Origin of the sequence: Bacillus sp. FSL K6-1006 (genome assembly GCF_038593175.1) — a bacterium.
GTDB lineage: Bacteria > Bacillota > Bacilli > Bacillales > Bacillaceae > Bacillus > Bacillus safensis.
On the sequence record NZ_CP151970.1, the window covers coordinates 3,106,116 to 3,163,786 of the forward strand.

Below are 57,671 nucleotides of genomic sequence, written 5' to 3' on the forward strand. Positions count from 1 at the left end.
CTCCAAATTACGAGCAAATACTCAATATTTATTGTTTTCATCAACAAACAGGTATATGATATATTGTGTTACAAATTGTCAGTCGTGAAGGGATGAATCGGGGAGTGGACAAGCTAGCGTTAGGCGCCATTCAAAAAGCACAGGATCATTATATTGAAAAAGCTGCCGAGAACATGAATGCCTTTGGTCTTTCTTCTACAGTGGGTAGAGTGCTTGGTATCATTCACATGAACCGTAAACCAATGACGCTTGGGGAGCTATCAGAGGCGACAGGCATGAGCAAAACGAGAATGAGTCAAGTCGTTCGAGAAATGCTTGATTTGAATATTGCGGAAAAGGTTTATGAAAAAGGAATACGTAAAGATCTATATGACGTTGAGCAAGATCAATATCAAACGTTTATTTCCTTGTTTGCAGCCAATTGGTCCCGAGTTGTCAGCAAAAACCGCAAGGCACATAAGAAAACGTGCAAGGAATTGCTGGAGCTGCTTGAACAGGACGACCTGCCAGAAGAGACAGAGAATAAAATCAATCTGCTTCTTTCAGAAATTAAGGAAAGTCTTGATTACTATGATTGGATTAGCCGCTTAATTGAATTCTTTGAAAGTGAAGAAGTGTTTAAGCATGTGCCGAAACCTTAAAAAAAGCTGTTTTATTTTACATCATTGTAGAAAAAACAGCTTTTTTATATACACTTATTGCATAAACATTGGAAACATCCCTTTTAAGCCTGCGCCGATCATCTCAACTGCCACTACAGCAAGAATTAATCCCATTAACCGCGTCACGACATTCATCTCTGTTTTCCCCATTTTCCGCATAATGAAACTTGAATAATGAAAGGCATAAAAGGTCATTGCCAGAACGATGACAATGCCAATTACAATGGCAAACATGTGAAGCATCACTTGACTTCCCGGGGTTAAGCTCATCACTGTAGCGATTGTACCAGGACCAGCGATGATCGGGATCGCCAGCGGCGTAACGGAGACATCCGCTTTCTCTTTGCTTTCTGCCTTTTCTTCAGAATGTGGATTTTGGACATGTGACTCCTTTGCATTCAGTAAATTGTAAGCGATACCAAAAATAAAAATACCTCCAGCGATGCGGAGTGCATGAATATCGATCCCAAACAATTTGAAAATAAGCCTGCCTGCCAATAGAAAGGCAATCAGAATGATGAAAGAGACCACAATGGCTTTTTTGGCTGTCTGGGAGCGTTCTTTCTCTGTATATCCCTCTGTTAAGGTGATAAAAAGAGGCACGTTTCCAATGGGATTTGATACAGCAAATAATGAGACCACGACATGAATCATAAAGGAAATCAACAGACACCCTCCTTTTTTCATAGTGTCTGCCAATCTGATGTGAATATTCCCTTGTGATGTTAAAACCTGTATATATTTAACCGATGTTAATAGAGGTTTTATTGAAAGGGGAATCACACATGAAGAAAACAATCACTATCGTCCTTCTATCTGTTGCGGTTTTAGGCGCAGCCGGCTGGATGGTTTGGCAGCAGCAGACCATCAAAGCAGCAGAGGAAAAACATCAGCAAGAAAGCAAAACGAACACTGAGCAGCTTTCGCAGTTGAAATCAGATCAAGCAGATATGAAACATGAAAACGAAGATCAAAAAAAGAAACTGTCGACCATGTCGAAAAAGCTCAAAAACGAAAAGAAAGCCTATCAAAAAGAAGTCAAGCAGCGAAAAGCGCTTGAGGCAAAAATTGACCAGCTTCAAAAAGAGCTGACAGCAGCGAAAGCCACTGCTCAAGCGAATAAGCAGAGAGCACAGGCTGCAAGGAAACCAACTGTCAAAAAAGACCCAAATGTCACCCACAATCCGCCCTCACAATGGGTACAGGATCAATATGATTGGGGTGTGAAACAAGGGTATATTAAAGAATAGAAAGGATGAAAAAACATGATACACATTCGGCCATTGTCAGATGATCAATCTGTCCCTATGGATCTTTTACTCTTAGCTGATCCTTCCAAGGAAAAGGTTCTTACTTATGTGCAATCCGGCTCTTGTTATGCCGCGTATCATGAACAGGACGTGATTGGCGTCTATGTGCTTTTATCTCTGTCTCAGCAGACAGTCGAAATCATTAATGTCGCCGTGAAGGAATCATGGCAAGGAAAAGGAATTGGGAAGCAGCTGATCCGCCATGCCATTGATGAAGCGAAAGCCGCAGGTTTTCACACGGTTGAAATCGGCACAGGCAACTCGAGCATTCAGCAGCTCGCACTTTATCAGAAATGCGGCTTCCGCATGACATCTATTGACCACGATTTCTTTCTTAAGCATTATGATGAACCGATTTTTGAAAATGGCATTCAGTGTATGGATATGGTACGGCTGTCACTCACTTTGCAAGCAGACTGATGTTTTGTTCCGTCTGCTTTTTTATGTTCTGCGCTTTTTTACCACATGCTTCACATATTGAATGAAGAAATAAAGGACGGCGCCAGCTAAAAAACAGACCACACATCCAAAGAGCGTCGCCTCTGAGCTGAATTGATACTCTTCAATTTTCATGATATAAAATGGCATGCCAAACAATGTTGGGCTTGATTCAACATGATTGACCTCTAGCAGCAGTAAAAAAACAGGGGTCATAAACACAGCAAATACATACAGCATCGCAAGTGTTATACCGCTGGAAAACGAATGAAATACTTTGATCATCTCTTTCTCTCCTTCATCTCTTTTAAACTGGCTGTGATATTTTTCCCGTCTGGACAAGCTGGATGCAGCATCACCGTATTTAGTAAAGAAAAAAACAGCAGCTGATGACTGACCGGATGCTTCCATATCATAATAAGCACAATCGAACAAAGCACCGGAAAGAGCGGCCCTGCAAGTGCCACCATCATATTGAAGCTCGGCCGGCCAAACGTTTCATGGACGACCGCCACATGCTTCCAATCAATCGTGACCACAAAATCAAAGAGCGGCCTTTTTTCGATTTTGTTACACAACATGACCATCAGTATATGACCGAGTTCATGTATCACCACAACCGCTAGGAAACTGCACACAAGCTCTATCATCGCAAAACAGGCCTCTTTAACATGACAGCATATATACAGATAAAGAATGCAAGTGAACCTAGCAGATAGGCGGTGGCGAGAAGATACACATCTGATGAAAGCCACCTCAATAAAAGCATATCGATGAAGCTGAATACAGCAATCATCATCACGATGACAAACAGTTTATTAAACTCACTGATCTTCACGATAAACCCTGTACAGGCCGCCATGGCAGTGATCAACAAAATGGACAAACTTGCGAGGCCATGCCCTTCACTTTCAATGCCTATCACCATAGATGCAAGCCAAATAAACACAAAATATGTCAACAAATTAATAGCGTAATAAAATAAAATTCTCGACAATAAATAAGCACTCTTTGATGTATTTAACATAAAAATAGCCCTTTGATTCATATGATATTCTCTGCCAATCATCAGCGGAAGCATGATCAATATTTCCTTTAATGCATACTGCACAATAAAGGCATACAGCCAGCCGGTTTCTACCGGTGTAAAAACAAATGGCAGCCCCGCCGTCAAACAAACGAGAAATAAAAACAAAATGCCCTGTTCTTTAAAAACAGCTGACCGGCTGAAATAGACCAATTCCTGCCGCATGTGCGTCAGAAAGGAAGATTGCGTTCTGATTTTCTTGTAAGAAAACGACTTCACCTCTGTTTTCAGCTGCAAAAACATCCGATGGACATAAGAAGCCGCTAACCCCTTCAGCCATAGCCAGCCAGCGCTTAGAAGGATCACCAGAAATATGAGATAGACTGATGGCCATACACGGATCATCACCATTGCTTTTTGCAAAAGGAGAAACACCAATAGATTCAGCACCGCAAAGCCGAGCGTTTGCAGCAGCAAATGCTCTTTTGTTTTAGATACGAAATGGCTCACAGCAATCCGCATCACCATCCAAGAAGCAAGTGCAAGCAGCGCCAGTACACAGCAAGTCATGCATACAGCCGTTATCCAATACAAAGATGGCGTAACACCGCTGATCAAAAGGCCTAAGACAATCGGTAAAAAAAGCAGTCCTACCATGAGAAAACAAAAGAGCATCGGAAAGAAATACACACAAAGGACAAATGGCACACTTTGTATCGCACTATTCAAAAAGTAGAATTGATATTCCTGTCGCTTTAATTTATTGCGGGATAACAAAATAGCTGCACCTAAAAGTAAAAGCGTCATTTTCATCAATTGGAGGTATAGAGCAGCCGGCTCACTTTCTACTGCCTGCATGAAAAAACGCAGGCTGATAACGACGTATATCGCGTACATGAGCAAGAAAAAAGCCGCGGCTGCGAGAAGCTGTATAGGGTACTTTTTTGCGAGCTGCTTTCCTTTCGTTGTCAGCATTCCCCATTCTATTTTATGAAGAACGTGTCGTGTCCAGATCATTGAGTAACCTCTCCACCTGCATATAGTAATCTCGATTCACTTCTTTATAAATCTCTTCAAGTGCCTGATGAGGAAATGTCAGATTCGTTTCTTGGCGGGACATATCCAGTTTGACGTCCCCATTTCTTAAGATCATGAGATGGTCATAAAGCGTATCACCAAAGCTCAAATGATGGGTTGAAATGAGAATGCCAGCGCCTTGATTTCTCAGCTTCATGAGCACCTTTTTTAAGATGATCATCATATCTGGATCAAGTCCGTTCGTTGGCTCGTCGAACACATAATAATCACATGGCCTGAGGAGCTGGGAAATGATCTGTGTTTTCTTTTGATTGCCATGAGACAGCTGAGCGATAGGCTGATCCATATATGAACCCAGCTCAAACAAATCAATGAACGTCTCTTCCCGTGTGACATCTTGCTCATTTGGCAGCTGAAGTAATTGAAAGTATTCCCTCGGTGATAAATAATCGAACAACGAATGCTCGTCAGGAATATAGGACACATGTTTTTTCAACAAGGAGATATGTTCTGAGGATTGAAGATTCAGCTGTTTACCGTGTAAAGTGACGCATCCTATAAATGGTGTCAGCCCAAACATGGATTGGATCATCGTCGTCTTTCCCGCACCATTATGCCCCAAAAGCAGCAGCATCTGCCCTTTCTCGACATTCATTTGAATATTACGGAGAGAGAAGGTGCGGCTATATGTTTTTTCTTTTAATTGTAATGTCAGCATCATATCCCTCCGTTTGTTTCAGATAGAACAGATGACCTTGCATCTGTTCTCATCCCTGTTAAAAACCGCACTGAATTTTAACGTACATGCCTAATAATTTGAACTCTCCTAAAAATTTCGAGCCCCGTCCAAAGGTCTTGCATGCCCAAATCAATGCTCCAAGTGAAATAATGCCTAATATAGCGGCAAGGACATAAATCCAAAATGCGTTTTTCTGTACATTCTTAGAAGTTAAAATTCGTTGCTTCCTTTCATCATATGCCGCCAATAGGTGAAGGACATACATATACACACCTACTGGAAAACGAAGGCTAAAAGGATTCAGCATCTCATCACCCCCTAATATATGTAAAATGATACCACCTCCTTACAGAAAGCATAAGTTCATTTCAGATCATATTTTTAGTCGATTTTTCATGATTTAGTGCTTATAAATGGAGGGGATTTTGGCTTCTTCTCTAACTGAAGGAGGATTTTTTACAGAAATAGGATAAGCCAAATGAATTAGCCACCGGATTTTCGCTCAACACAAAAAAACGCTGCGTCCCGCTCTCATGAAAGAACGGAACGCAGCGCATAGCTGACATTATTTATTCAAGTTATAGAATGTTGCAATGCCGTGATATTGTGCTGTTTCAGCCAATTGATCTTCGATGCGAAGTAATTGGTTGTATTTCGCCACACGGTCCGTACGAGACGGAGCACCTGTTTTGATTTGTCCAGCGTTTGTTGCCACAGCGATGTCTGCAATTGTGCTGTCTTCTGTTTCACCAGAACGGTGAGAGATAACAGCTGTGTATCCTGCGCGTTTTGCCATTTCGATTGCATCAAATGTTTCAGTTAATGTACCGATTTGGTTTACTTTGATCAGGATTGAGTTACCAACGCCGTTTTTGATTCCTTCAGAAAGCTTCTTCGTATTTGTAACGAACAAGTCGTCTCCTACTAGCTGAACCTTGCTGCCAAGGCGCTCAGTTAATAGTTTGTGACCTTCCCAGTCGTTTTCATCAAGGCCGTCTTCGATAGAGATGATTGGGTATTTCGATACCATATCTTCATACCAGTCAACCATTTCAGCAGATGTTTTCACAACACCTTCGCCTGATAAATGATATTTACCGTCTTCTTTGTTGTAGAACTCAGAAGATGCAGCATCCATTGCAAGTTTCACTTCTTCACCTGGTTTGAAGCCAGCTTTTTCGATCGCTTCAACGATTGTTTGAAGTGCTTCTTCGTTAGAACCAAGGTTTGGAGCGAATCCACCTTCGTCACCTACAGCTGTGTTTAAGCCTTTTGCGCTTAATACAGATTTCAGGCTATGGAAGATTTGAGCGCCCATGCGAAGTGCTTCACGGAAGTTCGGTGCACCTACAGGCATGATCATGAATTCTTGAATGTCTACGTTGTTATCCGCATGCTCTCCGCCGTTGACGATGTTCATCATCGGTACTGGAAGCGTTTTGGAGTTGAATCCACCAAGGTATTGATACAGTGGAATTTGTAAGAAATCAGCAGCCGCACGTGCTACAGCGATAGATACACCAAGGATTGCGTTTGCGCCTAATTTCCCTTTGTTTTCTGTTCCGTCAAGTTCGATTAACATTTTGTCAATCGCTACTTGTTCTGTTACATCAAAGCCTAAAAGCTCTGGTGCAATGATTTCGTTTACGTTGTTTACAGCTGTCAGAACACCTTTTCCAAGGTAACGGTCTTTGTCTCCGTCACGTAGTTCTACTGCTTCATATTCACCAGTAGAAGCACCACTTGGAACAAGCGCACGGCCAAAGCCGCCAGATTCTGTGTAAACTTCTACTTCAACTGTTGGGTTACCGCGAGAGTCTAATACTTCGCGTGCATATACGTCAACAATGTATGGCATGTTTAATTTCTCTCCTTTTGAAACAATTTTTTTATTTCTGAATTAATGATGTTCCTGTCATCTCTTTTGGTTTTTCAAGACCAAGTAAGTCTAAAAGCGTTGGAGATAGATCGGCTAAAATACCGCCTTCTCTAAGCGTCGCACCTTTTTTCGTCACGATGACTGGTACAGGATTCGTTGTATGTGCAGTATGCGGCTTTCCTTCTTCGGTAATGAGCACGTCTGCGTTACCGTGGTCTGCCGTGATGATGGCATGTCCGCCTTTTGCCAGGATTGCGTCGACTACAGCTCCTAAGCACTCATCTACTGCTTCAATAGCTTTGATTGTTGGCTCAAGCATACCTGAATGACCAACCATATCCGGGTTAGCAAAGTTCAGAATGATCGCATCATGCTTGTCAGCATTGATGTCTGCAACAAGTGCATCCTTTACCTCATAAGCACTCATTTCCGGCTTGAGGTCATAGGTTGCCACATCTGGTGAATTGATTAAGATGCGGTCTTCACCAGGAAATTCTTCTTCACGTCCACCGCTCATAAAGAACGTCACGTGAGGATATTTCTCTGTTTCAGCAATCCGCAGCTGTTTCAATCCATTTTGAGAAAGCACTTCTCCTACTGTGTTATCCAAATTCACTGGTTTGAAGGCAACATAACCATCAACCGTTTCACTGAAGTGTGTGAAGCAGACGAAGTGTAAATTCTTCGGATGAGCTTCTCCGCGGTCAAACGAACGGAAATCTTCATTTGTGAAAGTGTTCGAGATTTGGATGGCACGGTCTGGACGGAAGTTATAGAAAATCACAGAGTCGCCATCGTTTACTTTGGCAACCGGCTCACCATTTTCTCTCGTAATGACAGATGGAATAACGAATTCATCGTAGATTCCATTTTCATAGGAGTCATCAACGACATCATAAATGTTTTGATAACTTGGGCCTTCACCGTACGCCATCGCGCGGTACGCTTTCTCCACACGATCCCAGCGTTTGTCACGGTCCATTGAGTAATAGCGTCCAGAAAGTGTTGCGACTTCACCGACACCGATTTCTTTGATTTGATCTTCCAGCTGTTTCAAGTACACTTTGGCTGTCTTCTGACCAACATCACGTCCGTCCAAGAAGCCATGAATGTATACTTTTGTTAAGCCTTCTTTTTTCGCCAGCTTCAGCAGGGCAAAAAGATGCTGGATGTGACTGTGCACACCGCCGTCTGACAAGAGTCCAAATAAATGAAGCGCCTTGTCATTCTCTTTTGCATACGTCATTGCATCTAGGAACGTTTCGTTTTTCTCAAATTCCCCTTCACGGATGGCAACATTCACCCTTGTTAAGCTTTGATACACAATACGCCCTGCACCGATGTTCAAATGCCCAACTTCAGAGTTCCCCATTTGACCTTCTGGGAGGCCTACTGCCTCACCTGAAGCCGTTAAGGTTTGATGCGGAAATTCGTTCCAGTAGCGGTCAAAGTTCGGTTTTTTTGCTTGTGCGACAGCGTTACCGACTGTTTCGCCTCTTAAACCGAACCCGTCTAAGATGATTAATGCAGCTGGTTTCTTACTCATATTGACCTTCCTCCAATAATTGAACGAAAGACTGAGGTTCTAAGCTTGCGCCGCCTACCAAAGCACCGTCAATATCGGATTCTGCCATATATTCTTTAATATTTGCCGGCTTCACGCTTCCGCCATATTGAATGCGAAGGCTGTCTGCCGCTTCTTGACCAAATTCGCTTGCAACGGTTTTGCGGATGTGTGCGCAAACGTCGTTTGCATCTTTCGCTGTAGAAGATTTTCCTGTACCGATCGCCCAGATTGGCTCATATGCAATCACAGATTCAGCGACTTGCTGCTTCGTTAAACCAGCTAGTGCTTTCTTCACTTGATCAGCGACAAGTTCATTTGTTTTGCCAGCTTCACGCTCTTCAAGCGTTTCACCTACACAAATGATTGGAACGATGCCATGCTTGAATGCAGCATGTGCTTTTTTGTTCACTGTTTCATCTGTTTCAGCAAAGAATTCACGGCGCTCTGAATGCCCAATCACTGAATAGCCGATGCCTAAATCTTTTAGAGCAGCAGGGCTGATTTCACCAGTGAATGCACCATTTTCTTCAAAGTGCATGTTTTGTGCACCAATTTTAAGGTCTGTTCCGTTTGAAAGGCTGTTTAACTTTTCAAGGAAAAGAGCTGGCGCACAGACAATGGATTCCACTTTGTCAGGAGATGGAATAGATGACTTGACTTCTTCAACGAAGCTGACTGCTTCGCCAAGTGTTTTGTTCATTTTCCAGTTCCCAGCTATAATTGGTTTTCTCATGATTGACACTTCCTTATAGCAGTTTTGGTCTTATTTATCGTTTAATGCAGTAACACCAGGAAGTTCTTTGCCTTCCATAAATTCAAGTGAAGCGCCGCCGCCTGTAGAAATATGGCTCATCTGATCGGCAAGACCAAATTTCTCAACAGCTGCTGCTGAATCTCCACCGCCAATGACAGAATATGTATCTTTTGCTTCTGCCAGTGCTTCTGCGATAGCTTTTGTTCCTTTAGCGAATGCATCGATTTCAAATACACCCATTGGTCCGTTCCAGACAACAAGTTTGCTGTTTTTAATAACGTCAGCATACTTTTCTCTTGTCTCTGTTCCAATATCAAGTGCTTCTAGATCACTTGGAATTTCAGAGATTGGCACAATGCTTGTATTCGCATCATTTGAAAAGTCGTCGGCTACCAGAACATCTGTTGGAATCAGGAAGTTCACGCCTTTTTCCTTTGCACGGTCCATAAAGGATTTCGCTAAATCTACTTTGTCTTCTTCTAATAGAGATTTCCCTACTTCGTGGCCTAATGCTTTCACAAATGTGTAAGCAAGTCCGCCGCCGATGATGAGGTTGTCCACTTTATCAAGAAGACTTTCAATCACACCGATTTTATCCTTTACTTTTGCGCCGCCGATAATCGCTGTAAATGGGCGATCAGGGTTTGAAATGGCTTTTCCTAAAACCTCAAGCTCTTTTTGCATGAGGAAGCCTGAAACAGCCGGAAGATAAGCTGCAATACCAGCTGTCGATGCATGTGCACGGTGTGCAGCACCGAACGCATCATTGACATACACATCGGCTAAATCAGCAAATGCTTTTGATAATTCAGGATCGTTCTTTTCTTCACCAGGATAGAAACGAACGTTTTCAAGCACTAGCACATCTCCTTCTTTTAAGTCAGAGATTTGCTTTTTCACGTTGTCGCCGTAAGCTTCATCTGCTTTTTTCACTTCTTTTCCAAGAAGCTCTTGCAGACGTTTTGCCACAGGTGTCAGACGCAGTTCTTCAGTAACTTGACCCTTCGGACGACCCAAATGACTAGCTAGCAGTACCTTTGCGCCTTGTCCTGTTAAATACTCAATTGTTGGTAATGCTGCGCGGATACGAGTATCATCCGTCACTTCTCCGTCCTTCATCGGAACGTTAAAATCTACGCGGCAGAACACAACTTTACCTTTTACGTCAATGTCTTTTACTGATTTCTTATTCATGCTCGTCAGGAGATCCTCCTTTATTCTGGTTTCCTTACGCATTGGACAAGACTCTCTTTATCCTTTTCCCATTTTGCCCTCATCAAAACGAGAAATCGTGCAGAACGGATAAAAACAGAGAAAAAGGGAAAGGGATGCTTCCCCTTCCCTTGTCCGTCTTCATTATATCGTGTCTCTAGGAAAGAACCAAGTGAGTTCCTTCAGTGTGAGAAATTAAAGACCTTGTTTTGCAATGTAAGCTGCAAGGTCAACAACGCGGTGAGAATATCCGCTCTCGTTATCGTACCAAGAAATCACTTTCACCATGCTGCCTTCCATTACCATTGTAGAAAGAGCATCGATTGTTGAAGAGTTTGCATTACCATTGTAGTCACCAGATACTAATGGCTCTTCGCTGTAGCCAAGGATTCCTTTAAGTTCTCCTTCAGCTGCTTCTTTAAGTGCTGCATTTACGTCTTCAGCTGTTACATCTTGGTTTAATTCAGCCACAAGGTCAACTAAAGAAACGTTAGGTGTTGGAACACGCATAGCGCCACCGTTTAATTTACCTTTAAGTTCAGGCAATACAAGTGAAACAGCTTTCGCAGCACCTGTAGAAGTTGGGATGATGTTTTCCGCAGCTGCACGAGCACGACGGTAGTCTTTGTGCGGAAGATCAAGAATTTGCTGGTCATTTGTGTATGAGTGAACAGTTGTCATCATACCGCGTTTGATACCAAATTTATCGTTAAGTACTTTTGCAAATGGAGCTAAGCAGTTTGTCGTACAAGATGCATTAGAGATGACATCGTGGCTAGCTGCATCGTATTTGTCTTCGTTTACACCCATAACGATTGTGATATCTTCTTCGTTAGCAGGAGCAGAGATGATGACTTTTTTAGCGCCAGCTTCTAAGTGTTTCGCAGCGTCTGCACGTTTTGTGAAGAATCCAGTAGATTCAACAACGATTTCTACGCCTTGTTTACCCCAGCTTAATTTCGCAGGGTCACGCTCAGCTGATACTTCGATTGTTTTACCGTTCACTACTAAGTTTGTACCGTCTACAGAAACCTCTGCATCTAGTTTTCCGTGAACAGAGTCATATTGTAAAAGGTGTGCAAGCATGTTAGCATCTGTTAGATCGTTAACCGCTACTACCTCAACTTCAGGATTATTTAATGCTGCACGAAATACGTTACGTCCAATACGTCCAAATCCGTTAATACCGACTTTTACTGCCATGATGTTTCCTCCTTTTATAGGTCACAATGTTTTATATTGAGGGATCAATTGACTCCCTTAATAACTCTTTTGCGGCTCCTTCGTCTGTGACGAGAACCGTTCGGCGCGGTTTTTTGAAATAAGCTTCAATCGCCCCCGCCTTTGATGATCCACCTGCAACAGCAATGATGTGTGGAATGCTTTCTAGATCATCTAGCTGCATACCGACGGAGTGCACTTTGTGTACGACCTCACCATCACGATTAAAGTAATAGCCAAAGGCCTCTGTCACTGCGTCATGCTCATCAATCTTTTTTAAATCTTCAGCTGGTGTATTTCGTCTCATCGCCATTGTTTTTGCTTCACCAATACCATGAATAAGCATCGTGGACGATTTAATCGTTTGAAGCACTTCTTTGACGGACGGCTCTTCAATAATGGAAGAGTAAGCACCTTCTGACAGCTGCCCTGGAACAAACAGCAGTTTGTAAGTACCGGAAGCTTTTTCAGCCATGTGGGCACAAATGGTGTTTGCCTGATTTTTTACATTCTCCCCAAGACCGCCTCTCGCAGGGACAAACATCATATCGCGGTTTTTGGCATCAGGGGTCATCATTTCGGCAACGGCTTCCATCGTCGTTCCGCCAGTGACGGCGACGATATTATTTCCAGTAAACCTTTTTTTCATGCATTGGACAGCAGCTCTTCCCATTTCTTGCTTCACCCACGGGGATTCGTCACTGTCACCAGAAACGATCATGACTTCTTCCAGGCCTAACTTTCTCTTTAATGTATTTTCCAAAAAGGTTAAACCTAAAACGTCCTTCATCATTCCTTCAAGCATTTCAAGCAAAGCGTGACCCTCACTCGTCAGCATCATGCCGCTCGTTTTGACATCCAGCAGATTTTGTTCTTTTAAAAACTGAACTTCAGCACGTAAGATGCGCTCGCTGAGACCAAGACTCGTCGCAAGGCTTCTGCGGCCAATTGGTTCAGCTAATCTGATGTACTGCAAAATGTCGTAGCGTTTTTGCATAACAATGAGAAGATCTGGCAATAATTTTTTTTGAGCTTCCAATAAATGATTCATGGCTAACGACCCTTTCTTTTCACGTTGGACCAAAAACGTCCCACTGTGACAAAAAACGTCCCGCCACAGCCAAAAAAAATCAATCCCTGCTTTCTTTAATTATTTTAACAGGATAATCTTGCATTTTCAACTCTTACAAACACATTTAGACAAAAAATAGACACATTTTCACCGATAACCTGCTTGTCATCAAGGTTCTTGCTATGATATTTCTTTTCAAAATATTTATTTTCTTTTATATAGAATGTATTCACGATGCAAAATGTGCATGCTGGTGAGATCAGCATGCACATTTTTTTCAGGATTTGCTTATGTTTTTGTGATGGTTCCAAACTGTTTTGCCTCTTCTTTCGGTTTGATTTTGAGATAATAAATGATGTAACAGGCAGCCATGAACGGAATTCCGCAATAAAGACCGATCCGCTGATCCTCGATAAAAAACAAGCTGATGAGGACAATGCCAAATGCGATAAAGCCTGCTAATGGGACAAATGGATAGAGCGGTGTTCGGAAGACGAGATCCTTTACATCTCCGCCCGCCTTTATGAATTGTTTTCTAAAGAAATACTGGGACAAGCAAATAGACATCCACACCACAACAAGAACCATACCAGAAATAGAAATGAGCCACACATACACCGTTTTTGGTGCCACAACACTTGTCAGCAGAGATAGTGCAGATACGCCCATTGTGACCAATAGTGCATTGATCGGAATTTTACGCTTGGACAGCTTTTTCGTAAAGTCAGGTCCTTTCCCGTCTTTCGACAGTGCCCAAAGCATACGTGATGATGCATATAATCCAGAGTTTGCTACAGATAAGACCGCTGTGATGATGATAAAATTCATGATATCTGCAGCATACGGTATACCGACCTTGTCCAGCACGACGACAAACGGGCTGTCGACAGTGCCTGCTGTCTGCCACGGAAGAAGCGCGGCCAGAACCGCAATGGATAAAACGAAAAAGACCATCGTTCTCCAAATAATATTTCGTATAGAACGAGGCAATGTTTTTTCAGGGTTTTCACTCTCTCCTGCGGCAATCCCTACAAGTTCTGTTCCTTGAAAGGAGAAATTGACCGTGACCATAGTTAATAAAATAGCAAAAACGCCGTTAGGAAATAGTCCGCCATGATCCGTTAAATGACGAAATAGAGGGGCTGGTTCTCCATCTTTCAGATGAATCATTCCGAAAATTGCGCCAATTCCAATGATAATAAATAATAGGATGGCAGCGACCTTAATGGCTGAAAACCAAAACTCGGTTTCAGCGAAGCTGCGAGCTGAGATGGCATTCACGGCAAATAAAATCACGCTAAACGCAAGACACCAAAGCCAAACAGGGATATCTGGGAACCACCTTTGGAGCAAAATGCCTGCTGACGTAAACTCCAGTCCTATTGTACATGCCCAGCTAAACCAATAAAGCCAGCCGATCATAAAGCCTGTGGACGGACCTATATATTTGGTTGCATACTCCTGAAAGGAACCCGCTGTCGGCATCGCCACTGCTAATTCTCCAAGACAGAGCATCACCAAATACATTAACAATCCGCCAATGATAAAGGATAGAATGGCTCCCCCGGGTCCAGCCTGATGGATAATGAGTCCTGACCCAAGGAAAAGACCAGTACCAATGACGCCGCCTAAGGCAATCATAAAGAGATGCCTGCTTTTCATGGAACGTTCTAGTTCATTATGCTGCTCTTGCTTCAAATCATTTTCCCCACTTTCACTCTTCTATTCATCATCCTTTGACAAAATTCGCTGTTCGTTGAAAGGGAAAGGGAGAAAGTGAAGGTTTCTCCCCCTTTGACATTTATGCTTGAAATAATGCTTCAATATGACCAATCGCCCAGTCTAAATCTTCTTTAGATATCGTGAGAGGCGGTGCAAAGCGGATGACAGTCTCATGGGTTTCCTTACATAACAGCCCTGCTTGTTTCAGCTTCTCACAATAAGGTCTCGCTGCCTCTGTCAGCTCCATGCCGATAAATAATCCGCGGCCGCGCACTTCCTTGATGACAGGACTTTGAATGCGCGTGAGTTTGTCTTTTAAGTATTCGCCAAGCTCCATAGAACGCGCTGCAAGGTTTTCGTCGATTAAGACATCCAGTGCAGCCAGCGATACCGCACACGCAAGAGGATTTCCACCGAAGGTAGAGCCGTGAGATCCAGGGTTAAACACACCTAATATATCGCGGTTTGCGACCACACACGAGATTGGGAATACACCGCCGCCTAAAGCTTTCCCAAGAATCAGCATATCTGGCTCAATGTCTTCCCAGTCACATGCAAACATCTTTCCTGTTCGCGCTAATCCGACCTGAATTTCATCCGCAATGAACAGCACATGTTCCTTTTCACAAAGCGCCTTCGCTTCCTTCAAGAAGCCTTCTGGCGGCATGACAATTCCCGCTTCTCCTTGAATAGGTTCGATCAGAAAAGCCGCTGTTTGTGGTGTGATGGCTTCACGTAACGCTTCAATATCTCCATAAGGAATCAGTTTAATGCCTGGAAGCATTGGACCGAAACCTCTTTGATATTCTGCTTCAGAAGAAAGGGAAACAGCCGTCATCGTTCTGCCATGGAAGTTACCGACGCACGCAATGATTTCTGCGCGATTGTCTTCGATTCCCTTGACGTCATAGCCCCAGCGTCTTGCTGCTTTGACAGCTGTTTCTACAGCCTCAGCTCCAGTATTCATCGGGAGTGCCATCTCTTTATTCGTCAGTTGACAAATTTTCTCATACCAAGGACCAAGCTGATCATTGTGAAAAGCTCTTGAGGTCAGTGTTACCCGGTCTGCCTGTTTTTTGAGCGCCTCAATAATGCGGGGATGGCGATGCCCTTGGTTCACTGCGGAATATGCACTCAGCATATCCATATATCGATTGCCTTCAGGGTCTGTCACCCAAACTCCTTCAGCCTCTGAAATCACAATTGGCAGTGGATGATAGTTTGCCGCACCGTATTGTTCGGTTTGTTGAATCAATTCATTTGTCTGTGTCATCGTCTATTCCTCCTTCTATAAGCTAGCCTCTTTTTCATTGGGTTCATCTACACACATATGATATGCAAGGATCGTGCCAACTTTCTGCCTGCATTATGGCGGTGATTGATCTGGTTTTTTATGCAAAATATTTTTGCATCTGCCAAATTTTTTAGAGGAAACCGCAAAATTTTTCATGTAAAATAGAGGTAACGTCTGGAGGTGGCGCAATGAAAGAAGATTCGTATACTGCAAAGCTCGAAAATGAGATTGATCTGTATAAACAAATGCTCGATTTAATAGATGTCGGGGTTCATGCAATTGACGAGAATGGCAATACTGTTGTCTATAATAAAAAAATGATGGAGATTGAGTCTTTGAAACGCTCTGATGTTCTCCATAAAAATGTATTAGACCTCTTCGTCTTCCAAGACGACATGCACAGTACGCTTGTCCAAGCGCTGCGTACTGGGAAACAAACCGTTCATGCAAAGCAGACGTATCATAATTACAACGGAAAAGAAATCACAACGATTAATCATACATACCCGCTCGTTCGAGACGGCCTCATCCAAGGAGCGGTTGAAATTTCGAATGATGTGACCAAGCTGGAACGGCTGATTCACCACAATATGAAGAAAAAAGGAAGCACACGCTTTACCTTTGATTCCATTATTGGAGAAAGTCCTGCGTTTTTAGAGGTGATTGAGCATGCAAAACGAGCGACACGCACCTCTTCCTATGTGCTCATTGTTGGAGAAACAGGGACAGGAAAAGAACTATTTGCGCAAAGCATTCATAACGGCAGCAGCCGGTCATCTGGACCATTTATTACCCAGAATTGCGCGGCACTGCCTGATAATCTCATTGAAAGTCTGCTCTTTGGTACACAAAAAGGGGCTTTTACAGGCGCAGCTGATCAGCCCGGCTTATTTGAACAGGCGCAGGGAGGTACACTGCTGCTTGATGAGATCAACTCATTAAATCCTGGTCTTCAAGCAAAACTGCTGCGTGTTTTACAGGAGAAGCGTGTGAGAAGGCTTGGCAGCACAAAAGAAATCGCTGTTGATGTAAGAGTCATTGCCAATATGAATGAGGATCCTGTAGATGCAATCGCAGGCGGACGCATGCGCAAGGATTTATTTTATCGGCTGGGTATTGTCACATTATTTATTCCGCCGCTTTCTGAGCGAAAAGAAGACATTCCTACGTTTGTCAGTCATTTTATTCAAAAATATAATGAGCTGTTTCAAATGAAGGTGAAAGCGGCTGACGAAGAGGTACTAGCCCTTTTTCAAGCGTATGATTGGCCGGGTAATGTACGAGAACTGGAGCATGTGATTGAAGCGGGGATGAATATGATGATGGATGAGGATTACTTAAGCCTGCATCACCTTCCATATCATTTTAGATTTAAGCATGGGGAAGGGCGCCCTGCAGCGCAATTACAGACGAATCCTTTGCAGCATACCGCAGCAGCTGACACGTTTATTTATACAAGCCAAGAACATACGACTGATTTTCAAACCCAAATGGAACGATTCGAAAAACAATACATCGTCCATTACTTAGAAAAAATGGACGATAATATTTCACAGACTGCAAAGATACTGGGCATGAGCAGGCAAAGTCTGCAATATCGCATGAAAAAGCTGCATATTTCTCGTTAATAATAGAGCTGTGCCCTTATTCGGCACAGCTTACTGTGGTTCTGACTCTTCTGCCGGTTCTTGAATCACGTCACTCAGCAGTTTTTCTACATTTTTTAAATGCGTGAGCATCGCTCTTTCTGCTTCTTCTGGCTGTCTTGCCAAGACGGCTTTGTAAATGTGTTCATGTTCTTTGTAAAGCTGCCGAATGGAGGCTTTTTTTGAAAACAAGACGGCTTTTCTCGTCTCACGCATCGTTTCTACCAGCAAGGTGGAGACCTGATTCATTAATGCTTTTAATAAATCATTCTTTGAGGCTGTGGCTATGGCGAGATGGAAGGAGAGGTCTGCCTCTTCACCAGTTTCTTTATGTGCTTCTGCGAGTTTCATTTGTTCGAGTGCCTCACGCAGCTGATGAAGGTCATCGTCCGTTCGGAGCAGCGCTGCCTTTTTGACAGCACCCGTCTCAATAATGGTCCTTAATTCAAGGAGCTGCGTGACATCATGCTGCTTCATCAAAAATGCAGGAGACAGACTAAATGTGAGCTGTTCAGGATCGAACTGCTTCACATATGTACCTTCCCCTTGCTTCATCTCTATTAATCCGATCGCTTTGAGAGCAGACAGCGCCTCTCTTACAGCAGAACGGCTGACTTGAAAGCTTTCTGAGAGCGCTTGAACCGAATCTAATTTTTCCCCCGGAAGAAGCTCACCTGTACGAATGGATTCAATTAATGCATCCGCAATTTCTTCATATATTTTTTTCGTTTTGATTTGTTTATATTTCAATTGGTCTCACCTCATCACTGTTGTCTATCCCTATCGGCTCATGCCCTATCTTATACTTTACCCCAAAATTTCCGATCACACGTCTCCCCTCTTTAATTTTCAAGAAATCTTCGGGCTGCCTTGCTTTCAACAAAAAAAGAAGCACGTGCCATGTTCTGGCAAGTACTTCTTTTTAATCGTATCGCTTCCGCAGCGTAGAGGACGGAAGATTCATTTGTTCGCGATATTTTGCAATGGTTCTGCGTGACGCCCGGATGCCAAAGGTTTGCTGAAGCAGCGTCATGATTTGCTGATCTGAATACGGTTTTTTCTTATTTTCCGTTTGGATGAGTTCTGCAATGTGCGTTTTGACAGTGTAGCTGGACGCCTCTTCTAGTGAATGCCCTTCTAATTTTGCTTGGAAAAATTGTTTCATTTCCATGAGACCATAAGGGGTTTGCACCATTTTCCCTTTTACAGTCCGGCTGACTGTTGACTCATGCACTTGCAGTATATCTGCGATCCGCTTCATCGTAAGCGGTTTCATTTTATGTTTCCCTGTTAGGAAAAAATCTGTCTGATGTGAGATAATCTCACGAACGACATGAGTCATCGTTTGCTTTCTTTGCTTCAGCGCTTGGACAAGCCAATTGTACTGCTGCTCTTTTTCCTTTAAATACGTGTATGCTTCATGCCGCTTTTGTTCTTGAATCATGGCGAAGTAGCCTTCATTCATTTCAACGTCTGGAAAAGCGCGCTGATTCAGCTCAAATGTGATGTGATCCTGCATCACAGTAATCGTCACATCAGGCTCTATATACAGATGCTCTTCATCATATGAGAAATGAAGGCCTGGTCTTGGTTCAAGCTGAGACACTACATCTTGTACCGCTTGGAGTGTTTTCATTGAAACACCTGTTTTCGCCACAATTTCCTTCCAAGCCTTTCTGGCAAAAAGAAAGAAATGCTCTTCGATGATCAGCTCGGCTTCATACCAGCGTTCCTTTTTTCTTCTCAGTTGAAGGAGGATACATTCCTGCAATGATCTTGCGCCAATACCGGCAGGCTCTAGGGATTGCAGCTGATGAAGGACGGCTTCTACTTCTTCAGCTGGGACCTCTAAGACAGATGCCATTGCGTCAATCGGTTCATTTAGATAGCCATTGGAATCAATGGACTCAATCATAAAGTAAAAGATTCTTTGATTCTTGTCACTTAAATTTAAATCAATCGCCTGTCTCTTTAAGAACATTTGCAGGCTTTCTTTTTGATGCGTTCGATACGGCTCTGTCATTCGATCGTGTGATTTTTTATGATAAACTGGTTGGTAGCTGTCCGTGTCTTTCCGCTCAATCAGAGGGTTCTCAAGTGCTAACTGGTCAAGATACTCGCCGAGCTCTGTGCAATTCAGCTGCAGCAGCGTAATGGCCTGCCTGAGTTCTGGTGTGAGCACCTGCTTTAATACCTGTTCTTGTTGCAGTTTAAGGCTCATTGTCTCCCCTCCCTCTCATCATTTTACATGAAGATTGACGGACCGTATATACGAAATAGGAGTGATTTCTATGTCTGAACTTTTTTCCGTTCCATACTTTGTCGACAACTTGAAACAACACATCGCCATGAACCAAAATGAAGACAAGGTTCATGCCATGAATGCCTATTACCGCTCCGTGGTGTCAACGCTTGTTCAAGACCAGCTGACCAAAAATGCGGTTGTATTGAAGCGAATTCAGCATCTTGATGAAGCCTATCAAAAGGTGAAAAAGGAAAGCGAATGAACGAAAAAGAACACCCTTTGTCAAGATGGCAAAGGGTGTTTATCATGTGCGAAAAGTTTCTGATCCAGCCTCGATTTATACATCATCAAAAAGCCAGACCGCCCGACAGTATAAATGATAAAGGCAAACCATAGGCCATGATTGTGCCAAAGGGGCGTGACCGCGGTTTGAACGACGATAAACAAAATCATCGCAAACAGCATCGAATTTCTAACAGGGGCAATTTCTGTCGCACCTGTAAATACGCCGTAAATGACCAAACCGAAACAAGCCGCAAACGGATAAAGAACGAGCCAGTCTGCATAGCGTAATGTCACATCAAGCAGATGAGGGAGATTGGTAAACAAGCTCAATATCGGCTCTTTTAATAGAAAATAAACCGCCGCAATGACACATGCCATGACAAGTGCCCACTGCCTTGAAAGGGTTAAGGTTCTTTCATAGAGGGTGCGGTCATTTGCACCAACTGATCGGCCAACAAGGATGCTGGACGCATTGGCAAAACCATCGAACAAATAAGCCATGATGTAGTGAATTTGAAATAAGATGGCATTGGCTGCCAGCAGCTCTGTACCAAAAGAAGCACCTTTTGCGGTAAACATGTTGATGACCACTAGCAGACAGATCGTACGAATAAACAAATCCTTATTCACATGAAACATTTTCTGCACTGCCTGTGTATCCATGATTTTCTTAATGGAAGGCATCTGGAATCCGTTTGACGAATGCTTCATGATGATCCATGCCCCTAACACAAAAGCGGTTAGTTCAGATATCAATGTCGCAGCCGCAACTCCTTTGACTGCAAACGAAAACACATGAACAAGCAGAAATGCGAGCGCCATATTCATGACATTGATCAGGATTTGTAATGAAAGAGCTTCTTTCATTTTTGCCATCCCCATCAGCCAGCCCAATATGACATAATTCATTAAAGTAAATGGCGCTCCCCAAATGCGAATATGAAAATAGTCTGCGGCAAATTGACGGACATCAGCATCAGGAGAGATCACTAGAAAAGCAGATTGAATGATCGGCCATTGCAGAGCAATAAAACAAAGTCCGACGATGACGGCGACGAAAAAAGGTCTTAGAAAAGCAAGAACGCCTAGTTCCTCATTCTGCGCTCCGTTTGCCTGGGCGGCAAAAGCAGATGTACTGACCCGCAAAAAACCAAACAGCCAATATAATGTACTGAAAATGAGACTGCCGACCGCAACGCCTCCAATGTAAGCGGGATTTGCGAGCTGACCGACAACCGCTGTATCAACAGCTCCAAGTAATGGAGTGGTCATCGTTGAAATTGTTAAAGGAATGGCCAAAGCCAAATACGCTCGATGGTTCACACTGCCGCCTGCCTTTCATGAAAAATAGCCTCTTCTAAAAGAGGCGCAGTTTGCCTGCAAAGGGCTAAAATCTTTCTTTTCGCCCTTTGTCTTTTTTTCAGCTTGAGACCTACACGCTGAGGTATTGATAAAATGAAGTTTTACCGAACCGGTCTGCCAATCGTTCGTGACAAAGGATGATTTGCGAGCATTGCATTTCTCATTTTCCGCACCGCTTCCTTTTCTGATGAAAAAAAATCATCCTTTGATTGAAACTGGGCTGCAAGCTCTCCTTGATCAAGAATCGCCAATTGATCACATAAGTGATAGGCTGCTGTTATATCATGTGTAATAAATAAGTAAGCCACACCCAGCTCCTTCTTTAATTCTACTAATAAATCTAAAATGACAGCCTGCGTCACCATGTCTAAGCTGCTGACAGATTCATCAAGCACAATGAGCTTTGGCTGGAGCAATAAGGCTCTAGCGATGTTGATCCTTTGCAGCTGGCCGCCGCTGAATTGGTGCGGATATTTAGACAAATCCTTTTCACCGAGCCCGACTCTTTCCAGCCAGTGAATCAGTACGTTTTTACGTTCCTTCCGGCTCATAGATTCATAGTTTTCAAGCGGCTCAGATAAAATTTGTTCGACTGTCCACCTTGGATTTACTGCCGAATAGGAATCCTGAAACACCGCTTGCACATGCCGGCGAAAATGCTTACGTGTTGGCTGATCTGCACGATAGACATCCTGACCTTCAAAAAGAACCTGTCCAGTTCTTGGTTTCTCTAAACCAAGTATGATGCGGCCAAGTGTACTTTTTCCTGCACCGCTTTGTCCCAGCAGCCCAAGGCAGGTGCCTTCTTCAATAGTTAAATCGACGCTTTTCAGAACAGGGGCTGCGCCTTTTTTTCTGACTAGAAACGACCGGCTGTTGTATGCATGACTGACTGCTTTCACTTCTAATAAATGCAAAGGACTTCTCACCTCAAATCGGACAAACAGCTGGGATGGATGGACGAGCTGCTAATAGTTTTTTTGTATAATCATGCTTTGGTTGTTCAAAAAGTTCAAGAACTCCCGCCTTTTCAACTATTTCTCCTTGTTTCATGACGACAACTTGATCTGCCATTTCAGCAATGACACCAAGATCGTGGGTAATGAGTAAAATGGCCGTTCCATGTTCATGACGAATTTGGTTCAGATGCTGAAGCACCCGTTTCTGATTGTGTACATCTAATGCGGTTGTCGGCTCATCTGCAATGATGAGGGGCGGGTGCATACAGGCAGCCATGGCAATCATGACACGCTGCAGCATCCCTCCGCTTAATTCAAAAGGATACTTATTGAACAGCTGGTCTGGCTGCGGCAGATTCATTTGCGCTAACGCATCCATTGCCTGTGCTCGTGCCTGCCTTTTACTGACAGCAGTATGCCGGCGGATGGTTTCAACCAGCTGATGACCGATTGTCCATACCGGCGTAAAGCTGTTCATTGGATTTTGCATAATATACGAGATGTCTTTGCCCCGAATGGAACGCATATCCTTCTCACTTATACCAATCAATTCTCGTCCCTGTAATGTGATACTGCCAGTGGCTTCAGTTGTTTTTCGATCAAGCATACGTAAGATCGACATACTTGTTACTGTTTTCCCGCAGCCGCTCTCACCGATTAATCCAAGAATTTGACCACGCCCTACTTCAAACGAGACTTCTTGAATAAGAGGGGTTGTCCCTTGAGGAGTTTTCGTCTGCACATGCAGGTTCTCTACTTGTAAAATGGACTCTTGCACATTGATCATTCCTTTACACACGGCGTTTGATGCCATATTTCTCTGAAAGGGCTTCTCCTAGTAAATTAAACAGAACCACCACAGCCATGATCACAAGACCTGGGTACAGCATTAACTGAGGATTCGTTTGAATGTACGACTTTCCTTCATGAATCATCGCTCCCCATTCAGGCATAGGAGGCTGAACGCCTAATCCGAGAAAGGACATCGCTGATATGTCCATAATCGCCCAGCCCATTTCAAGTGTTCCAATGACTGCTAATGGCGGCAGAACATTGGGAATCATATGCTTTCTCATAATGTTCCAATGCGAGGTCCCACTGATTTTTGCAGCTGCAATAAAGTTCTGTTCTTTTAAACTGAGCACCATTCCTCGGAAGACGCGGGCATAATACACCCATTGCACTAGCATCAAGGCAAGTACGACTTGAGAAAGTCCCGGACCGAAGATGCCGACTAATCCAAGGATCAGCACAAGGTTTGGAAATGCCATGACGCCGTCACAGATTCTCATCAATACGTGATCGATCCAGCCGCCTTTGTATCCTGAAAACAGGCCGACAATTAAACCAATGAATAACGAAGAAAGAAAGATTAATAACGCACAGCCGAGCGAAACGCGCGCACCATATAAAATACGAGATAAATTGCACCGCCCTAATTGATCTGTCCCAAGAGGATACTCCCACGAAGACCCCTTTAGCTTCATCGCTAGATTGACAGCTGCCGGATCATGCGGAGCGATCCATGGTGCACATATTGTCACAATCAGCAGGAGACCGAGCAGCAAAGCGCAGATCGAGATCATCTTTTGATGAGAGAAGAGATGTTTTACTTTTGTCATCATTGCTGGCGGCCTTCCTTTCTAGAAATACGGGGGTCTATGATCAGCTGAACTAAGTCAACGATCAAGCTGCTCAAGATAAAAATACAGGCTGACATGAGGACATAAAATTGAATGACAGGCAGATCCCGGTTAAAGATCGCTTCAATAAAAAAGCGGCCAAACCCCGGCCATGAGAAAACGGCCTCTACAATAATGGTTCCGGTTAACAGCTTGCCAAGGTTCACCCCTAGTCCGGTCAGCATCGGCGATATCGCCATTCTGAACACATGCTTGAACATGATCGATTGTTCCTTCAATCCTCTAATTCTCGCATATTGAACGAAAGGCTCTTGAAGCGCCTCACTCACACTTGACCCTAACAGCCTTGTATACGTAGCAATTAAAGGGACTGCCAATGTAATCGACGGCAGAATGAGATGCTCCCATGTTCCAATCCCTTCAACTGGTAAGAGGTCAAGCTTCACTGAAAAAAAGAAGATGAGCAAATACCCCAAGACAAACGTCGGGATAGATGCTCCTAAGAAAGAAATGAGCCGGCTCACATGATCCACGGCACCATTTTTCCTCATGCCGCTGAAAAAGCCGAGCGGAATGCTGACACAAATAGCGATCAGCAGACTGGTAAGCGCCAATTGAATTGTCGCCGGTATTCGATAAATCACCTCATCAACGACAGGCTGATTGGACATATACGACCGGCCGAAATCAAGGTGAATGACTTTTTCAATGGTATGAAGATACTGCATATAAAACGGCTCATCTAAGCCGAATTCACTTCGTTTTTGCGCTAATATTTCATCCGTAGGCTGGATATGAGCCGCTGCTAAATATGCCTCAGCCGGGTCAACTGGCGAGAGGAGAATCATACCAGTTGTGAGCAGTGTGGCTAATAAAAATACAGGAATAATTGATAGCACTCGTTTGACGATATAGCGGCCCATTTCCTTACCTTCCTTCTGTTACTTCAGCTTAATGCCTGTGAAAGGATGTTCATCACGATTTGCAGGGAATTCAAAGTCCTTCACAGCTTTTTGATAAACGGCTGTCTTTTTAAAATAAGAGATTGGCACAATTGCCCCTTGATCCTGTAAAGAGGATAAGACGGACGAATACAGTGCTTTGCGTTTCTTTTCATTTGTTGTGGATGGAATTTCCGTCATTTCTTTGATCAGCTTTTCCTTATTTGGGTAGGCTGAGATAGCTTCTTTAAATCCAAAACCATCTGATGAGAGAACGTTCATAAATGTATGCGGATCATACGGCGCTCCGTAGTTGCTAAAGAAGTTCATATCAAACTTATTGGCTTTAAAGCGCTGAACCTGTGTGGCCAAATCCACACCCTCAAGCTTAACGCCGACACCAACGGCTGCCCATTCTGCTTGCAGCGTTTCCGCCATCGCTTTTTGAATTGATTCCGCTGAGTCATACATCATACTAAACTCAAGCTTTTTCCCATCTTTTTCACGAACGGATTTTCCTTTTGGAAGTGTCCAGCCCGCTTCATCCAGCAATGCTTTGGCTTTGTCCACATCATATTTGAAAGACTTCACTTGAATGTGTGACGTATACGGCATGTTAGTCGGCAGGATGTGGTCTGCTTCATCCTCTAAACCTGAGGTGACCCCTTCTACCATTGATTTTTTATTGAAGGCATATTGAAGGGCATGACGCACTTTCTCATCTGACAGCTGATCCACTTTTGTGTTCATAACAAGCTGTCTCGTTGCAACAGGCTCTGACATTTTCGTTTCATACTTGCCGCTTGCCTCAAGCTGTTTGTAGGAATCAAGGCTAATGGTTCCTTCTCCGTAAAGTAAATCCACATCACCTTTTTCAAATGCCATGACTCTCGTTTCCGCATCTGGGATGACCTTTACCTTGATTTCTTTTACCTTTGGTTTTTCTCCCCAATAATGATTGTTTCGTTCGAAAATGGCATAATCATCTTTCTTATATGTTTTTAAAACCCAAGGGCCTGTCCCCACTGGTTTTTCAATTCCTTTTGACGTATCTCCGTTTTTAGGGAAACCTGCTTCACCTAAGAAACGAACTGGACGAACAACGGCTAATTCTTGCACAGTTGGATAATATGGTGCTGTTAATGTGAGTTTAAATGTCTTTTTATCAACGGCTTCTGTCTTTTTGATTTTCTTAATGACACCTAACCAGCTATGTAAATCTTTATTTTTTAAAATCGTATCGAAGTTCTTTTTGACAATGTCCGCATTAAATTTAGAGCCGTCTGAGAATGTCACTCCGTCTCTTAAATGGAACGTATACACTTTGCCATCCTTTGAAACATCCCATGATTTCGCTAATTCAGGTTTCAGCTTACCATTCTTTTGATAGCTGACCAATGGCTCATAAATCATTGATTGCGCAAATAATTGTGATGGGTTGTATACGTGTGGATTCATTTCACCAATATCTCTTGGCCACGCCATTGTGATCATATCAGGATGATCCTTATTGCCTTCTGCTCCATTGTTTGTTTGAGAGCATCCTACTAGTAAAAAGAAAATAAGCAGGAATGGTAATGCTGAATTTATTTTAATTTTCGGAAAATTTCTCCAAATAGACATAAGTTGTTCCTCCTAATTGATGCTGATAATCATTTTCATTTTAAGGAGGAAGGCACCTGTTGTCAATATCATATTTGATACGAAATGACAACACTTATTCCTATTTATTCCATAAATTGAGGAATTTGATAGAAAGAGAGGCAGGCTGCTTACGAATGAGCAGCCTGTGAAGAGGTAAATGTTTTTTCTCGCAGCATGTCATGGAGTATATGGATGATACGCTCCTGATCTGCATCTGTCATGCTCGTTCCAGACGGAAGACAAAGCCCCCGCTCAAATAACAGCTCAGATACAGGAGTGCCTTTTTCCGCAGTATAAAAAGGGCAATGACGAAAGAGCGGCTGCTGGTGCAGCGGCTTCCATACACGCCTTGCTTCGATTTGTTCTTTTTCTAAAGCACCAATGATATCTGCTGGAGACAATTGTGTGTCACGATCAATGGTCAAGGCCGTCAGCCAGCGGTTGGATTTCGTTTCTTGATATTCTGGCATCAAATGAAGACCCTCTGATTTTGATAAAGCGTCCTGATAACGCTGGAAAATGCGGCGCTTTTGTTCAACACGCTCGTCCAGCACTTCCATTTGAGCAATCCCGACCCCTGCTAAGAGGTTGCTCATGCGATAGTTGTATCCCATCTCTTGATGCTCATAGTGCATCGCTTGTTCTCTGGCCTGTGAAGCAAGAAAGCGGCATCGTTCAATCGCAGCTTCATCATCACTCACAAGCATTCCGCCCCCTGATGTTGTAATGATTTTATTTCCATTAAAAGAATAGATACCGAACCTGCCCATTGAGCCGCTTTTTCTTCCTTTATAAAGCGCGCCTAACGATTCAGCCGCATCCTCAATGACTGGTACATCATATGCTTCACACAAAGCCATGATCTCGTCCATTTTTGCACTTTGCCCATATAAATGGACAACGATGACCGCGCGAGGTTTTTTACCAAGACGTTTTGATTCAACAAAGGCTTTCTCTAAAGCAAGCGGGCACATATTCCATGTCTCCCTTTCAGAATCAATAAAAACGGGCTCCGCTTGTTCATATAAAATCGGATTTGCCGTTGCAACAAACGTGAGGGTGGAACAAAAGACAATGTCTCCTTTTTGTACACCTATCAGCTTTAAAGCAAGGTGAATCGCTGCTGTTCCTGAAGATAAAGCCGCTCCTGACTTCACTCCTGCATAGTCCGCCACTGCCTGTTCAAATTCATTCACAAGCGGTCCAAGCGGCGCAATCCAGTTGCTCTTGAAGGCTTCCTCTATTTTGAGAGACTCTTTTCCGCTCATATGCGGAGGAGATAAGTAAATTCGCTTCCTTTCTTTCATCACTTCCCACCTTCTCTCCGGTCTTTGATTTCAATTGCAGGAATTCCTACAGCGACCTTATGATCATGTATATCTCTTGTCACAGCCGCTCCAGCGCCAATGACCGTCCAGCTTCCGATCGTTGTACCGGGTGTCACCACGGCACCAGCCCCAATATGGGCACCTTCCCGCACGGAAACACCGCCAGTCAGCACCGCGCCTGGTGACAGGTGCACAAACGATTCGAGTTTGCAGTCATGCTCGACGATAGACCCTGTATTTATAATCGTATGCTCACCGATGGCTGCATCTGCTTGAACCACTGCCCTTGCCATCACGACAGTCCCCCTTCCAATGACAGCTGACGGACTCATCACCGCCTCTGGGTGAATGAGTGTGGCAAATGCTGTATTTTCAAATGAGAGGCGTTCCTTGATGAGCTGTCTGATCTCATTTTGTCCGATCGCAATCAGCCATTTCATAAGAGGCATTGTCTCTCTCAGCTGCTCACTCATGGAGATCGGTCCATACAAAATCCCGCTTTGAGTGACCGCCTCTTCAAATTGATCATCTAACACCGCACATAATGAGTAATCGGCATGTGCAAAAATGAGATCTTGGATGACTTTGCTATGTCCTCCGGCCCCAATTAAACCAATGGTTTTCTTCTTATATATCGGTTCCTTTGAATTTTTCAGCTGTGGCATGATCCGGCTGCTGCACCCCCTCTGTTTTCATGACCTTCAGCAAGGTCATCCATAAAATTTTCATATCGAGCCAAAACGATTGATGCTCGACATACCAAAGATCATAGGTGAATTTCTCCTCCCAGGTAAGCTTGTTCCGGCCGTTCACCTGTGCCCATCCTGTTATGCCTGGCTTCACAAGATGACGCCTTGCTTGTTCTTCTGTATACATAGGCAAATACTCCATCAAAAGCGGTCTTGGCCCTACAAGACTAAGCTCTCCTTTGAGTACATTGACAAGCTGCGGCAATTCATCAAGACTAAGCTTTCGAATCAAGGCGCCGGTTTTTGTTAATCGCAGATGATCTGGCAGCAGCACCCCATGTTCATCGCGTTCATCGGTCATCGTCCGAAATTTATATAGCATAAAAGGCCGGCCATACAGACCAGGCCGCTTCTGCCGAAACACCACAGGCGTTCCAATTTTCCATCTAATCAGTCCATAGATGAGAAGAAAAAGAAGACTGCCTGCGATGAGCAGCGTCAATGCCACCGTCACATCTATCATTCTTTTCATCATTGCATCTCCTTTTCATATTAGCGGGAGACCGCATGTTTTACCTTACGCATCAGCTGCATCCGCTCTCGTTTCGTTCCTGCAAACAGATACAAGTAGCCCATATAGAGAATGAAACAAAGCCCGCCAATACAAAACAGCTCCCACCATGAAGTCACGTTATATACCGCCTGAATCCCCGCACAGATGCCCCAAATAAATAGCCCTCCAGCAAGTGGAACCAGTGTATGCTTGTAAAAGATAGTGCGTTTCTGATTCGTGATCCTGGCTGTATAAAATGGCAGAAACACAATATTTTTAATCAATAAAACCATTGCCCCCGCTGATGCAATGCCATATAAACCAAGCTGCAGCATATGAGTCAATCCATAGGCAAAAAGCACATTAGAGACACCTAATATAAGGGTGACAACTGCAGGAACTTTCAATCGATTAAACACAGTCGGCACATATGTGAGCGGTAAAAACATCAAGGTCAAACATAAATAAGCCGCATGAATCATAAGAAGCCATTTCAGTTCTTCAAAGGCAGGCCCAAGCCATAAAAGCATGAGCGGACCAGCGAGACCTCCTAGAAGTGCGGCTGGGAACGCAACAAATAAGCCGCTCCACTTAATGGCGTTTGCAGCATATTGAATGAGTCCCTCTTTGTCCTGATTCGAATAAAATTTCGTAATCGTTGGTGCAAACACAACGGCCAGTGTCCCTGCCAGTGTGCGTAATAATAATGGAAACTGTAAAATTGCCGCATACTGGCCCGTCGCTTCCGCTCCAATGAGCAAGTTGGTCATCAATAAATCAATTTGTAAAAACAACAAAATCCCCATTTGCTCAAATGAATGCCAGACCCCTGATCGAACAAGAGTGAGACTAGACGATAATGAGACGTGCCGCCACTTGAACGAAAACCAAGGGATGAGTTTCTTAAAATAATAGATACCGATTCCCATAGCCGCTAAGCTTCCAATGACGGCCGCAAGCGGGATATGCCAAATGGCTGGTGTCGTCCATGTAAACAGGATGACAATCATCAGCGCCCTCAAAAACATTTGAATCGCCTGTCCAACACTTGATACATAGAGCTTATTTGCATAAAACGGTGCAGCCCCAATGCCAGACATGACGAAATTGAGCATAAATAAAAGACCCCCTAAAATAAAGGCAGTCTGTGTGTCTTTCGCGAGATGAACAGGCACATGAAGCCACTCAACCAGCTGTTGAGACATGAAAAGACAAAGCAAAAAGAGACTGATCGATAGTAAAAACGAACTGACGAAATAGGAAGCGAGATAGCGCTGCGCCTTCTCCATCTCTCCTTTATGAGCCGCCACAGAAAAAAATCGCACAACAACCGCACTTAACGAAGCCGTAATGACCGATAAATAGTTGATCATATTTTGCGTCAGATGGATTAAGCCGAATGCTTCTACCCCAAGCGTATGAACAATATAAGGTGTTAAACAAACAGACATGAGCATCATTAGAACAAACGTGATTAAGTTCGCACTGGCATTGTAAAGAAACGCTCGATTCATTGTGCTTTCACGCAGCGTTTAAGAGCCCTCATCCAGCTTCCTCTCCCTTTTGACCGCTTGTTTTCATCAGCTGATGAACGGCCTCTTTCACAGCGGCCTCATTTGGTTCTTTTAAAAGGGTCATAAACGGAAGGTGAGCCACCCACTCAAATCCCTCCATCACCTTATGATCAAACGATCTAAGGACAACACACGGTGTATGAGTGATCGCACAAAAGATCATGCCATGCAGACGATCTGTCACGACGACCTGCGCTTGTTTTAACTCCGTCCACAAAGACGTTAACTCCTTCAAGCGAGTTGTTCGATCGACTCGTCTGCCAATTGTCGTTGTGATTAAACCGACTTGATCATATGTCTCTTGGATATGCTGCTGCAGCTGCTGGCGCTCCTTCTTTGTGAGATACGCTTCTTGATCCTCACGCAGACAAAGCAGAACCCCTTCACGTGTTTCATCCTTTAATGATTCGTCTAATGACAGCACCATATCAGGCTGTTTCCACACATCTTGATCAGGAAAATGAAGCTTCATCCATTCATAGGTTGTTTGATCTCTTGCCATGAGGAGCAATCTTGGATGCTGATTATACGTATAAATGGCGCGGCGCTCCTCTCGTTTCCCTCTCTTTGTTTCTGTAAAATGTACAGTAGCAGGCAGCTGGATCATGGGATAGGACTTGAAGGTCTTGATGATAAATTGTCTCGTCCATTCTTCGTACCGGTATAAATCCCCCATATTGCCCCCGCCGATCATACAGACGATGTCTTCTGGATGCCGGCTGCGCTTTAGCGGACGGGCAAGGCGATAGATCTCTTTCATGTCCACTTCTATGATGTCATAGGCTGGAAAGTGTTTCTTTAAAAAACAATAACTCGCATAGGCAATCGCATGATCCCCTAAATTATCATGGCCCGGCAGCAGCGTGAGAATGATTTTCTTCTGATGACTCAGCTCTGGCAGCCTTTGGCGGCTCAGTCTATACTCAAGCGGATATTTGACCTTTAAGAGCAGCCACTCTGCGGTTTTTGCCTTCAATTGCTGCACTGTCAATCCCATCACCCCTATTTCCTTGTCTGATATTCGATCCATTTTTGATAGCTTGATGCCGCAGCAGAAAGCGGATAAATCAATCGGCACTTAGCAAGAAATAAAATCATTCGCTTTCGAACCGTGAGCTTCGATAGTTCCACCTGTTTGACGGCATGCTGAAAAGCATCATGTGTGACCATTTCACGCATGTGATCAAGCTTTTCCTGAATAGAGAGATCATTTTGGCTCTTCCATTCGTTGAGCATACAATGAAGCGTATGATTGACGATAAAAAAGTCTAATGCTTTCTCATACAGAGAGATGTCATCATGCTCTTTTAAAAAAGAGCGCTGTGCATGATAAAAGGTCAGTCCATGAAGAAAATACTGCTTCTGATATCGCTGTACAATAGATGACAGATGAACCCTGTAATAATAAAGGGGCTCATGAACAAAGGCGATGCTGCGTGATAAAGAAAAACAGCGCAGCGTCACATATTGATCTTCAATGTTCTCAAGTTCACCCCGCAGCGGAAATCGAATGTGGTGTTCCTCCATAAAGGCACGCCGATACAGCTTATTCCATGAGAATCCAGTCAAGTCTCCGTGTAATAACGCTTTGATTAAATCCGTTTTTTCGGCTGAGCGCTTGTCTAACAGCGTCGTTGCTATCGTTCGCTTTGACTGTTCAAATTGAATCCAATACTCGCTCACAACAAGATCTGCACCGGTCATTTCGGCTTTTTCATACATAGCTTCACAGTAATGAGGAGCGAGAATATCATCTGAATCCACAAAGGCGAGATACGTCCCTTTCGCTTCCTCGATGCCCCGGTTTCTCACAGCGCCTAACCCTTGATTGGATTGATGGATTACCCGGAAACGCTCATCACGCTCAGCAAATGCTTCAAGCCATTCACCGCTGCGGTCGGTCGATCCATCATTGATAAGAATAACTTCTATATCGGAAAAGCTTTGATCTGCAATTGATTGAAGACATTGCTCCACATATTGACTCGTATTGTAAACTGCGACCAATAGACTGATAGCTGGCATTACAGCATGCCCCACCTTTCTTCAAATCTACTTTGTAAAAATCGTTCTATACGGCAAAACCGAAGAATCGAACGGCATCAGCATGATGCTGTACAGAATATAGCAAACAGCAATCCCTACATACATAAACACATTAGACCGCTGATCAAAAATGCGTGTGAAATATGGCAGTAAAATGAGCTGATACAAGCCAAAATAAATATGAAATCTTGCATAAATGACATCCTTCGTTGCAAGGATGCCAAACAAGAAACCAAGCAAACAAAAATTCACAATGTAATCACTCTCAGGCGTCAGCTCACGAAGTCGTTTTCGATAAAAAAAAGCAAGCAGAAGCGGTAAAATCAAGACACCGATTTTTGTCACATTCATTCCATTCGTATTCGTTGTGAGCCACTCCTCGTAATGACCATATGAACTGCCTTGCAGCATCACGACAAACACCGAGACAAAACGGTCATAAAGAGCGGTTAAGCCTAAGAACACCAGGCATAAGACCAGCATCATCCAAGACCAAGCCTTTGTTCTCACAATAAAATACACAGGAATCATGATGAGAGCGGATGAATGAAACAATGAACATACAAGGACGAGCGGAAAATACAATTTCCACTGTCCATTGATCACCAACCGAATGGCGTAAAAGAGGATCGCTGCCACCATATACTGACGCATGCCATTAAATGACGCATAATAATGAAAGGTCCCAAGAAAAAGCAGCATACTCAGCTCAAATGGACGGCCATATTGAATAAGCGTCTTGATGATAAAAAAATAAGTAATGGCTCCGACTGAGATATACATGATTTGCGGATCATGAGACAGTTGATTAAGCATCCATAAAATAAACGTAAACCCTGGATCCGTTGCGGCCTTATCCACACCGAATCCAAATATATGCCAAGGCTTTTCGTAATTGATGGAGAACTCATACATCTGGCCATATGTGACAAAATCGGTTCCTACTTTATACCGAATACCAGCTACGATACAAAGAAACAGAAACGGAAAAAACACCAGAAGCTTATTAGGCCGCCATCCGCTTTGAATGGTATCATCACGCCTGCCGTAGAATGCGGCAAAGCTCGACCATAAATAGACCATGATCATGTTCACCAAATAAACCGCCATCTGCTCTTCCTTCCTTACAGTCCGTATAGATTCATCACACGTGTAATATTCTGTTTCACATCAAATCCTCTTTTTTCAAGCTGAGAGGTAATGGTCTCTTGAAGAGGAGGTTCTGCATGATATGCTTCAAGCACCGCCTTCATCCATTCATGCGCGGAATCTCGCAGCGACTTCCTTTTCACAAGCCCGCAGCCTAAATCTACTTCCTCTGTAATATGATCTGAAATCACACAAGGCAGACCAGACGCCTGTGCTTCCACTAATACAAGCGGAAGACCTTCAAACAAGGAAGGCATCACAAATACATCAAATGCTTTCATATACTGCGGAACGTCTGATACGACGCCTGTAAAGACAACGTCATCCATCAAGCCTGCCTTCTCCGCATACGATTCGACTACTTGCTTCAGCGGTCCATCCCCTACGAGGACAAGCTGAAATGAAACTCCTTGCTTCTTTAAGGTCTGTGCCAACTCCATAAAAAAAACATGATTTTTTTGCTCATGGAACCGCCCAATATGACCGATGACCATGTTTTTTTCGCGAAGATGGAGGTGCTTTTTGATCTCCGCCTTTTCGTCTGGATCAGGCCGAAAAAAAAGGGATAAATCTATCCCATTTGGCAGCACCTCAACTTGCCCGTTCTGCATTTTTTTCTGTCCAAATAAAAAGACACCGGCATCCTCGCCGCATGCAACAAGCTGTGTAGAGAATGTAAAGATCAGCTGGCGAAACCCTTTGAGCATCATATGATCCAGCCAGTTTGGCGACGGCTTCCACGCTGTATTATGTGAATGGCAAATGCGCACCTTCACCCCCGCTAGTTTGGCAGCAAGTGCGGAGAATCCTGTCTGAAAATCCGTATGTGCATGCACTGCCTGATAGGGCCCTGTTTGCCTAATTGTCTTGGTCAATGTTTTCACAAAAGCAACCAGAGAGGACGCCCCAATACTTGGGACGTAAAAGATGCGTCCCCCAAGCCGGCGAATTTCCTCATCATAATCACAGACGTCCTGCCGGTGGGTAATGAAATCAAATTGAAGGACATTCCTGTCGAGTGCACGATAAATGTTCATAATCATCGTTTCAGCTCCGCCGCGGTTCATCCCGCCCACAATATGAAGCACGCGCTTTGGCTCACTCATCCCGAACCGCCCTCCTCTTCAGCATAGACGACGCCAGCTTCCGGCGATGATAAAGCTTCATGATCTTCGGTGACAAGAAGGCACGGACCACTGGCTTTAGAGCAAATAAATAGTCAAGCGGCGACAGCTTTAATAGCCAGCATGCTTTCAAAACGAGCCAGGCATTATCTATCGAATATCGAAACTTCCGCCGCTGAAAAGCCGCATCATCCTCTCTCACCAGATATAACGGCTCTTGTAAATTAAAGCCTTTTCTCCCAGCAGCAAAAAAGCGGATCCAAAGATCGATATCTTCCATCCGCCTTGTTGTTTTCACAGAGCGATATCCATGTAAAGCCTTGTAAGCAGAAGCCCTCATCATAATGGTCCCATGACAAAAAGGAGTCCCTCTTGCCATCACCTTCCGATCGGGCTCTGAAACAAGTGCCCGTACACCCTTTGTTCCCGATTCATCAAAAACTGTCATCGCCGTACCAACCACATCATATTCAGGATATGTATCGAGGAAATGAACCTGTTTTTCTAAACGAACAGGCACAGAAATGTCGTCGCCATCCTGCCTTGCAATCAACTCTCCCCTCGCTTCAGCCAGGCAGCGATTGAGACTGGCAGCGAGTCTTTGATTTTGTTTATTGCGGATCAGGCGGATTCTTTCAGGATGTCGTTTTGTATAAGACAGCACTTTCTCATAAGTGCCATCTGTTGATGCGTCATCACATATGATGAGCTCCCAGTTTTCATATGTTTGATGAAGAATAGATTCAATGCTTTCTTCTACTGTCTCTTGGCAATTGTAGACGCCCATGATCATAGACACCTTTGGTTTATGCATGCTGTATCACCTTCTCTGCTTGATCCATATAGATTGTATAAATTTCTTCCATTGCACTGACCGTCTGCTCCTGTGCAAATGCATGAGCCATAGAGCGTCCCGCTTTTCCCATGAGAGGCAGCTGATCTTTTTTGTCGTAGAGCTGCTGCAAGTAATCAGCTAAACTATTCACATCTTGCGGTTTAACTAAAAAACCATTGACGTCATGTTTGACAAGCTCACAATGTCCTCTATTCTCCGTTGCGATCACAGGTTTTTCTGCCGACATCGCTTCAAGCAGGTTCATTCCGAGCCCTTCTCTCAAGCTGGTGGAAACACATACATCGCTTATATGCATCCATTCCTCTATTTGTTTGCAGAACCCAGCAAAGTGGACATGATTTTCAAGATGGAGCTGGCGGGTAAGCTTTTCATAGTTCGGCCTCATTGTCCCTTCCCCCGCAAACACGATTTTTATATTTGGTATTTTCCTAGACAGCTGCGCACATGCTTTGATGAGCATCCCTTGATTTTTATTCGTATTTAATTCACCAGCACACAGCACGATAAAATCTTCCGAGGAAAAGCCATAGGCTGCGCGAAGGCGCTGCTTCTCTTTTTCATCGACAGGTGCGAACCGTTTCATATCCACACCCATACCGGGCACATAATAAACAGATGTCCGCTCTTTTAATAGACGGTCGGCTCTTTTAAAATCTTCTCCATTAATGGTGATCAGAGCGTCTGTATAGCGGGCTAGAAATCTCTCTATTGGATAATAGAGCAGCCAGTTTTGAAGCGGCGCCCCCTGCCAAAAGTGAAAGCCATGTGCCGTGTAGAGAACCTTCGTTCCTTTTTTGCGCGTACCTTTGGCTGCGAGCCTGCCAATGACACTTCCCATTGGTGTGTGGCAATGGATGAAATCATAGTGCTCTTTTGCTAACAGGTTCTTCAGTTCTACATACGCAAGCCGGTTGCGTACATGAAAAGGAGAGCGCTGAATCGGAATTGAGTGAGCTTGATTCACATAGGGCAGCTTCAGCTGGCCGTTTGCCGCTGTATGCACTTCCCATCCTTGTTCCTGAAACCACCGGAAATACGGAAGATGAAAGGCTTTAAAGTGATAATCAACCGTTGCGCAAAACAAGACTTTTTTCTTCATTGACAAGCGGCTCCTCCTCTCGTTTCATCTGTTCGGACAACATATCATGTGACTCAATGGCAGCAAATAATGCTTGTCTCATCTGCTCTTCGCTCATCATGTCAAATTCATGGATAAAGCGGTTCAGCACATATGGGTCACCATCCAGCGCATGGCCGATATGAATTTTCGGGAAGATTTGCTCCTGTGCTTTTTCATGCTGGTTGAGTAATTCCTCGTACATTTTCTCTCCAGGACGAATGCCTGTGAAAGTGATCGGAATCTGGTCTGTGGTGTAGCCTGAGAGGTGAATGAGGTTTTCTGCGAGGTCCACGATTTTCACTGGCTCCCCCATATCTAAAACAAAAATCTGTCTTCCTTCTGCCAGTGCACCTGCCTGAATCACAAGCCTTGATGCTTCTGGGATGGTCATAAAATATCTTGTCATGGCTGGGTGCGTGACCGTCACCGGCCCGCCTTGCTCGATTTGTTTCTTAAAAATAGGGATGACGCTCCCTCTGCTTCCGAGTACGTTTCCAAATCGAACGGCGACAAATTTTGTTTCACTGCTTGCCCCCATTTGCATGATCAGCATTTCAGCAAACCGCTTAGTAGCTCCCATCACATTAGCAGGGTTGACCGCTTTGTCAGATGAGATGAGGACGAATGTTTCAATACCGTGCTCGTGTGCGGCTTCTGCGACATTTTTTGTCCCGATAATATTGTTTTTCACGGCTTCTTTCGGACTGATCTCCATGAGCGGAACATGCTTATGTGCCGCAGCATGATAAATCATATCCGGCTGAAATTGACCAACGATTTCACTCATTTTCTGTTTATCTTGAATATCCGCAATTTGTGGATAGAGTCTGATGCTGCCTCCATATAATTCTTTCAGCTCTAGTAAAATAGAATGAATGCTAAATTCTCCATGTCCCACAAGTACAATCGCTTGAGGAGCAAACACACAAATTTGACGGCAGATTTCTGATCCAATTGATCCGCCTGCCCCTGTGACCATGATTGTTTTTCCCTTTAAATGAGCAGATAGACAGCTCGTATCTAATTGAATCGGTTCTCTCCCTAGTAAATCCTCTGGCTGTACATCCCGTAATTGATTCAGCGCATGGGTTCCTTTTAAAATCTGCTCCATTTCCGGCATGATCTGTGTTTTGACTCCGGTCGCGACACATTCCTTATACAGCCCTTTTAAGGTGTGGCTGCTTTTGGACGGAATGGCGATGATGATCTTCTGAATATCCATCATGACGACAGCTGTTTGAATTTGTTCTTTTCCTCCTATGACAGGCAGACCCATAATTTCAAGCCGATGTTTCGTCTTGTCATCATCGATGAAGGCGACTGGCTCAATATGTACATCACTCGATTGCTGAAGCTGACGAACGAGCATGGTCCCCGCTGATCCGGCGCCAATAATTAATGCCCGCTCTTTTTCTGCTTGAAGCCGTTTTGCCCCATCATGAAATAGCCTAGAAGCCATACGAGATGCACCGATGAATAAGATATGAAAAAGCCACACGATGAATAAAAACCGAAATGGCCATGTCTGCACGAAAAGGTACAGCATCGTCATCGAAAATAAAAAAGAACACACAAAGGTCTTCATTAAAGAAAATAACTCTCTTACTCCTGTATAAGCCCATACTTGCTTGTACACATGAAACATGCAGGCAAATATATGGTGCCCAATGAGCAGACTGAGTGAAGAAATGGCGAGCATTTCAAATGTATAAACGGTTAAAGCCGCCTCTTGGACAAATTGAAAACCAAAAAAGACGGCAACTAAGATGAGATATGAATCTAGTGCTACGATGATTGATAATCTTTGGGCGTAAGTCAACGCTCCTCCCCCTTTTTAAAGCATCACTATTCTTACGTAACATGGGCATCAAACCCGTCCTCACATCCCACTACTGATGACGAGCATCTAAGGCACGGTTATGCCCACAGCAGGATCGAGTGCCTCCATTGTTAAAGATTAGGAGACATCACCTATCAATCTTTTTAATACATATACAGCCTGCCCTTTTTCTCTTTCTTGCCATTTAGCATAGCTCCAAGCAGTTTACTTGTTGTTCCTTCTAATACTTCTTTTGATTTCTTCACAGCAGCAATCTTTGTTTTGCCGCTTAAGACAACGAGAATGCTCCCATCCGTCCGGTTCGCCAAGATCTTTGCATCTGCAACTGGCAAAAGCGGCGTGGAATCAACAATCACCATGTCATATTGCTGTTCAATCTCATAAAAGAGCTGCTTCATCACAGAAGAGGAGAGCAGCTCAGCTGGATTCGGCGGAATGGTTCCACTCGGAAGCAGCTCTAAATGCTCAATCGGTGTCGGTAAAATGGCTTCTTCCAAGCTGCAATTATTTAATAGCACATTCGTCAAACCGGTATGATGACTCAGGTCAAAATATTCATGGACGGCCGGCTTTCGCAAATCAGCGTCCATGAGCAGCACCCGCTTGTTCTGCTGTGCAAAAACAGCTGCTAAGTTTGCAGCCGTAAATGATTTCCCTTCCTTCGGTAAGGAGGAGGTCACTAATATCGATTTCAGCCTTGTTTGGATCGATGTGAATTCGATGTTTGTTCGGATCGTACGGAATTGTTCCGCAATGACAGAGTGAGGATTTAATACAGAAATACAGGATAAATCTCTCTTTTCTCTTTTCTTCCTCTTAAAGATCAATATTCTGTCCTCCCGTTATGACGGACTGCTTGTCTTTTTTGGCCCTCCTGTCTGCCTGCATCTGATAGACACTGCCAAGCGACGGCAATCCGATCTCTTCTCTTATTTGATGTGTTCGTTTTACAGTATCATCGAGTAAATTCATTAAGAAAATGAGTGTCATGCCTCCTAATAAAGAGGCGCCTAGTGCCAGAACGATATGAACGAATTTCCTTGAATTCATCAGAATCGTGTTGGACAGCTTGGCTTCAGACAAAACATTAATGCGATCCATATTCATTGTTTTTTTGATTTCTTCTTGCAGCACCTCTGTTGCGGTATTCGCAATGGCGACTGCCTTCGCGCGATCCTCATCTTGTACAGAAATATTGATGACCTCAGACTCATTTTCTGTACTTGTGGCAATTTTGTGTTTTAGTCCTTCTGCTGATTCTGTGAGATGGAGTGTTTCTTTTACTTTTTCAATGACGATTGGGCTTTTTAATAAAACTTGAAAGGTACGTGTATATTGAAGGTTCATCTGAATATCGTTTAAATCTGCTTGTGCGTCATTGCTGCGTTTATGAACAAGAATTTGAGTGGTTGCCTGATATACAGGAGTCGAGACATAGAACTGATAATAGGCTGAAATGCCCGTTACGATCAGGACAATCAGGATCAGAAGGGCCATTTTCTCTTTAATGACAGAAAACAGCTGCTTAAAACCTATATTCTCATTCATAGATACCTCCCGATTTCATCATAAAAAGGTTATATATGGTTTCTTTTTGTTAATGATTGGATTATAAAAGATAATACCCGCAAAGAAAAATGTCATAATAGGTCTTATAGTTCTTTTTAAAGAACGAAATCGTTCGTTTTCTTTTGTTTACTTCCTGATTCTTACGTTTTTGAATTTTATAAAGAACAATTTATTTCTTATAATGAACGAAAAGGTCGCAGAACTATTCGCCGGGGAGAAGGGAGATCATTGATCGAATGATAGGCAAGGTGATACGCATTTACCGAAAGAGAAAAGGATACTCGATTCAGCAGCTGGCTGAGGATGCTCATGTCTCTAAGTCATATTTGAGCAAAATTGAGCGTGGTGTCCACAGAAATCCATCTGTCCAGTTCTTAAAAAAGGTATCCTCTTCATTAGAGATCGATTTACAAGAGCTGTTTGATGCAGAGACGATGATGTTTCATTACGCTGAGGGTAGTGAACACGAATGGCGGGAGCATATTGTGAGTGCCGTCCAATCAGGCATGCCTAAAGAAGAGCTCTATCAGCTGCTCCAAACGTACCGAAAGGAGCAGGAAGAAAAGTCGTTACATGTCACCCATAGAAAGCTGACCGATTCAAATATCGCAGAGTGGAAGCGTCTAATGAGTGAAGCGAAGGCAATTGGTTTAAGCATTGAGGAAGTAAAAGCTTTCCTCAACAACATGGGAGAACGCCGGGCGTAAGCCTTTCAGGAAGAATGATTGCGGGGAGAGGCGTTTGACGCTTCGATGAAAAAGAGCCTTTGATTCATGAAAGGCTCTTTTTTCTTTTATTCTTCTTTTTTTGTTCGTGCTTTTTTCGTTATATCATTGTTTTTCCAATAGGCCCATAGTGATGTAATTCCCAGAAAAGCCAGCGTGATAAATTGCTGAACGCCTTCTTCATCAATAGGAATTGGGCTTTTTCCCGCAGCGGTTAGCGCACTGTTAACAAGCGCCAGTAAAAGCAGCACAAGCCTTGCAATTGTACCTGCACTAATTTTTTGAACCTCCAACTGTAACCCCTCCCTTTCCTCTTCTTACGGGCGGTATTGCTTGTTCTCTCTCATATGTATGCAGCCGCAGAATGAATAGAAGAACGAATCAAAAAAAGAGACATCATTCCTATATGCGGAATGATGCCTGATTTCATTTGCTATTATTTAGAAAACATCTCTTTTGCTTCATCCAATGCCATTTTATTGCCTAGAGCTGAATAATCGAGCCACGGCTGATCAGCAATCGGATAGACTTGGTTTTTCTTCACTGCTTTTAGACCCTTCCAAATCGGAGTCTTTTCTAATTGCTTGAATGCCTGCTGCGCTTTATCATCACGGTTGACAACGACAAAGATCGCATCAGCATCATAATCAGGAAGAACCTCTTGAGAAATCACTTCAAATGGGCGCTTGCTGTCCAGCTTTTTCACACCATCGACAGGTGTCAGGCCTAAATCCTCGTATAAAATAGGACCCATTGGGCGCTTCATGCTAAATACACGAAGTTCCTTTGCTGTCACACGGATCGCCATGACTTTTCCGTTTCCAATCTTTTTCTTGATGAGCGATTTGACTTCTTTTGCTTCTTGATTGTAATTCTTAATATATTGATCCGCTTCTTTTTCTTTATTGACGTGTTTGGCGATTTTTTTCAAATGATCCCGCCATGTGCCATCATTTAAATTAAACACTTCTGTTTTAGCGATCTTTTTATATTTCGATAAGTCTTGTCCGGCTAATTCTTCATCAACATAAATGACATCTGGTTGTAACGCAAGCAGTGATTCCATATCTGGATCAGCTGCAATGCCGAGCTTCTTCGTCTGACTCAGCTGCTTTTTCGCATGTGGAAGGAAATCTTTTAAGTCTCCTCCTACAACAGAGCCCGCCGGCTTGATACCTAGTGCTAATAAGTCATTTGTTAAATGAATAGACAAGGAAGCAATCTTTGGTGTTCCATTGGTCTTTTCATTTGTTGTATTCTTTGTTTCCTGTTGTCCGCCGCAAGCGGCAAGCAGCAAGAAACAGAGCGTTAATCCAAACACTAGTAATTTTTTCATGATGAGTTCCTCTTTCGTGTTTATTTCGTTTTAGTTAATAAATAAAGAAAATATGGGGCACCGATAAAGGCCACGACCACACCCGCCGGTATCGCATTTGGAGCAAAGATGGAACGTCCGATTGTATCGGCACTGACCAAAATCAACAAGCCAAGCAGCGCACTAACTGGTAAAAAATACTGATGCAATGAACCGACAAGCCGTCTAGCCAAATGCGGGGCGACGAGGCCTATAAAGCCAATACCGCCTGTCATTGAAACACTTGCACTCGCGAGGCCTACCGCTAAGGTCAGCAAAAGGAGACGTTTACGCTGGACACGTACACCTACACTTGAGGCGACAGCATCTCCTAATGTCAATGCATTGAGCGTGTTTGACTGCATCAGCGTAAGCGGCACAAGGCATACAATCCAAGGCAGAAGCGCCAGCACATGAATCCAGTCTCTCCCCCATACATTGCCCACAAGCCATCTTGAAGCAAACGTATATGTATCTTCATCCAGCTTCAATGACAAATATAAGGTGAGTGCACTAAATCCCGCAGCAATCGCAATGCCAACTAAGATCAGCCGGATAGGAACAAGCCCTTCATGCCGGTCATATGCAAGAAGCACGATGACCGCTGCCGCGAGCAGTCCGCCGCCAAACGTAAAGAGCGGAATAAGAAGAGACGGATTGCCTTCAAGTGCGTGAAAATATGTCACAAACACAATTAAGCCAAATGCCGCCCCTGCATTCAGTCCAATTATCCCAGGATCGGCCAGCGGGTTACGGGATAAGCTCTGCAAAATGCCGCCAGCAATGCCAAGACCAATACCAGCTAACATCGTCACCACAATTCGAGGCAGACGATAGTCAAACAGCACCGTTTCACTTTGAAAATCTCCAAAGCCAAATAACGTCTTGACGACCATGACAGGGTTTAGTTTCAGCGTACCGGTATTTAAACTATACAGCACAACAGCCGCACTCAGGCAAAGCAAAACGACTGTCACGACAAGAGCACGCTGTTTCTCTCTCATGACAGGTTCCTCCCTTCTTTTCTGGCAATGTATAAGAAGAAAGGAACACCAACAAGTGCCACCATCACGCCAATGGCAAGCTCTCTTGGCGGATTGACTGTACGGCTGGCAAGGTCTGCAAAGACAAGCAGCATGGCGCCTAATATCGCTGACATTGGAATGACGAAACGATAGTCTACACCAACAAGCTTTCGTGCAATATGCGGGATGACGAGACCGACAAACCCAATCGATCCAACTGCTGATACAGAAACTCCTGCTAATAACACAGCAGCGGCCATTCCTAGTATTCGCACTTGTCGTGTTTTCACCCCTAAATTTGCCGCTGTATCTTCACCGAGCGATAGTAAGGAAAGTGACCGGCCTAATAGCATGGCCCATACGATCACAATCAGAATAACCGGGGCGAGAATCGTCAGCTGCGGCCATTTCACACCAGCTACCCCGCCTGCATACCAAAAAGCCAGATCCTGACTCAGGTCAAAATAAATCGCGATCCCAGAGCTGAGCGCATGAAGCAATGCAGCTACAACCGCTCCTGCTACAGTGAGGCGCAGCGGTGTCAATACGCCGCCAGCCGCTCCAATCGCAAAGATCAGCAGCGTACTGAGCACAGCACCAATAAAGGAAAAAAACATCAGTGCTGAATAAGGCATTCCTGGGAAAAAAGCAAAACAGAGAGCGACCACAAACATCGCACCGCCATTAATGCCCAAAATCCCCGCATCTGCCAGTGGATTTCTTGTGATGCCCTGCATAAGAGCACCCGCTACGGCAAACGCCGCTCCCACTAGAGCTGCCCCTAAAACACGTGGAAGTCTTAATTCATGGATGATCTGCTGCTCTGTGACATTTGACTGGTAGTCAAATACAGCTGTCCAAACCGTTTGCAGAGACAATGTTTTTGCACCGTATGACACAGCAAAAAACATGGCAGCCGCTAAACCAATGACGGCGAGAAAAAATATCAAAAAGAACAGAATATGTGATGATCGTTTTTGTTGAGGTTTTCGCTTATCCTGCAAAATCGGTGTCATCCTTTTCTTCATTAAAAGTCAGTTTGAAAATGAGAATCATAATCAACAAAATTATAGCCGTCAGCCTCTAAAAAATCAATGTACACCCCTTTTTTTAATTAATGAAGGTATGTGCGGAGCATCGAGGTGGGAGGTTCTTTTTGCCGCTCAGTACGGCCTATCATTTTTTCTCATAGTTTAATAGGAAAATAGTTGACAGTTCGCATGAATATCCCCTAAAATTACAAAAGTAAGTCAAATGTTATAAAAATATTACAAACAGATGTCAAACTAATAAAGAATGACCCGTCATGAGAGGAGATTTGAAAGTTGTGTCAGTAAAGGGAAAATGGAGTATCGTCCTATTTGCGCTTGCAGTCGTCATTGGAGCAGTTGCTTTCTTTCAAAATCAACAAGCAAGCGGTACAGAGAAGAAAAATGTAAAGCAGGATACGAACTATAAAGACGTAGAAATTGTCACTCTCGTAAATGACGGGAAATTTATGAGATATGCAGTCAACTATCCTCTTTTTCATCAAAAAGAGCTAGATGACAAGATTCAAAGCTATGCCAATTCAGCATTAGAGCATTTCAAAAAAACATTCAGTGAAGCAAAGGATATTGATGAAAATAAACGCTATGAACTGAATATTGATTATGAAATGGTGCATTATGCGAAGCAGTCTGCTGCCATTCGCTTTACGACCTATACGTATACTGGCCAGCAAAGTGGAACCACCAATCATCTCACGATTAACTTTGATTTTCAGAAAAAAACCTTTCTTGACACCAAAGATTTATTTCTGCCTAAAACCAATTATTTAAAGAAATTATCCTATATTACATATACAGAGCTTCGGAAGGACAAAACCTTATCTAAGGATCAGCCTCTCCTTCAGAAAGGAACAGCCCCTGATGCTCAAAACTTCAGTCAATTTGCCTTGAAAGACAAATATGTAGAATTTTATTTCCCTGCATCTCAAGTAGCCGCAGAGGATCTTGGTCCGCAAACACTCGCAATCAAAAAGACATTGCTGAAGGACATATTAAAGCCAAAATATATGGATAAACTCAAAAATAAAAATGAAATGAAAGAACCGAATCCAAAAAGAAAAGCCGTCAAGCTGCCGCAAAAATCAAAGCTTGACCCGAATAAAAAAGCCATCGCACTCACATTTGATGATGGACCGAATCCAGCGACAACCTCAAAAATTTTAGATGCGCTGAAGGCAAATAAAGGACATGCTACCTTTTTCGTATTAGGCAGCAGGGTGCAATATTATCCTGGAATGCTTGCCGATATTTTAAAAGGCGGGAATGAGATCGGAAACCATTCCTACAATCACCCTTTATTAACAAGACTGCCTTTAGAAGAAGCCGTGAAACAAGTGAAGGACACCCAGCAGCTGATTGAGAAAGCAAGCGGATATACACCTACGCACTTTAGACCGCCATATGGCGGTACAAATCAAGATATCAATCATGCAATTGGGATGAAGGTCACTTTGTGGGATGTTGATCCTGAGGATTGGAAAATCCGCAACAGCCAGCAGATCACAAACCGCGTTCTCTCACATGCAGCCGATGGCAGAACAGTGTTAATGCACGATATTTATGAAAGCTCAGCCCAAGCAGCCGTAAAGATCATCCATGAACTCACCAAACAAGGCTACCAGCTCGTCACAGTGAGTGAACTTGAACAATTAAAAAAAGAACGACATGAACAAACCCCTGTAGAGTAAACAGGGGTCTCAGATTGTTGCCAAAGGGCTAAAATGATCTTTATTTTAGCCCTTTGTCTTCTTTTCAGCGTGATGGAAAACCTTTGAAGTCTAGGAAGGACGAGTACTGGAGCGGAGCGAATTGTACATTCGTGAGCACCGGCACGCAGGACTGACAAAGAATGCGAGGGTTTGTCCGCGCGCTGAAACCCCTGTAGAGTAAACAGGGGTTTTCTTTTATGACTCCAAAGACTTTTTTTGTTTCAATAATGCTTGAAATGTCTCTTCAAGCTCTTGCGACGGCTCAATACTTAAACGGCTGAGCACTTCAGACAGCTGCATATCAATTAACAGAAGCTCCTCTTCTCTATTTGTCACAGCTGGTTTTTCTTCCTTTTGTTTATAGGCTTCATATGTGCCGTCAAAAGCTTCAATACGTTCCTCGTGAATATGGAAAATACGAGTGGCAACCTCCTCAATCAGCCTGCGATCGTGGGAAACAAACACAACGGTACCAGGGTAATCCTTCAATAGACCTTCAAGTGCTTCAACTGCCGCCAGATCTAAAAAGTTCGTCGGTTCATCCAGCATGAGAACATTGGCATCACTGACGAGTAAGGACGCAAGCATCGTCTTCACCCGTTCTCCCCCGCTTAATACCTCAACAGGCTTGTGCACATCATCCCCTCTAAATCCTAGTCTCGCCAAAACCGTTCGAACCACTGTCTCATCTTGAACCGCCTCTTTGAGCGCATTTTGTAAAATCGATTCATCTGCCTTCAGTCCTGAAAGATCCTGACGAAAATAGGCTAGCTTGACAGCCTCTGAACGAGTAACTCCGGGGTGTCCATTCACTAACATGCGGAGAAATGTCGTTTTTCCGCTCCCGTTCTTTCCGATAATGGCAACCTTGTCTCCGCCCCTCACTTCCACATTCGCCTGCTTCCAAAGCACTTTATCGCCCGCCTTGCCATCTACATTTTCCACTCGCAAAATGGTACGGCTTGCTACTTCCTTCATCGTATGCTGAGTCATTTGAATGGGCTGAATGTCCTTTACCTTCTCAACCTTTTCTAATTTCTCCATCCTTGTTTCAATGGATTTAGCTGTTTTCTCCAGCTTTTTTTGCTTATTTGCATAGTAGGGCTTTGCAATTTTAGGCCCTGAGGATTTCACCTTTTGGGAGGGCTTTGTCGCTTTGTCCGCCTTTTTCTTTTTCTTTTCCAGTGCATGCTCTAACTGTTTTTTCTTTTGTGTATAGGCTTCATACGCTTCCACCTGCTGACGATGTGCCAGCTCTTTTTGCTGTGCAAAATGTGTGTAATTGCCTTTGTAATGATGAAGCTTCCCATGATCCAGCTCCCAAATCTCCGTACATATTGCATCTAAAAAAGCACGATCATGTGAAACAACAATGAGAGCTCCTTGATAATGACGCAGCTTATCTTCCAGCCACTCAATATGCTCCGTATCCAAATGAGTGGTCGGTTCATCTGCTAATAAAAGAGCAGACGGCCGGCTTAATGCTCTTTCAATATAAGTCTGGGTCATTTCACCGCCACTCTGTCTGCCGTCTCCTTGTTTCAATTGAGGAAGCAGCGTACAGACCGCTGTGGCGGCAACCGTGCCGCTGTCTGGTGTTTCCTGCCCCGCCAGCACATGCAATAAAGTCGTTTTTCCGCTGCCATTTGTCCCTACAAGACCAATGCGATCACCTTGATGGATGGCGAGCTCCTCAATATCAAATAACAAGCGATCTTTTCGAAATACCTTTAACTGATTGGCTTTTAATAACATCCAATCCTCTCCTTTCATATCAGGAGACATGAAAAAGCCTCCCATTCTCAGAATAGGAGGCAAAATGGTGTACAAAAATAAGCGGATTGATCCAGTATGGAGGGCTGTTCCTATTTGAACACACACATCCCGCGTATCAATCACTTCATTTTTTGATTCCCAAGCTGTACCATCCTATTCCGAAGCTAAAAAATGAAAACGCAGGCAACATGGCAAACGGATCGTTTGCTCACTGCCTTCGTTCGTTCATTCATTTTGCTTACAGGTCATAGGATTAGTACTTCATTGCATTGGGTCACCCTTCCGTCGTTTGTTACATATACGATAAAAGATTGGTTATTTTTTGTCAAGCTGAAATGGCATAAGTGAGTCAATTAACTGGAGTGTAAATGGATGGGACACTTCAAACAGTTCGTCCTTTTTGCATTCTTCCACTAGGCTTCCTTCATGTAAAAATAGGAGGCGGTCACATAGATACACCGCTGCTTCTACATCATGAGTAATGAGAAGCATGGTCATGTCTAGCTCTTGTTTTAATGTCTCAAGCAGCTCCAATATTTGTACTTGAACAGAGACATCCAGTGAGTTCAAGACTTCATCTAGTATGAGAATGGCTGGATGCGTCGATATGGCTCGTGCGATGCACACTCGCTGGAGCTGACCACCGCTTAGCTGATGAGCATATTGATTCAGTACAGACGAGGGCAGTCTGACTTGCTCAAGTAATGACAAAACCTTCTGATCCAGATTCTGATTCTGCTTTAACAAACGCATCGGTTCTGCTATGATCTCTTTCACGGTAAAGGAAGGGTGAACAGAAGATAGATAATCTTGAAAGACAACACTCATTTTCCCCCGATTCACCCTCCGCCATTTGTCAGCTGTCATACCATCAATCTGTACCTCTCCTCCATCTATTTTTTCTAAACCGAGCAGGATACGTGCCAATGTACTTTTGCCACTGCCGCTCTCACCGACTAATCCGGCACATTGTCCTTTTTCGATTTGAAACGAAACATTTGATATGCGGTCTTTTGGTTTCTTTTGTTTTGAAAAAAAACCTTTCTTCTCACCGTGTTTGACTAGATCGAAAGCTGTGATCAACATGGAAACGCCTCCACTCTCTTCTGCTGCCGCAGTGCTTCAGTAGGGGCAGATAATCGAAGCCTCGTCTCAAGTAAATGCTTTGTTTGGGGATGCTCGGGTGATGTGAACACTTCCTTGGCTGACCCATGCTCAAGCATTACTCCTTGGTGCATAACCATCAATTCATCAGCGATTTCCTGAACGATGCCTAGATCATGCGTTATGACGATTAAGGTAACACCCGTTTCTTCCTTTAAACTGTGTAATTGTCTGATGACTTCACGCCGATTAAAGGCATCAAGTGATGCAGTTGGCTCGTCTGCAATGATCACATCTGGAGAAAGCATCATCGTGATGCCAATCATCACACGCTGAAGCATTCCTCCAGACAGTTCATACGGATATTTTTTCATCAAATCATATGGATTTTTTAAATGGACACGTGTAAGCCCAGCCATAGCATGTGCTTTCCCTTCTTTCCCTCGTAAGCCCAAATGCTGCTGAAATGTTTCCATCATTTGATGACCAATCGTTTCGATAGGGTTGAATGCATTCATGACATCCTGGGAGATGAAACCTATTCGTTTCCCCCGCCATTGATGCGCTTCTTGATTTGTTAATGTTTTGCCGTCAAAAATGATCGTTCCTTCCACTTCTAGCGAAGGGGCGACAAGATCAATTAACGCTTTGGCGACAGTTGATTTTCCACTGCCACTTTCCCCAATGATGGCTAAACAGCGTTGTTGATGTAATGAAAATGTGATATTCGTCACTATATTCTTTTGCTGCTGTGGATCATGTACGGACAGATTTTTTACGGCGATTAAAGGCAAATGGCCTCACCCCTTTCTTTCTGGTATGATGCATGGCAGGATTCGCGGCATGCTGAAGGCTGTCTCCTAAAAAGCTCAACGCCATGACCACAAACAAGATGGCAAGTCCAGGCGCAAGCATATGAGCTGGATGTGTCACCATGACATTCTTCGCCTCGTTGAGCATCATGCCCCATTCTGGTGTAGGTGCACTCACACCTAATCCAAGAAAAGACAGTGCTGATATATTTAAGATCACCCAGCCCGCATCAAGTGTCGCAAAAACAGCCATTTCTCCTGAGATGCGAGGAAATAGATGTCTCCTCAATATGTAAAGGGGTTTGCCGCCTGTCACCTTTGCAAATTGAACAGAAGGTTCATTCGCATATTGAAGGACAGACGACCGAATCATTCTTGTATACCAGGCCCATTTCGCTAGGACATTGGCCAAAATAATATTGAATAGTCCAGGTCCGAGTATTCCCACAACCGCAAGAATCATCACCTCTGCTGGAAAGGACAGCATGACATCACACAGCCTCATCAAAACCCCATCCACCTTTCCTCGAAAGAAGCCTGCCATGAGTCCAAGTGCGCTGCCAATGAGCATCGTGATACACATCGTCAGCATAGCAGCAAGCATTGTTGTCCGAATGCCATATAAAAGCCGCGATAATACACATCTCCCCAGATGATCCGTTCCGAGTGGGTAAGTAAGACTGATACCGGCATATTTTTGAAGAATGTTCGTATTTGTTGGGTCATGTGGTGCTAACATTGGAGCAAACAGTCCAGCTAATGCGACAAGCGCTAACAGCCAGATTGAAAGAATCGCCATACGGTCTTTTCTTAATTGATGCCACCCTATCATTGTTGTCATACCTCCTTTCGCAATTGCGGATTCATGGTCATTTGCATCATATCAGCGATGAGATTGCACATAACAAACAGGAACCCCATCACAAACAAATAGGCTTGAATAATAGGTAAGTCAGCATGGAAAATAGCCGTTACACACAACCGGCCAACCCCTGGCCAAGCAAAAAGGTTCTCAATAATGACGGTTCCCGCAATGAGCTTTGGAATAGACATGCCAAGTGCTGTTACCGCTAATTGCAGGGCATGCCTCATGACTTTCAGTTGAACGGTTCGTTCCTTTAAACCACGTGCTCTTGCATAAAAAACAAAGGGCTCGTGCTGAAATTTTAGAATTTGATTACGTATGAGTCTCACATAGGTCGATAAGTAGCCTAATGATAATGTGACAGCTGGAAGAAGAATCGATTTGAACCCTTCCATTCCACTCGTATTAACCCAATTGAATTTGACAGAAAAAAGCCAAATCAACAAAATTCCCAGCCAAAAACTAGGCATTGAAGCGGCGATAAACACAAAGGCTCTCAATAAACGGTCCACCCAAGTGTGAGCAGCATATGCACAGATCCCCCCGAACAATAAACTGAGCACTATGATAAAAAAGAGCGCTGCTCCTGCAAGCTGCAATGTCGCAGGCAGCGCCTCCATGATAAGATCAAAAACTGGCTCCTGCGTGACATAGCTCCTGCCAAAATCACCTGTTAATCCATTTTTAAGCCATGTGGCATAGCGTATGAAAAATGGCTGGTCTAAGCCTAACTCCTGCCGCATCGATTCAATCATTTCTTCTGTTGGAGTGACTTGATTCACCCGCAAAGCGACTTCTGCTGGATCACTTGCCCGCATCGTCAGCAGTACAAAAGCAAAGAAGGTGATGAAGATCATAAGCGGAAAAAGCATCAGTATTCGTTTTAAGAGATAGCGAGTCATGTCTCTACCTCCGTTTTATGACGCAAAATACATACGGTCAAATGGAATTTCATACTGAGACACATGAAAACCTACGCCTTTCAGGCGCTTATTATAAACAGCCTTTGTCACAGAATAAGAGATTGGGAGGTAGACATTTTCATCATGGATATACGTCAATATTTCTTGATACATTTGTTTCCGCTTTTGCTCATCTGGTTCTACTAATACTTCCGTAATCGTCTCGTCCAGCCACTTTTTCTTTTTCAGTCCTAATTGAGCTTGATAATCAGCATGGGATGCTACACGGAATGAAGAGACATAAGTTTGTGGATCATAAGGAAGCCCCCAAGACAGCGAGTACATCAGATCGAACTTTCCTGTTTTTTGGCGATCTAAGAATGCCTGTTTTTCTTCTCCTCTAATATCCAGCTTGATCCCCACCTGCTTGAAATCTTGTTGAATCGATTCACTGATCGTTCTTTCCCCTGCATTATCGGAATTATAGTAAATAGCCACACTCAGCAGTTTGCCATTTTGATAGCGATACCCGTCTTCTTTCATCCTCCAGCCTGCCTCATCCAATATTGCCTCTGCTTTCTTCTTTTGATAAGTTTTCTTTTTCAGTGGAATATCTGCGTAAGGGACAGAAGGAGCAAGCAATGTGTGTGCCACCTTTTCCGTTCCATTTAAAATACCTTCTGTGATCATGTCCTTTTGAATGGCGTATTGAAAAGCTTCTCTTATTTTCGGATCTTTTGTGATTGGCTGGTTTGAATTAATCACAATCGATCTTGAACCAACAGGAGGGCTCACGGTAACACCATATTGCCCTGCTTCTTTTAAAGCCTGGAATGAGTCTCCATCAATCATGTCACCATCTGCTCCAAATAAAAGATCAATCTCTCCTTTTTGAAGCGCAAGTAAGATGGTTTGGTGATCCGGCATGACTTTCCATTTCACAGTTGAAATTTTCGGCTTTTGCCCCCAATAGTGGTCATTCATTTCAAAAACGGCATATTGATTTTTCTTATGTTCCTTTAGTACATAAGGACCTGTACCTGCATAGCTTTTAACTCCTTTTGCAGTCGTTCCAGCAATGAAGCTTTTTGGAGAAATAAAACGGAAGGGGCGTGTTAAGCCCAGCTCTTCTAACGCAGGATAATAAGGCTCTTTCAACGTGAGAACAAATGTATCGTCATCTACCGCCTTTGTGGATTTGATTTCAGATACGAGATTAAGCCAAGCGTTCTTTTCAATATTTTTGACGACAGCATCAATATTCAATTTCACTGCCTTTGCATTAAAAGGCTCACCATCTGAAAAAGTCACACCTTTTCGAAGATGAAAGGTGTAGGTCCTTCCATCCTTTGATATGTCCCAGCTTTTCGCTAAGGCAGGCTGAACGCCCTTCTCTGTATTAACGACAAGCGATTCAAACACCATATTTTGAGCAGCCATCTCTCCGCCGTATAGATGGGGATTGATGTCCCTGATATCTTTTGTACTTGCATACACGAGCTCATCTTCTTCTCTATCATTGCAGGAAGATGCTTTGTTTTCAGAGCATGATGCCAATAAAAAACAAGCCATCACTGAAAACAGCATCAAGGTGTATGTCACATAGGGATGCCTTTTCTCATATTTCTTTTTTATGTAAACAGGTTGATCATTCATATGTACTTCCCCCAATTCAACATTATCGTAATCATTACGATTATTAATCGAAATGATTACGAATTGAATATTAGCATACAGAAATGGGAAATACAACGTCTTTTCATAAAAAAAACAGACTCATGATTGAGTCTGTTTCGCTTGTATAAATTGGTCGATCACCTTTAATGCTTTTTCTGTTCCACCTGCCGCTTGGAAGCTTTCTTCAATTTTCTCAATCCCCGCACGGTACGTGTCACTGCCTAAAACCTTCTCAACAGTTTCTCTTAGCTGCTTTGGTGTCAGCTGATCTTTATCAAGTGTACAGGCAGCAGATAATTCGGTCAGTCTTTGTGCCACCATCGGCTGATCTTTATCGACTGGAATGACGACCATCGGAACGTGGTAATGAATACCTTCATTGACACTATTCATCCCGCCGTGCGTTATAAACACATCTGTCAGTTCGAGCACTTCAAGCTGCGGCACATAAGGCTCGATCAGAAAATGAGCAGGCGCCTCTTTTAAGAGAGAACGATCTACTTTTTCACCTGTTGCGATAATCACTTTTCCGTCAAAGTCTTCGAAAGCATCTATACACATATTAAAAAATGCTTCTGTATCCCCAAGAACGGTGCCCATGGAAATGAAAACGACTTTTTCTTGCTCAAGTGCTTCCAGCGGGAAATCATGCTGGTCGGCTCTTTTTAGAAAGCTCGGTCCAATGAAAACAAACGAATCGTTTAATGAATCAACAGAAGGCTGGAAATATTCACTTGTATAGACGATATTCAGTTCTCCACGGTTTTTCATAAATTGCATCAAACGCGTCGGCTGAACGCCAAAACGCTCTAGTATTTTTTCTAACAGATGATCGGCTTTCTCATCCTTTCTGTATAGCGGTGTATCAAAATGCGCCTCTTGCAGCACAAAAGATGGGTTGGAACCGATGCTTGGAATGTGCAAGTAATCTCGAACAAGCTCCCCTGCCCCAAACATATCAAAGTAGACCAAATCAAATGAATGCTTCTCAGAAAGTGTTTCCACCACCTCTAAAATATCATAGGATGTTTGCAGCATGGCATGAAAGAACGGCTGCATAGAATCTAAATCTCCTTCTTCCACATGTAATGTCCGAATATAGTCTGGATGTATATGTACGTGAGCGCCTAAGCGTTTGATTCGTTCCTCATAATGTACAGTTGTGACCGCATGCACTTCATCGCCTCGATCCGCCCATGCTTTAATCATTCCTAACATAGGGTTCACATGTCCTTCAGCTGGAAACGTAATCAATAAAATCTTCGCCACAAGAAATTCCTCCTCATTGTCAATTCCCTTCCATGTTAATCATATACAGCAAGCCGGCTCAACAAATACGCCTGAAAAGGGAAGAAATGAGGCTTACGTCCAGTATTTCATGGAGGGACATGAACATAACGCCTTCTCATGAGCAAACATCCAATATAACCCTTTATTATTTATTTTTGTATAATTAGTCATAATATTATTTTCAGCTTCATATTGGAGGGATATTTTGTGAAAGACTTGGAGAAATACAGTTATTTAATCATCATTCTTTGTCTGGCAGCAATGATTGTGACAAATTTCACCGTGAATAACAATACAATAAAAAATACTGTATCAGTGATCGGAAGTATCATCGTTCTTCTAACAATTATACCTGCGGCTATTTACAGGAAAGGCCAGAAAGGCAGGTAACTCCTTTATAGCAATAACCCCCACTCTTATGTTAAGAATGGGGGTTACTTTATTATACTCGAATAGATGTTGCTGGCTTGCAACCAGATCATTTTTTCACTTCCCTCACCCTAGTGAACGATAAACCCGAATGAAAACAAAAAAACCTCTCTCCATATGAAGAGGGGTTCATGAAAGACCTTTAACATCGTAAGCAAGGTCAAGTACGCGCTCGGAGGGATTCGAACCCCCGGCAGACGTGGTACCGGAAACCACCGCTCTATCCAACTGAGCTACGAGCGCACGATATGTTTTTTGAACGTCAGCATATCAAATTATAAGGGAAATGCTGCGAGAAAGCAATGATTAATCATTCGTCATGATGATGTATTTTCTTACTTTGTATTCATACACTAATATGATGGTTTGAAGTGGAATGATTTTGGGGAAAATGGATAGGGGTATTTGAATTTAGGTCAGCGTTTTGTTTGACCTTTATTGACCAAAAATGTATCATTGAATTACATACTTACCTAAAAGGTGAAGGAGGAACATTATGAATTTAATACCTACAGTCATTGAGCAAACAAATCGTGGGGAAAGAGCTTACGACATTTATTCTCGTCTTTTAAAAGACCGTATTATCATGCTTGGTTCTGCGATCGATGACAATGTTGCCAACTCCATCGTGTCACAGCTGCTTTTCTTAGAAGCTGAAGATCCAGAAAAAGATATTTCTATCTACATTAACAGCCCTGGCGGTTCAATCACAGCTGGTATGGCCATTTACGATACGATGCAATTTATTAAACCAAAGGTATCAACTATTTGTATTGGTATGGCTGCATCTATGGGTGCGTTCCTGCTTGCTGCTGGTGAAAAAGGTAAGCGTTATGCTCTTCCAAACAGTGAAGTCATGATTCACCAACCACTAGGCGGTGCCCAAGGTCAAGCAACTGAAATTGAAATTGCGGCAAAACGAATCCTTTCTTTACGCGATAAACTGAACCAAGTACTTGCTGAACGTACTGGTCAGCCAATTGAAGTCATTGAGCGCGATACAGATCGTGACAACTTCAAAACAGCGGAAGAAGCACTTCAATACGGACTCATTGACAAAGTCTTGACCCGTAATACAGAAGACCAAAAATAATCATCACAACACAAACCGTCTGTTCCTGAACAGACGGTTTTTTGTTTTCATCATACTTTAAGACAGCTCCGTCCATTCTGCTGAAGAGACGGTGTTTGATAAGAAGCCATCTGCGTGATTAATTCCTCCGGTTCACTCGAAGCATGTAACAATTGAAGGTGAGATTCATTCGAAAAACCTTCCTGTACACTGAATTTCACCATGTCTATGAGCGGGTTGAAGTAGTCATTCACTTGATACAATCCAATCGGCTTTTGATGGATGCCGATTTGTGCCCAGCACAGCACCTCAAATAATTCTTCATATGTACCAAAGCCGCCTGGCATCGCAATAAACCCATCGGCCAGCTCGCTCATTTTCGCTTTTCGTTCATGCATGCCTGTTACCTCAATTAGCTCTGTCAGCTCTTGATGCACGACTTCTCCTCTAAAAAGCCCCTTAGGCATGACCCCGATCACTTGCCCGCCATGTCTCATGACCTCATCGGCAATCGCGCCCATTAACCCAATACGCGATCCGCCGTAAACAAGACGAATGCCCTGCTTCGCCATATAAGCACCCAGCTCTACAGCCTTTTGTTTGTAGACATCATTTACACCTGGATTCGAACCAGCAAACACACAAATCGTTTTCATCAAAACAGCTCCATCTCTCTCTATGATTTCTTCACCCACTCATTCTACTATAATGATTTGTAAAGAAACAGCCGTTTCTTCTATATATAGTGTAAAATCAAAAGAGTGAACACCATATAAGGAGCTGTTATAGAGAGAATGCAAACAACTGAGATGGAGAAGTGGATCAAGGATTTTTATCAAACGAGAAACTGGACAGAATACGGACCGTTTATCCGGTTAGGCTTCTTAATGGAAGAAACGGGAGAACTCGCTCGCGCTGTTAGAGCAATAGAAATCGGACGAGACCGGCCTGATGAGCAGAGACAGGAATCATCTGAGCTGAAGAAAGAACTCATTGAAGAAATGGGAGATGTTTTAGCAAATCTCCTCATTTTAGCGGATCAATATGATGTCACAGTAGAAGAGGTCTTCAGCGCTCATCAACAAAAACTCAACAAACGCTTTTCTGGAGAAAAAGAGCCAGTAAAAAACACGTGACCAAGCTGTCACGTGTTTTTTATGCCTTAAAGATGCTGTGGTGAGATGTCATCCGTTCGTTCAAAGAAATGCTGTTTTCCGATATGATGGAATAGACCTGTTCGATGCAAAAGCTCCTTAGGCTGTGATTGAAGTCCAACGATCATCAGCTTTCCATTATGATGCTTTAACCGATTGGAGATATTCATTAGAACCGCTTCTGCCGATGTGTCCATGTAATTGACTTTATTCATAAGCA

The 57,671-nt window shown here is 43.5% G+C and carries 57 protein-coding genes and 1 tRNA gene (1 of these 58 only partly in view); 9 read left to right on the forward strand and 49 right to left on the reverse strand.

Features of this window, described 5'->3' with window-relative positions:
* Positions 1-104: 104 nt before the first annotated feature.
* The gene (locus NSS65_RS16265) at positions 105-641 is read left to right on the forward strand and encodes a GbsR/MarR family transcriptional regulator (RefSeq protein WP_065215040.1); all 537 of its coding nucleotides are present in this window, start codon (positions 105-107) and stop codon (positions 639-641) included.
* 54 nt (positions 642-695) lie between these two features.
* Here the strand turns inward: NSS65_RS16265 and NSS65_RS16270 are convergent, their stop codons facing one another.
* On the reverse strand, positions 696-1,328 hold the full coding sequence (locus tag NSS65_RS16270) for an NAAT family transporter (protein ID WP_034280938.1): 633 nt from the start codon (positions 1,326-1,328) through the stop codon (positions 696-698).
* 119 nt (positions 1,329-1,447) lie between these two features.
* On the opposite strand from NSS65_RS16270, the gene NSS65_RS16275 reads away from it, so the two are divergent.
* Together NSS65_RS16275 and NSS65_RS16280 are read left to right on the forward strand one after the other, a co-directional pair.
* On the forward strand, positions 1,448-1,912 hold the full coding sequence (locus tag NSS65_RS16275; RefSeq protein ID WP_041115645.1) for a hypothetical protein: 465 nt from the start codon (positions 1,448-1,450) through the stop codon (positions 1,910-1,912).
* A 15-nt stretch (positions 1,913-1,927) separates the two neighbouring features.
* Entirely contained in the window at positions 1,928-2,392 is a 465-nt protein-coding gene (locus NSS65_RS16280) for a GNAT family N-acetyltransferase (protein ID WP_326135278.1), read from the forward strand.
* Positions 2,393-2,413: 21 nt separating this feature from the next.
* On the opposite strand, the gene NSS65_RS16285 is transcribed toward NSS65_RS16280, so the two are convergent.
* From NSS65_RS16285 to NSS65_RS16345, 13 genes are all read right to left on the reverse strand, one after another.
* A complete protein-coding gene (locus NSS65_RS16285) occupies positions 2,414-2,695 on the reverse strand; it encodes a hypothetical protein (protein WP_024426069.1) in 282 nt (93 codons plus the stop codon).
* A complete protein-coding gene (locus NSS65_RS16290; protein ID WP_070326029.1) occupies positions 2,692-3,060 on the reverse strand; it encodes a metalloprotease family protein in 369 nt (122 codons plus the stop codon). The genes NSS65_RS16285 and NSS65_RS16290 overlap by 4 nt, the downstream gene beginning before the upstream one ends.
* Complete coding sequence (locus tag NSS65_RS16295; RefSeq protein ID WP_326135277.1) at positions 3,057-4,454, reverse strand: hypothetical protein; 1,398 nt, start codon at positions 4,452-4,454, stop codon at positions 3,057-3,059. Before NSS65_RS16295 ends, NSS65_RS16290 begins: the two co-directional genes overlap by 4 nt.
* Positions 4,426-5,193 (reverse strand): ABC transporter ATP-binding protein, encoded by a 768-nt coding sequence (locus NSS65_RS16300; protein WP_326135276.1) that lies wholly within the window; start codon positions 5,191-5,193, stop codon positions 4,426-4,428. The genes NSS65_RS16295 and NSS65_RS16300 overlap by 29 nt, the downstream gene beginning before the upstream one ends.
* A 58-nt stretch (positions 5,194-5,251) precedes the next feature.
* Entirely contained in the window at positions 5,252-5,521 is a 270-nt protein-coding gene (locus tag NSS65_RS16305; RefSeq protein ID WP_024423498.1) for a hypothetical protein, read from the reverse strand.
* A 258-nt stretch (positions 5,522-5,779) separates the two neighbouring features.
* On the reverse strand, positions 5,780-7,072 hold the full coding sequence (gene eno, locus NSS65_RS16310; RefSeq protein ID WP_003212752.1) for a phosphopyruvate hydratase: 1,293 nt from the start codon (positions 7,070-7,072) through the stop codon (positions 5,780-5,782).
* A 31-nt stretch (positions 7,073-7,103) separates the two neighbouring features.
* Positions 7,104-8,639: a 2,3-bisphosphoglycerate-independent phosphoglycerate mutase gene (gene gpmI, locus NSS65_RS16315; protein ID WP_144496385.1), complete on the reverse strand. Its 1,536-nt coding sequence runs from the start codon at positions 8,637-8,639 to the stop codon at positions 7,104-7,106.
* Positions 8,632-9,393 (reverse strand): triose-phosphate isomerase, encoded by a 762-nt coding sequence (tpiA, locus tag NSS65_RS16320; RefSeq protein ID WP_065214785.1) that lies wholly within the window; start codon positions 9,391-9,393, stop codon positions 8,632-8,634. Before tpiA ends, gpmI begins: the two co-directional genes overlap by 8 nt.
* Before the next feature lie 30 nt (positions 9,394-9,423).
* On the reverse strand, positions 9,424-10,608 hold the full coding sequence (locus NSS65_RS16325) for a phosphoglycerate kinase (RefSeq protein ID WP_024426073.1): 1,185 nt from the start codon (positions 10,606-10,608) through the stop codon (positions 9,424-9,426).
* A gap of 213 nt (positions 10,609-10,821) precedes the next feature.
* A complete protein-coding gene (gap, locus tag NSS65_RS16330; RefSeq protein WP_007500174.1) occupies positions 10,822-11,829 on the reverse strand; it encodes a type I glyceraldehyde-3-phosphate dehydrogenase in 1,008 nt (335 codons plus the stop codon).
* A 31-nt stretch (positions 11,830-11,860) separates the two neighbouring features.
* Positions 11,861-12,898 carry a sugar-binding transcriptional regulator gene (locus tag NSS65_RS16335; RefSeq protein WP_034280955.1) on the reverse strand — a complete coding sequence of 346 codons (1,038 nt, stop codon included), beginning with the start codon at positions 12,896-12,898 and terminating at the stop codon, positions 11,861-11,863.
* Between the two features lie 309 nt (positions 12,899-13,207).
* Positions 13,208-14,581: an amino acid permease gene (locus NSS65_RS16340; RefSeq protein WP_051627329.1), complete on the reverse strand. Its 1,374-nt coding sequence runs from the start codon at positions 14,579-14,581 to the stop codon at positions 13,208-13,210.
* A gap of 139 nt (positions 14,582-14,720) precedes the next feature.
* Positions 14,721-15,914, reverse strand: coding sequence for an ornithine--oxo-acid transaminase (locus NSS65_RS16345; RefSeq protein WP_034280960.1), 1,194 nt, complete (start codon positions 15,912-15,914; stop codon positions 14,721-14,723).
* Between the two features lie 209 nt (positions 15,915-16,123).
* Between NSS65_RS16345 and NSS65_RS16350 the strand changes: the two genes are divergently transcribed.
* Positions 16,124-17,563, forward strand: coding sequence for a sigma 54-interacting transcriptional regulator (locus NSS65_RS16350; RefSeq protein WP_326135275.1), 1,440 nt, complete (start codon positions 16,124-16,126; stop codon positions 17,561-17,563).
* A gap of 30 nt (positions 17,564-17,593) precedes the next feature.
* Here the strand turns inward: NSS65_RS16350 and NSS65_RS16355 are convergent, their stop codons facing one another.
* Both NSS65_RS16355 and rpoN read right to left on the reverse strand, forming a co-directional pair.
* Complete coding sequence (locus NSS65_RS16355; protein ID WP_046313158.1) at positions 17,594-18,331, reverse strand: FadR/GntR family transcriptional regulator; 738 nt, start codon at positions 18,329-18,331, stop codon at positions 17,594-17,596.
* Positions 18,332-18,503: 172 nt separating this feature from the next.
* The gene (rpoN, locus tag NSS65_RS16360; RefSeq protein WP_326135274.1) at positions 18,504-19,802 is read right to left on the reverse strand and encodes an RNA polymerase factor sigma-54; all 1,299 of its coding nucleotides are present in this window, start codon (positions 19,800-19,802) and stop codon (positions 18,504-18,506) included.
* 70 nt (positions 19,803-19,872) lie between these two features.
* Between rpoN and yvfG the strand changes: the two genes are divergently transcribed.
* Positions 19,873-20,088, forward strand: a complete 216-nt coding sequence (yvfG, locus tag NSS65_RS16365) for a protein YvfG (RefSeq protein WP_024423509.1) — start codon at positions 19,873-19,875, stop codon at positions 20,086-20,088.
* 20 nt (positions 20,089-20,108) lie between these two features.
* Here the strand turns inward: yvfG and NSS65_RS16370 are convergent, their stop codons facing one another.
* The 19 genes from NSS65_RS16370 to NSS65_RS16460 all read right to left on the reverse strand — a co-directional run bounded on the left by NSS65_RS16370 (position 20,109) and on the right by NSS65_RS16460 (position 40,487).
* Positions 20,109-21,434, reverse strand: coding sequence for an MATE family efflux transporter (locus NSS65_RS16370; RefSeq protein ID WP_046313155.1), 1,326 nt, complete (start codon positions 21,432-21,434; stop codon positions 20,109-20,111).
* 140 nt (positions 21,435-21,574) lie between these two features.
* A complete protein-coding gene (gene nikE / locus NSS65_RS16375) occupies positions 21,575-22,390 on the reverse strand; it encodes a nickel import ATP-binding protein NikE (RefSeq protein WP_326135273.1) in 816 nt (271 codons plus the stop codon).
* A gap of 13 nt (positions 22,391-22,403) precedes the next feature.
* Complete coding sequence (gene nikD, locus NSS65_RS16380) at positions 22,404-23,219, reverse strand: nickel import ATP-binding protein NikD (protein WP_170825849.1); 816 nt, start codon at positions 23,217-23,219, stop codon at positions 22,404-22,406.
* A 4-nt stretch (positions 23,220-23,223) separates the two neighbouring features.
* The gene (gene nikC, locus NSS65_RS16385; protein WP_070326035.1) at positions 23,224-24,057 is read right to left on the reverse strand and encodes a nickel ABC transporter permease subunit NikC; all 834 of its coding nucleotides are present in this window, start codon (positions 24,055-24,057) and stop codon (positions 23,224-23,226) included.
* Positions 24,054-24,998: a nickel ABC transporter permease subunit NikB gene (gene nikB / locus NSS65_RS16390; RefSeq protein WP_326135272.1), complete on the reverse strand. Its 945-nt coding sequence runs from the start codon at positions 24,996-24,998 to the stop codon at positions 24,054-24,056. The genes nikC and nikB overlap by 4 nt, the downstream gene beginning before the upstream one ends.
* A gap of 18 nt (positions 24,999-25,016) precedes the next feature.
* The gene (gene nikA, locus NSS65_RS16395; RefSeq protein WP_111926760.1) at positions 25,017-26,639 is read right to left on the reverse strand and encodes a nickel ABC transporter substrate-binding protein; all 1,623 of its coding nucleotides are present in this window, start codon (positions 26,637-26,639) and stop codon (positions 25,017-25,019) included.
* A 149-nt stretch (positions 26,640-26,788) separates the two neighbouring features.
* Positions 26,789-27,967 (reverse strand): aminotransferase class I/II-fold pyridoxal phosphate-dependent enzyme, encoded by a 1,179-nt coding sequence (locus tag NSS65_RS16400; RefSeq protein ID WP_070326037.1) that lies wholly within the window; start codon positions 27,965-27,967, stop codon positions 26,789-26,791.
* The gene (locus tag NSS65_RS16405) at positions 27,967-28,653 is read right to left on the reverse strand and encodes an acetyltransferase (protein WP_326135271.1); all 687 of its coding nucleotides are present in this window, start codon (positions 28,651-28,653) and stop codon (positions 27,967-27,969) included. Before NSS65_RS16405 ends, NSS65_RS16400 begins: the two co-directional genes overlap by 1 nt.
* Complete coding sequence (locus NSS65_RS16410) at positions 28,616-29,209, reverse strand: sugar transferase (protein WP_080943491.1); 594 nt, start codon at positions 29,207-29,209, stop codon at positions 28,616-28,618. The genes NSS65_RS16405 and NSS65_RS16410 overlap by 38 nt, the downstream gene beginning before the upstream one ends.
* Before the next feature lie 20 nt (positions 29,210-29,229).
* Positions 29,230-30,744, reverse strand: coding sequence for an MATE family efflux transporter (locus NSS65_RS16415; RefSeq protein ID WP_326135270.1), 1,515 nt, complete (start codon positions 30,742-30,744; stop codon positions 29,230-29,232).
* A 28-nt stretch (positions 30,745-30,772) separates the two neighbouring features.
* The gene (locus NSS65_RS16420) at positions 30,773-31,795 is read right to left on the reverse strand and encodes a polysaccharide pyruvyl transferase family protein (protein ID WP_326135349.1); all 1,023 of its coding nucleotides are present in this window, start codon (positions 31,793-31,795) and stop codon (positions 30,773-30,775) included.
* An 11-nt stretch (positions 31,796-31,806) separates the two neighbouring features.
* Entirely contained in the window at positions 31,807-32,829 is a 1,023-nt protein-coding gene (locus tag NSS65_RS16425; protein WP_326135269.1) for a glycosyltransferase, read from the reverse strand.
* A 27-nt stretch (positions 32,830-32,856) separates the two neighbouring features.
* On the reverse strand, positions 32,857-33,960 hold the full coding sequence (locus NSS65_RS16430) for an EpsG family protein (RefSeq protein ID WP_120207724.1): 1,104 nt from the start codon (positions 33,958-33,960) through the stop codon (positions 32,857-32,859).
* 14 nt (positions 33,961-33,974) lie between these two features.
* The gene (locus NSS65_RS16435) at positions 33,975-35,105 is read right to left on the reverse strand and encodes a glycosyltransferase family 1 protein (protein WP_326135268.1); all 1,131 of its coding nucleotides are present in this window, start codon (positions 35,103-35,105) and stop codon (positions 33,975-33,977) included.
* On the reverse strand, positions 35,098-35,937 hold the full coding sequence (locus NSS65_RS16440; protein WP_034280992.1) for a glycosyltransferase: 840 nt from the start codon (positions 35,935-35,937) through the stop codon (positions 35,098-35,100). Before NSS65_RS16440 ends, NSS65_RS16435 begins: the two co-directional genes overlap by 8 nt.
* Entirely contained in the window at positions 35,930-37,078 is a 1,149-nt protein-coding gene (locus tag NSS65_RS16445) for a glycosyltransferase family 4 protein (protein ID WP_326135267.1), read from the reverse strand. The genes NSS65_RS16440 and NSS65_RS16445 overlap by 8 nt, the downstream gene beginning before the upstream one ends.
* On the reverse strand, positions 37,044-38,918 hold the full coding sequence (locus tag NSS65_RS16450; RefSeq protein ID WP_326135266.1) for a nucleoside-diphosphate sugar epimerase/dehydratase: 1,875 nt from the start codon (positions 38,916-38,918) through the stop codon (positions 37,044-37,046). The genes NSS65_RS16445 and NSS65_RS16450 overlap by 35 nt, the downstream gene beginning before the upstream one ends.
* Positions 38,919-39,082: 164 nt before the next feature.
* Positions 39,083-39,766 (reverse strand): CpsD/CapB family tyrosine-protein kinase, encoded by a 684-nt coding sequence (locus NSS65_RS16455; RefSeq protein ID WP_024423527.1) that lies wholly within the window; start codon positions 39,764-39,766, stop codon positions 39,083-39,085.
* A complete protein-coding gene (locus NSS65_RS16460) occupies positions 39,756-40,487 on the reverse strand; it encodes a Wzz/FepE/Etk N-terminal domain-containing protein (protein WP_024423528.1) in 732 nt (243 codons plus the stop codon). The genes NSS65_RS16455 and NSS65_RS16460 overlap by 11 nt, the downstream gene beginning before the upstream one ends.
* A 257-nt stretch (positions 40,488-40,744) precedes the next feature.
* Between NSS65_RS16460 and NSS65_RS16465 the strand changes: the two genes are divergently transcribed.
* On the forward strand, positions 40,745-41,215 hold the full coding sequence (locus NSS65_RS16465; protein WP_034280998.1) for a helix-turn-helix domain-containing protein: 471 nt from the start codon (positions 40,745-40,747) through the stop codon (positions 41,213-41,215).
* 86 nt (positions 41,216-41,301) lie between these two features.
* On the opposite strand, the gene NSS65_RS16470 is transcribed toward NSS65_RS16465, so the two are convergent.
* The 4 genes from NSS65_RS16470 to NSS65_RS16485 all read right to left on the reverse strand — a co-directional run bounded on the left by NSS65_RS16470 (position 41,302) and on the right by NSS65_RS16485 (position 44,616).
* A complete protein-coding gene (locus NSS65_RS16470; RefSeq protein ID WP_024423530.1) occupies positions 41,302-41,526 on the reverse strand; it encodes a phage holin in 225 nt (74 codons plus the stop codon).
* Between the two features lie 143 nt (positions 41,527-41,669).
* The gene (locus tag NSS65_RS16475) at positions 41,670-42,569 is read right to left on the reverse strand and encodes an iron-hydroxamate ABC transporter substrate-binding protein (protein WP_080701164.1); all 900 of its coding nucleotides are present in this window, start codon (positions 42,567-42,569) and stop codon (positions 41,670-41,672) included.
* Between the two features lie 20 nt (positions 42,570-42,589).
* Positions 42,590-43,591 carry an iron ABC transporter permease gene (locus NSS65_RS16480; RefSeq protein WP_034281002.1) on the reverse strand — a complete coding sequence of 334 codons (1,002 nt, stop codon included), beginning with the start codon at positions 43,589-43,591 and terminating at the stop codon, positions 42,590-42,592.
* On the reverse strand, positions 43,588-44,616 hold the full coding sequence (locus tag NSS65_RS16485) for an iron ABC transporter permease (protein ID WP_196769445.1): 1,029 nt from the start codon (positions 44,614-44,616) through the stop codon (positions 43,588-43,590). Before NSS65_RS16485 ends, NSS65_RS16480 begins: the two co-directional genes overlap by 4 nt.
* Positions 44,617-44,939: 323 nt before the next feature.
* Between NSS65_RS16485 and NSS65_RS16490 the strand changes: the two genes are divergently transcribed.
* A complete protein-coding gene (locus NSS65_RS16490; RefSeq protein ID WP_070326043.1) occupies positions 44,940-46,349 on the forward strand; it encodes a polysaccharide deacetylase family protein in 1,410 nt (469 codons plus the stop codon).
* 216 nt (positions 46,350-46,565) lie between these two features.
* Here NSS65_RS16490 and abc-f read toward each other — a convergent pair whose 3' ends face one another.
* From abc-f to NSS65_RS16530, 8 genes are all read right to left on the reverse strand, one after another.
* Positions 46,566-48,125 carry an ABC-F type ribosomal protection protein gene (gene abc-f, locus NSS65_RS16495; protein WP_284384656.1) on the reverse strand — a complete coding sequence of 520 codons (1,560 nt, stop codon included), beginning with the start codon at positions 48,123-48,125 and terminating at the stop codon, positions 46,566-46,568.
* 336 nt (positions 48,126-48,461) lie between these two features.
* A complete protein-coding gene (locus tag NSS65_RS16500) occupies positions 48,462-49,232 on the reverse strand; it encodes a dipeptide/oligopeptide/nickel ABC transporter ATP-binding protein (protein WP_144496398.1) in 771 nt (256 codons plus the stop codon).
* A complete protein-coding gene (locus tag NSS65_RS16505; protein WP_326135265.1) occupies positions 49,226-50,044 on the reverse strand; it encodes an ABC transporter ATP-binding protein in 819 nt (272 codons plus the stop codon). The genes NSS65_RS16500 and NSS65_RS16505 overlap by 7 nt, the downstream gene beginning before the upstream one ends.
* Positions 50,007-50,894, reverse strand: a complete 888-nt coding sequence (gene opp1C / locus NSS65_RS16510) for a nickel/cobalt ABC transporter permease (RefSeq protein WP_034281011.1) — start codon at positions 50,892-50,894, stop codon at positions 50,007-50,009. Before opp1C ends, NSS65_RS16505 begins: the two co-directional genes overlap by 38 nt.
* 5 nt (positions 50,895-50,899) lie before the next feature.
* Entirely contained in the window at positions 50,900-51,829 is a 930-nt protein-coding gene (gene opp1B, locus NSS65_RS16515; RefSeq protein ID WP_144496399.1) for a nickel/cobalt ABC transporter permease, read from the reverse strand.
* Positions 51,830-51,844: 15 nt separating this feature from the next.
* Positions 51,845-53,485: a nickel ABC transporter substrate-binding protein gene (nikA, locus tag NSS65_RS16520; protein ID WP_065214800.1), complete on the reverse strand. Its 1,641-nt coding sequence runs from the start codon at positions 53,483-53,485 to the stop codon at positions 51,845-51,847.
* A 120-nt stretch (positions 53,486-53,605) separates the two neighbouring features.
* Entirely contained in the window at positions 53,606-54,775 is a 1,170-nt protein-coding gene (locus tag NSS65_RS16525; RefSeq protein ID WP_065214801.1) for a macrolide family glycosyltransferase, read from the reverse strand.
* A 617-nt stretch (positions 54,776-55,392) separates the two neighbouring features.
* Positions 55,393-55,468 (reverse strand) — tRNA-Arg (locus tag NSS65_RS16530).
* A 253-nt stretch (positions 55,469-55,721) separates the two neighbouring features.
* Here NSS65_RS16530 and clpP point away from each other — a divergent pair.
* Positions 55,722-56,318: an ATP-dependent Clp endopeptidase proteolytic subunit ClpP gene (gene clpP / locus NSS65_RS16535; protein ID WP_024427684.1), complete on the forward strand. Its 597-nt coding sequence runs from the start codon at positions 55,722-55,724 to the stop codon at positions 56,316-56,318.
* Between the two features lie 50 nt (positions 56,319-56,368).
* Here clpP and NSS65_RS16540 read toward each other — a convergent pair whose 3' ends face one another.
* The gene (locus NSS65_RS16540; RefSeq protein WP_342467317.1) at positions 56,369-56,953 is read right to left on the reverse strand and encodes a TIGR00730 family Rossman fold protein; all 585 of its coding nucleotides are present in this window, start codon (positions 56,951-56,953) and stop codon (positions 56,369-56,371) included.
* Positions 56,954-57,091: 138 nt separating this feature from the next.
* Here NSS65_RS16540 and NSS65_RS16545 point away from each other — a divergent pair, with 138 nt between their 5' ends.
* Positions 57,092-57,433: a MazG-like family protein gene (locus tag NSS65_RS16545; protein WP_034281021.1), complete on the forward strand. Its 342-nt coding sequence runs from the start codon at positions 57,092-57,094 to the stop codon at positions 57,431-57,433.
* A gap of 26 nt (positions 57,434-57,459) precedes the next feature.
* Here the strand turns inward: NSS65_RS16545 and NSS65_RS16550 are convergent, their stop codons facing one another.
* On the reverse strand, positions 57,460-57,671 hold the 3' portion of the coding sequence (locus NSS65_RS16550) for a SulP family inorganic anion transporter (protein WP_034281022.1). 1,411 nt of this gene lie beyond the right edge of the window; the window shows 212 of its 1,623 coding nt (coding positions 1,412-1,623); the start codon falls outside the window, past its right edge; its stop codon occupies positions 57,460-57,462.

Coding starts and splice junctions, on each gene's coding strand:
- NSS65_RS16295 (WP_326135277.1), bottom strand. CDS start 4,454: ATGATCTGGACACGACACGTTCTTCATAAAATAGAATGGGGAATGCTG.
- NSS65_RS16430 (WP_120207724.1), bottom strand. CDS start 33,960: ATGGCGGTTTATTTGGTGAACATGATCATGGTCTATTTATGGTCGAGC.
- nikB (WP_326135272.1), bottom strand. CDS start 24,998: ATGGGCCGCTATATCGTCAAACGAGTGCTATCAATTATTCCTGTATTT.
- opp1C (WP_034281011.1), bottom strand. CDS start 50,894: ATGATAGGGTGGCATCAATTAAGAAAAGACCGTATGGCGATTCTTTCA.
- NSS65_RS16305 (WP_024423498.1), bottom strand. CDS start 5,521: ATGCTGAATCCTTTTAGCCTTCGTTTTCCAGTAGGTGTGTATATGTAT.
- NSS65_RS16440 (WP_034280992.1), bottom strand. CDS start 35,937: ATGCATAAACCAAAGGTGTCTATGATCATGGGCGTCTACAATTGCCAA.
- NSS65_RS16285 (WP_024426069.1), bottom strand. CDS start 2,695: ATGATCAAAGTATTTCATTCGTTTTCCAGCGGTATAACACTTGCGATG.
- NSS65_RS16540 (WP_342467317.1), bottom strand. CDS start 56,953: ATGAAAACGATTTGTGTGTTTGCTGGTTCGAATCCAGGTGTAAATGAT.
- NSS65_RS16410 (WP_080943491.1), bottom strand. CDS start 29,209: ATGAAAAGAATGATAGATGTGACGGTGGCATTGACGCTGCTCATCGCA.
- gap (WP_007500174.1), bottom strand. CDS start 11,829: ATGGCAGTAAAAGTCGGTATTAACGGATTTGGACGTATTGGACGTAAC.
- NSS65_RS16415 (WP_326135270.1), bottom strand. CDS start 30,744: ATGAATCGAGCGTTTCTTTACAATGCCAGTGCGAACTTAATCACGTTT.
- NSS65_RS16545 (WP_034281021.1), top strand. CDS start 57,092: ATGCAAACAACTGAGATGGAGAAGTGGATCAAGGATTTTTATCAAACG.
- NSS65_RS16300 (WP_326135276.1), bottom strand. CDS start 5,193: ATGCTGACATTACAATTAAAAGAAAAAACATATAGCCGCACCTTCTCT.
- tpiA (WP_065214785.1), bottom strand. CDS start 9,393: ATGAGAAAACCAATTATAGCTGGGAACTGGAAAATGAACAAAACACTT.
- NSS65_RS16480 (WP_034281002.1), bottom strand. CDS start 43,591: ATGAGAGAGAAACAGCGTGCTCTTGTCGTGACAGTCGTTTTGCTTTGC.
- opp1B (WP_144496399.1), bottom strand. CDS start 51,829: ATGACTCGCTATCTCTTAAAACGAATACTGATGCTTTTTCCGCTTATG.
- NSS65_RS16335 (WP_034280955.1), bottom strand. CDS start 12,898: ATGAATCATTTATTGGAAGCTCAAAAAAAATTATTGCCAGATCTTCTC.
- eno (WP_003212752.1), bottom strand. CDS start 7,072: ATGCCATACATTGTTGACGTATATGCACGCGAAGTATTAGACTCTCGC.
- NSS65_RS16345 (WP_034280960.1), bottom strand. CDS start 15,914: ATGACACAGACAAATGAATTGATTCAACAAACCGAACAATACGGTGCG.
- NSS65_RS16405 (WP_326135271.1), bottom strand. CDS start 28,653: ATGCCACAGCTGAAAAATTCAAAGGAACCGATATATAAGAAGAAAACC.
- NSS65_RS16465 (WP_034280998.1), top strand. CDS start 40,745: ATGATAGGCAAGGTGATACGCATTTACCGAAAGAGAAAAGGATACTCG.
- NSS65_RS16435 (WP_326135268.1), bottom strand. CDS start 35,105: ATGAGTGAGCCAAAGCGCGTGCTTCATATTGTGGGCGGGATGAACCGC.
- NSS65_RS16425 (WP_326135269.1), bottom strand. CDS start 32,829: ATGCCAGCTATCAGTCTATTGGTCGCAGTTTACAATACGAGTCAATAT.
- NSS65_RS16500 (WP_144496398.1), bottom strand. CDS start 49,232: ATGTTGATCACAGCTTTCGATCTAGTCAAACACGGTGAGAAGAAAGGT.
- nikA (WP_065214800.1), bottom strand. CDS start 53,485: ATGAATGATCAACCTGTTTACATAAAAAAGAAATATGAGAAAAGGCAT.
- NSS65_RS16460 (WP_024423528.1), bottom strand. CDS start 40,487: ATGAATGAGAATATAGGTTTTAAGCAGCTGTTTTCTGTCATTAAAGAG.
- NSS65_RS16275 (WP_041115645.1), top strand. CDS start 1,448: ATGAAGAAAACAATCACTATCGTCCTTCTATCTGTTGCGGTTTTAGGC.
- NSS65_RS16340 (WP_051627329.1), bottom strand. CDS start 14,581: ATGAAAAGCAGGCATCTCTTTATGATTGCCTTAGGCGGCGTCATTGGT.
- rpoN (WP_326135274.1), bottom strand. CDS start 19,802: ATGAGCCTTAAACTGCAACAAGAACAGGTATTAAAGCAGGTGCTCACA.
- yvfG (WP_024423509.1), top strand. CDS start 19,873: ATGTCTGAACTTTTTTCCGTTCCATACTTTGTCGACAACTTGAAACAA.
- nikD (WP_170825849.1), bottom strand. CDS start 23,219: ATGATCAATGTGCAAGAGTCCATTTTACAAGTAGAGAACCTGCATGTG.
- NSS65_RS16400 (WP_070326037.1), bottom strand. CDS start 27,967: ATGAAAGAAAGGAAGCGAATTTACTTATCTCCTCCGCATATGAGCGGA.
- NSS65_RS16350 (WP_326135275.1), top strand. CDS start 16,124: ATGAAAGAAGATTCGTATACTGCAAAGCTCGAAAATGAGATTGATCTG.
- NSS65_RS16290 (WP_070326029.1), bottom strand. CDS start 3,060: ATGATAGAGCTTGTGTGCAGTTTCCTAGCGGTTGTGGTGATACATGAA.
- NSS65_RS16475 (WP_080701164.1), bottom strand. CDS start 42,569: ATGAAAAAATTACTAGTGTTTGGATTAACGCTCTGTTTCTTGCTGCTT.
- nikA (WP_111926760.1), bottom strand. CDS start 26,639: ATGTCTATTTGGAGAAATTTTCCGAAAATTAAAATAAATTCAGCATTA.
- abc-f (WP_284384656.1), bottom strand. CDS start 48,125: ATGTTATTAAAAGCCAATCAGTTAAAGGTATTTCGAAAAGATCGCTTG.
- NSS65_RS16445 (WP_326135267.1), bottom strand. CDS start 37,078: ATGAAGAAAAAAGTCTTGTTTTGCGCAACGGTTGATTATCACTTTAAA.
- NSS65_RS16280 (WP_326135278.1), top strand. CDS start 1,928: ATGATACACATTCGGCCATTGTCAGATGATCAATCTGTCCCTATGGAT.
- gpmI (WP_144496385.1), bottom strand. CDS start 8,639: ATGAGTAAGAAACCAGCTGCATTAATCATCTTAGACGGGTTCGGTTTA.
- NSS65_RS16325 (WP_024426073.1), bottom strand. CDS start 10,608: ATGAATAAGAAATCAGTAAAAGACATTGACGTAAAAGGTAAAGTTGTG.
- nikC (WP_070326035.1), bottom strand. CDS start 24,057: ATGATGACAAAAGTAAAACATCTCTTCTCTCATCAAAAGATGATCTCG.
- clpP (WP_024427684.1), top strand. CDS start 55,722: ATGAATTTAATACCTACAGTCATTGAGCAAACAAATCGTGGGGAAAGA.